Genomic DNA, 57,671 nt, shown 5'->3' on the forward strand with positions numbered 1-57,671 from the left:
GCAATGAGATGCCCCTGTCTTGAAGGCTGTTCAAAACAGAAATGGACTGCGAACGTTTAGTCATTCAAGAATCCCACCCGTCACACCGTAAGGTAGGGCTTGCGGCTTTAGCCGTGGGAGTCTCAAAAGGTATCTTGTTCTCTCCTGGCAAACGAAAATAAACAACACAAACTTGAGTGCGGAAGAAGCGGCAAAGATGATCAAGGAAAAATTCCAATTATAGGATAGAAAAACCGCTTGGATGCCCAAGCGGTTTTTGGTGTTAAATTTACTGATAATTTATTTGTTATTTTATATAACATTTGAACTGTTATTTGAACTACTTACTCTAAAAGTTCCGGACTTTTTTTTCCCATTGGTTCAAGACTGCTGCGTTAGCTGTATTTCCGATTACATTCAAAGCGGTTCTAAATCCATCTGTAAGCCGGTCTACACCAGCAACTAGACCGATGGCAGCTAAAGGTAGATCTGCTGCGGCCAGTACAGTAGTCATCATGATGATTCCTGCACCGGGAACTCCTGCTGTACTGAACGATACGAGAAGCGCACTGACAAATACCGCCATGATGAGAGAGGGAGTTACAGGCACATCAAACAGCTGCGCAACAAACAAGGCATTAAAGCCTTGAAATACTGCCGCTCCATCCCTTTTAACTGCCGTTCCAAACGGAAGGGCGAAGCTTGCAAGGGTTTTGCTCATCCCATAGCGGTCCTGGATATTTTCCATTGCCACCGGGAGGGATGCGTTTGAGCTTGCTGTTCCAAAAGCCAGAACAAAAGCGGGCGAAAGACTTTTAAAAAACAAGGCCGGTTTGGCCCCTGCCGCAAAAAGCAAAAGGGCATACAACCCAATCATAAAAAATACCGCCATGATTAACCCGATTACATAAAGGCCTAATTTTGCTACAATATCCAGACCTTGAGTAGCAGCTACGGAGGCAAGGAGGGCAAAGACACCAACCGGTGCAGCCTTTAAAATAATCTCAAGGATTTTGCCTGTGATCTCATATAAACTTTCAGTAAAGGAAAGAAAGGGACGGCCTTTTTCCTCGCTGATCAAGTTTATGGCTGTACCTATAAGAATCGATGAAATAATGACCTGCAGCAGGTTTGCCTCTGCAAGAGCCTCAAACGGATTCATCGGGATAATGCTTACCAGCCATTCCAGTATCGACTGGCTTTCCCCGTTTTCAGGTCCACCGCCCGGCAAGCCTGTTACCCCGGCTCCCGGCTTAAGCAAAAACGCAATAAGCATGCCAGCCCCCAGGGCAATAATGCTGGTTACGATATAGAGAGGGATGAGTTTCGCTGTATATCTTCTGATTTTACCTGTCCCTTTCACACTCGTCAGCCCGATAATGAGAGAGGTAAACACGACCGGCACTACTATAAATTGAATGAGTCGAATGAAAGCATTGCCGATTGGATTAAATACATATTGATCAGCCGGCTTTACAAATTCCGGGAAGAAGACATTCAGAATCAAGCCGAACGCGATTCCCGCTGCCAGGCCGATAAGAATACGGGTTGAAAGCTTCATTAAAACCAACCTTTCATATAGAATTAGTTTACATCCAAAAGAATCTTACCACGTATTCTTCAAAGAATCCCCCAATATGCATCATTTTAGCCTGAACTGCACTTGAGGAGCCTGACAGAAAGCGCATTCAGAACAAAAAGATAAGCGGCCTTCAAGCGGTCCTCCAGCACAGCATAGAATGACTGCCCTGCTCTGATACCTTTAAGCGGTAAATACAGGGGAATTGGAAGTGGAAGGAAGCTTGCTTTGTCTCCGCTTAAAAAAAAGTGCTCAAAGCAACGCTATGAGCACTTCAAGAATGTTCAGTTTTGTCTTAACGAAGCAAAGCTTTCCCTTTCTAAATGAAGACGCAAACCTGCCGCCCGTTGAGCGGCAGAGCATAGCGAGTCAGGACACAGAGTTCGAAGTAATGGCTGCAGTGTCTGTCAGGAGCTTCTTCAGTTCCCTGTAAACTGAGGCTGGCGCTTTTCGAGAAAGGAAGAAATGCCTTCCTTATGATCGCCCGTTTGCCTCATTTTATATTGGGAGGAGGTTTCAAGGCTAAGGATAGCCTCCAGATTTCCTGCGCTTCTGGAGGTAAAGATTCTCTTTGTTTCAATCATGGCAGCTACCGGCTTCTCGAGCCATTCAGAAACCTTTTCTTCAACTGCACTCCTCATATCTCCCGCGGCCATCTGATCAATCAGGCCGGCCTGCAGAGCTTCCTCGGACGACAGTCTCCTGCCCTCCCAAATCATATGCTTCGCTTTGGTTTCTCCCAGTCTTTTTTCCATAAAGAAATGGCCGCCTCCATCCGGAATTAGCCCAATGCCTATGAAATTCATAGATAAAATGGCCGTTTCATGTGCAATAATATGGTCGGAAGCTAGGGCAAGACTGAACCCTAAGCCTGCTGCTGCACCGTGGACTGCACTGATGGTAAGCTTAGGCATCGTATAGAGCTCGAGTATCATCTGCGAGATGGTATGCATAACCGATGAAAAAGCGGATTGATCCATGTCAGACAGCATGGATTTAATGTCGCCTCCTGACGAGAACCCTCTTCCTGCTCCGGATATAACCAAAATATCAGCATCACTGTCTCTTACTTCTTTGAAAGCTGCCAGCAATTCGGACAGCATCTCTCCGTCCATTGCGTTTAATACATCAGGTCTGTTTAATTCAATTCTGGCAGTACGTCCCTCATAGGCAATCTTAACCGTGTTCATTGCTTCATCCCCTTTTACATTCTTTCAATGATCGTGGCGACAGCCATTCCGTGGCCGATGCAAATCGTCACCAAGCCAAGGCGGCCGTTTCTCCGCTCCAGTTCGTGCAGCAGGGTCGCCATCAGCTTGACACCAGTTGCCCCCAGCGGATGACCGAGTGCAATAGCCCCGCCATTAACATTTACTTTCTCTTTATGTGCCTCCAATTCCTTCATCCAAGCTAAAACGACCGGTGCAAATGCTTCATTAATTTCAACTAAGTCGATATCATCAAGTGTCATTCCCGCTTTTTGGAGTACCTTTTTAGTAGCTGGGATCACGCCATCGAGCATGAGAATCGGATCTGATCCGACCACCGCATTTGCGAGGATTCTGGCACGGGGCTTGAACCCGAGATCCAGCGCCTTTGATTTTTCCATTAGAAGGATCGCTGCTGCACCATCACTCATTTGGCTCGCATTTCCAGCTGTAATACGCCCATTGTCTTTAAAGACGGGCTTCAGGGCGGATAATGCCTCAAGCGAAGTATCTGCACGGGGCCCTTCATCCTGTGTGACCGTGATGTTTTTTCCTTCCTTATCGATTCCCGGAACAGGAGCTATTTCCTGATCAAACCGACCGGATTTTTGTGCATCAAGCGCTTTTTGGTGGCTTCGCAAAGAGTAACGGTCCAGCTCCTCTCTCGTAAGACCGTATTTTTCAGCAATCAGCTCCGCAGACACTCCTTGATGAACGAACTCGTATTTTTCCTTTAAAGACCTCGGGATGGTTTGTTCATTCCCGTCGCTTAAGATGGGAACCTTGGACATGCTCTCTACCCCTGCCGCTACTGTTATGTCCATGTCCCCGGATGTAATCTCCTGGCAGGCAAATTGGATCGCCTGAAGCCCTGAGCCGCACATCCTGTTGAGCTGGACAGAGGGAACCGCTACCGGAAACCCTGCATCAAGCGAAGCAAGACGTCCGATATTCAGCCCCTGCTCCCCAATCGGGCTTACACATCCCATAACTATATCCTCAATAAAAGCGGGGTTTAAATTGGAACGGGCTGTTAACTCCTTTAACATTCCCGATGCGAGGTGCACAGGGTGCGTGTTCCGGTAAACCCCATTCCTTCTTCCTGCAGGGGTTCGTACCGCCTCTATAATGACTGCTTCTCTGTTCATCGCTTACTCGTCTCCCTTTGCTCCTTATAATTGTAGAAGCCTTTTCCGGATTTCCGCCCAAAATGACCCGCTTCGACCAGCTTCCTTAATATCTGAGGGGGCAAAAACCGTTCGCCGTAAGCTGCAGCCAGTCCCTCACTGACAAACAGCATCGTATCAAGTCCTACTAAATCTGCCAGTTCAAGCGGTCCCATCGGATAGTTCAGCCCAAGCCGGATTGCTTTATCGATATCCTCCGGACCGGCCACATGTTCTTCATGCATTCTTATGCACTCCAGCATATGTGCAGTAAGCGCTCTTGTCGTGACAAATCCCTGCCTGTCCTTAACCAGAACCGTCTCCTTGCCAATTTCCCGGGAAACGTTCTGTACAGCTTCAATGGTTTCAGCGTTTGTTTCTTCACCCTGCACAATCTCAATCAGCCTCATGACCGGGGCAGGATTAAACCAGTGCATTCCCAGTACTTTCTCCGGGCGGCTTGTGGCGGACGCAATGGCTGTTACACTTAATTCTGACGTATTTGTTGCTAATATCGCCTCTGGAGGAGCGAGTCGGTCAAGCTCTTCAAAGACCAGCTCCTTCAACGTCATGGATTCCGGAACGGCTTCAATAACCAGTTCCGCATCCTTAACAGCAGAGCAGACATCATGAACAGGCCGGATGTTCTCCATTGCTGCAATCACTTCGTGCTCCTCCATTGTTCCTGCTTTGACCAACCGTTTTAAGCTCTTTTCAATCGATGCCTCCGCCTTCTTTAACGCTTCTTTTGAAGAGTCATAGAGAGCAGCCTGCTTGCCCCCCATAGCCAGAGACTGAGCAATTCCACTTCCCATCAGCCCGGCTCCGATGACAGCTGTATTCTTTAATCCCATCTGTCTTCCCCCTAAGTTTTACAATCCCATCCGTTTAGCGATAATGGACTTCATAATTTCGTTTGTTCCGGCGTAGATCGCCATCACCGGGATATCCCGGTATCGTCTGGCCACTTCATACTCTTCCATGTAGCCATATCCTCCATGTAGCTGCATCCCTTCTCCTGCGACCCGTTTAGCCATATCTGTAAGCCACCATTTAGCCATAGAAACCTTTTGAACGGCATCCTTCCCCTCCATATGGTCCTGAATGGCTTCGCTTAAAAAGGAACGCCCGATTTGCACCTCAGTGGCCATTTCAGCAAGACGGAACTGGATGGTCTGAAGCTTGCTGATCGGATTTCCAAACGCCTCCCTTTCCTTTACATAGGAGGTCGTAAGCTCTAAAATTCTCTCAGCAGATGCCTGTGCGCAAATCCCTGCCAGAAGACGCTCCTGCTGCAGCATTTTCATCAAATAGTAAAAGCCCTTTCCTTCTTCTCCCAGAAGGTTTTCTGCGGGCACCATCGCGTCCTCAAAAAATAATTCTGCCGTATCCTGTGCGTGCAGACCAACCTTGTCCAGCTTTTTGCCTTTATGAAAACCAACCGTATCTTTCTCTACAACGAGCAGGCTGATTCCTTTATGCGCCGGGACAGCGTTCGGATTTGTTTTGCAAACCACTAAGACGATGTCCGCATGGATGCCGTTTGTAATAAATGTTTTCTGCCCGTTTAGCCTGTAGCAGCTTCCCTCCCGCACGGCAGAGGTTTGGATCCCGGCAAGGTCAGACCCCGCTCCGGGCTCGGTCATCGCAATCGCCGCAATAATATCTCCGCTCACACAGCCCGGAAGCCAGCGCTGCTTTTGCCCACGGGTTCCATACTCATTAATATAGGGAACCGTAATATCGCTATGCAGACCGAATCCTATGAGGCTTGAACCAATCTTCTCCATCTCTTCATTTGCAATGGCCGTGTATCCGAAATCTGCATTCAATCCTCCGAATTCTTCATCCACCCAGGGGCACAAAAACCCCTCTCTTCCGGCCTTTATCCAGAAGGACCTTGGAATCATCCTTTCTTTCTCCCACTGGTCATAATAGGGAGCGGCTTCCTTTTGCAGAAATTTCTTCAGCGATTTTCTGAATATCGCATGCTCCTCTTTTATAAATGCAGGTGCTGTCATTCCTATTCCATCCTCTCTGCTAAGCTTTCGTCTGACCGGCCAGCTGCTCCCTCAGCAGGAATTTCTGAATTTTCCCGCTCGCATTCCTCGGAAGCTCATGAGTGAAAATATACTTGCGGGGACGTTTATACGCGGCAATCCTGTCACTGTTTTTGCAGAAATTCTCCAGGTCTTCCTCCGTCAAAGCCGCGTTCTTCCTAACGATATACGCAACAACTGTTTCTCCCCATTTTTCATGCGGTTCGCCCAGAACGGCTGCATCAAGCACCCCTTCGTGTTCATGGAGCGCATCCTCTACCTCACGGGGGTATACATTTTCACCGCCGCTGATGATCATATCGTCGACCCGGTCTGCAACGTATAAATATCCATCTCTATCCAGATAGCCGAGGTCGCCTGAATGATACCAGCCTTTATAAAGCGCCTTTTCACTCGCTTCCGGCCGTTGATGGTAACCGGCCATCACAGAGGGACCTTTTACTAAGATTTCTCCAACCTGATAGGGCTCAAGACGGTCTTCCGGTTCAGATGGGCCATCTTCCTTTGGGGTTACGATAATCAGTTCATGTCCAAAACAAACTCTTCCTGCTGAACCTGCCTTGGCCAGCTGTTCATCCTCTGCAAGGAAAGTCACGGCAGGTCCCATTTCTGTCATTCCATACGCTTGAACGAGATCGATTCCGGCTGTCTCCTTCAGCGCTTTTACAAGAACAGGCGCCATGGGAGCCGCCCCATACAGACCGACCCTCATGCTGGTGAAGTCCGCTGAATTCAGCTCTTCCTGAAGAAGCATATTCCACATGGTTGGCGCTCCGAACATGATGGTAATCTGTTCCTTTTTGATGACTTCCAAAACTTTTACTGGGTCAAAATGATGAATGATCACGTTTTTTGCACCGATCAGGACTCTCGGGAGAAAACAGCAATGGAGCTCAGCACAATGGAACATGGGAGCCGCCGTAAGTCCGCAGTCGTTCGGTGACAGCCTCAATGCCATCGCACATACCATAGCCTGATCAATCATATCCCGGTGCCGATGCAGGACTCCCTTCGGCCTGCCGGTTGTACCGCTTGTATACATAATGGCGTATAAATCATTCTCGGACACTTCTGTCTTGATTTCTGAAAAAGGAGCTTTTTTAAGCTCATCATAAAAATAGGCAGCATATTCCGGCGGTCTGGAATCGATGGACCAGAATAGCGTAAAGGGGAACTGTTCCTGAAGACTATCAATCTCTGGAGCGAGAGCGCTTTCGAACAAAACGAGTTTAGGAGTGCAGTCTGTCAGAATATAGGCAATTTCCTGCTGCTTCAGCCTGAAATTAATCGGGTTCAAAACCGCCCCGAGTTTGGCACAGGCGAAAAATACCGTTGCCAGTTCAGCACAATTAAAAAGGCAAGTCGATACCCGATCCCCTTTTTTCACTCCGGCATTAGCCATTGCGTTTGCACATTGGTTAACCTCTTTTTGCCACTCGGTAAACGTTCGCCTGATGCCGCGTGAAACATCTGCCAGCGCCTCTTTATCCCTTCCTTTTTCAACCGCCAGGTCAAAAAGCTTCCCGATTGATGAATACATCCTATCCCCTCCGATAATTTGAAATCGCTTTCATTTTTGTGCGCAATCAAAACAGCTCTCTTTATACTTTTCTATCACCATACAATATTCCTCCTTTTTTGGAGGGCAAAATAAGAGGGAAGCCAATGGGATCGTAAAGCTCGTGAAGGAGCAGTCCAGACGGGGCACCCTTCCCGCTGGAGTACCGCCTTTTGGCTTCAAGCATTAACTTAGCAAGGGAGACACTGGAATGCGTCTTCCTTGCTGGATTGATGTTTCCTTTAAGACAGCCCTGTCTCAAATCAAATGCTTCATCATCAAAACTTGGAGCCCTTTATTCCGATCATTGTAAGTATAGCCTGCTTCTTTAAAGCCGAGGTGCTCATAATAGGGCTTGTTTGAAGCTTTTGTTGTGCACCACAGCCCGCTGATTCCTAATTGTGCCAGCAGGTTTTCCCCGAAAAGAATAAGCGTCTGTCCCCTCAATTCGTTTCTGTGGTCAGGATCAATTGCGAGACCCCTCAGACGGTACATTCCATCCCCTTTAATTTTAGTATGCTGTTCCTGGTAGAAGGAAGCCGCTCCTACGAGCTGATCCTGTGCATATGCCCCTATATGAATGGTCTCATGATTCTCATCACCATCGTATTTACACTCCTCCAGTGGTGTCACAGGCAAAATAACCCGCTGCCGAAGCGCTGCTGCGTCTGCAGAATGAATCTGTTTAATTTCAAACATAATCTATGCCCCCTGTCCCTTTTAGTAAAAACCGAAAGGAAGTATTAGTTTAAAAGACGTTAGGCAGGTTGTAAAGTTACAGATTGATATTCAAAGTCTTCTAAAGTCTGCCTATCGAGAAAAAAGGCTCTTCCCTTTTACGTTTGGTTTATTGCCCCTGATTTCCGCTTCTCGCTGCCTGAGCGGCTTGCGGCGGAAGGTGCCTGACGTCAGCGGGACAGGTGAGACCCCGCATGGGAAGAGGCTCGCCGGCCCGCCCATCCGGCTTTTTTTCCACAAAGAAACCCCCGGTCACATCGGGGGTAATCCACTCCTATATTTTTTTGGAATAGGACTATTTAGACAGCCCCTGCCTTTATACCTTCACAGCAAATAATTCTTTCATGATTCTGATTTTCTCTTCTGTATAGTGTTTAAATCCCTCGTTATACGATTTGGGATCCTTCGGGTTGCTGAAATGTGAGATCTTCCCGGTTTCAGGATGGCGGAATTTGCTGGCAGCGCCGCACCCCAGACCTAAAATGGTTTGCTGTTCTTCCATAATCATGATGTTGTACAGCGAATCCTGGCCCTCAAGTGCATAGCCAACGTTTTCCAGATTGCCGAGAATGTTTTTTTGCCGGTACAGGTAGTATGGTTCGTACCCGTTTTTCTTCGTCCACTCAACAGCCAGAGTCATCATATCACTTGTTTCTTCACGGCTTGCGACTTTATAGCGTTTTTTATTTTGTGTCATTTCAGAAGCACGCTTGAATGAGAGGGTATGGACGGTAAGGGATTCAGGCATGAGCTTTTCCGTTTCCGATAAGGAATGGCTCATTTCTTCCACCCCTTCATTCGGGAGCCCGATAATAAGATCCATGTTAATATTGTTCATTCCATGTTTTCTTGCCAGATGGAATTTATCAATCGTTTCCTCCACCGTATGATGGCGCCCAATTGCCTTTAAGGTCTCTTGTGTATAGGACTGTGGATTGATGCTGATCCGGTCGATGCTGTATTTTTTCAGAACGTCGAGCTTATCTGGTGTAATGGTGTCTGGACGGCCTGCTTCTACTGTGATTTCACGGATGTTCTGTATGCCGGGAAATGCGTCCGTCATCCTTTCATACAGGCTGTCCATTTCTTCTGCTGTGATGCTTGTCGGAGTTCCTCCGCCATAGTATACAGTTGTGATTTTAATGCCGCTTTCCTTTAGATATTTACCGATTTCCTCCATTTCATAATGCAGACCGCCAAGAAAGGAATCCACTCTCCCCTGCTTTCCATTCATGGCAAAAGCCGGAAACGTGCAGTAAGCACATTTGGTCGGACAAAAAGGAATGCCAATGTAGATGCTGATTTCTCTGCTTAGGTCATGGAGGTCCGGAATTACTTTCAGCTGTCTGTCTACAATCGTTTGCATCAATTGGATCTTTTGCTCTGTAATCAAATATTCGTCACGCAGCTTTTGATGGGCTGCTTCCTGTCCAATCCCATCCTTCAGCATTTTATGAAGAAGCTTAACCGGTCTCATACCCGTCAGAATTCCCCACTGCTGAATCATCCCCGTTTGTTCCTGCAAAAGCATCAGATAAACGTGGGAGAGTGTATTTTTCACCTGTCTAAATCGGTCTTTTTCAGTTGCATAGCCTGTGAGGTCTTTTTCCCGGACCGCTTCATGACTGTTGGATCCGGATGCTAATACACCTGAAATACAAATCCTGTTTCCGTCCTCTTTTATAGTAAATGAAGCCGATATTTCAGCCTCTTCTTTATCAAAGAGTAATTCGGTTTCTTCAAAGAATAAATTTGAGATCAGCGTAAGGGGCCGCTGGAAGCGTTCATCTGTTATTCCATTTATTTGAATGCGCAACATGATCACCTTTTTACATTATTAGTTCTGTTAAAAAACTGCTCTTAGTTTACATGAAGGCCGTTTGGAAAACAATCCGCTAGTCACAGAATTCCTCTATGACCTGTGCCTTCATTTCTTCGATTGGAAAATGGTCTGGATAGCTGCTGTTCATCAGCATGATGCCATGCAGGGTTGAAGAGAACAAAAGCGACCGTTTCCTTGGTTCGGGTACGCCGAGCTTTTCGAATATCGTACACTGGAATTCAAACTGCTTTTCAAATTCCTCTCTAAGGCGTGCTGCATATTTGGCAAGGATTATATCATGCTGGGGCTGCGTTTGGATATTCAGAAAAAAGCGGTAAAGCTCTGGCTGACGGAATACGTTTTCAAGTGTTTCTTCGGCAATATAGCAAATCCGGTCCAGAGGCAGCTCTTTTTCCTCTGCCCCTTCTGTAACCGCGCGCATATTTTCAATCCGCATCTGCACCATGGCAGCCAGCAGACCTTCTTTTCCTTTGAAATAATGATAAAGAAGGCCTTTGGAAACCTGCGCCATCTTTGTTACCTCTTCTATCGAAGTAGAGTGATATCCCTTTTTCATAAACAGACTCATTGCAGCTGCTAAAATTTTTTCGCTCGTTTCTTTTCTGATTTTCTTAAAAGCTTCAGGGGTTCGAGGCATTATTGGCTGGCTTCCTCCTTCATAAAAGCTAAGATGTAATCCGCTATTTCCTCAGGATGGGTAAGGGTTGACATTTGATCAGCACGCGGGATAATAACAAATTCGATGGATGGCACTTGTTCATACCATTCTCTTATTTGATACATATCTTCAAATTCCTTTGTGCCCTGGATAAATAAAGTGGACGCCTGCATTTCCTTCAGCCGCTGAATGGCAGGAGGCTCGGGCCAGATTACTTCATAACTTTTCCATTCAGTCGTTGCTTTTTTTAAATAATGTTCCATCATTTCTTCAAAAAAGGCAAGTTGTTCAGAAGCGCTGATTACCTTATGGTGGGGTCCGTCTATTATAAACTTGGTCATTTCTGAAATGTTTTTCGCATCATTTACTTTCTGCACCCAGGTATTGTACTTATAGGTATACTCATAGCCGGTTAAAGAGGGAGAGATTAAAATCAATTTCTCAATGCGGGAAGGGTCGGTCAGGGCAAAATCGGCTGCAACTTGTCCTCCCCTGGAGTGTCCGACAATTGTGGCTTTTTCAATATGATAATTGTCCAGAAGCATCTTCAGATCTTTGACAGGGTCCATCGGCTCCAACGGAGAAGGAGACTTGCCTGCTCCGCGTACATCGTATGCAATGACTTGGCACGTCTCTAACAGAAAGGGGATGATAAAACCCCACTCACGTAAATCCTGTCCGGGTCCATGAATCAATACAACGGGGCGGCCGCTGCCTTTCACTTCGGCATGCAAATCCATATAAGCCCTCCTAAATTATCTGACACGTTCATGCTACCTTATGATTGAACACTTGGTCAATGAAAAACAGGCTGTTTTTACAACCTTTCCTTCTTTTTAATATTAAAATCACATATAATCTGATAGCCTATTTTGAATTCCGGAGGGATGGCAATGGCAATAAAGCCGCCGATCTTGCAGCGGGGGGATACGATTGGCATCGTGACACTCGGCACACCGCTCAGTGCGGAAACAATCAACCAGGGGATTGCCATTTTGAAGAATCTGGGTTTTAAGGTGGTGCTTGGAGATTATGTGTATGCTTCTGAAGGTTATTTAGCAGGAACAGATGAGCAGCGTGCCGCCGATTTAATGAAGATGTTCTCAAATTCTGCTGTTAAAATGATTCTCCCTTCAAGAGGCGGAGTGGGTGTGGCTGGTATTCTCCCTTACCTTGACTATTCCGTTATCCGCCAAAACCCTAAGATTTTAAGCGGCTACAGTGACATTACCGTTCTTCAAAATGTGCTGCTGCAGTATGCTGATTTAATTACCTTCCAAAGCCTTCTGCTGCTGGATTTCGCACCGGAAACTCCAGCCTATAATTTTCAGCAGTTTTTTGCAGCGGTTGCGACCCTTCAGTCTCCAAGGCAAATCGTCAACCCGCCCGGGATTCCTCAAATAAGCAGAATCCCAGGCAATGTATCAGGAGAAACGGCAGGCGGTAATCTGACTTCTTTTACCGATACAATCGGAACCATCTATGAAGTGGATACAACAGGAAAAATTCTTATCCTCGAGGAAATCGAGGAACCGGTAAACAAAGTCTACCGGTATGTTAACCATTTAAAGCTCGCGGGTAAATTTGAGGACTGTGCAGGGATTGTGCTTGGAGAATGTACGAAATGCGAAGAGGCTTATGGCAAAACGTTCGAGGATTTAATCCGCGACTTTTTTATTCCATTAGGAAAGCCTCTTATGACCAACGTGACGACCGCTCACGGGTATTACAAAGCCGCCATTCCCATTGGAGCAAGAGCGAATTTAAATACAGAAAACAACACTTTTACAATTCTTGAGCCTTCCGTCAGGCCTCTTTAAATCGAGCAGCCCCACCGCGTTGAGTAATGTTAAGCTATACTATTTCAGCCAGCAGCCCATGGGGGAATTTATGTTTTTCCTGTACAAAAAAAGCCGACCTGTCAGGTCAGCCATTCGTTACCGGTTCAGCTTGATTTTTTCAACAAAACCGAGGCGGTACTGTTTTCTAAAATGCTCTTTAATCATATAAGCAACTCCGGATTCTTCATTTGACCGCGTTATCCAGTCAGCTGCCTTTTTCACTTCAAACGGCGCCTGGCCCATAGCCACGCCCAGCCCGGCATTGGCGATCAGTTCGCGGTCATCTGCGCTATCTCCGATGGCTACCACTTCACTCATGGAAATTTCGAGATTCCGGCAAAGCAAGCTTAAGCCGGATGCTTTGGACACGCCTTTTGCCGTTAGGTCAAACCTCAGTGGATTGCGGTCCGTAATGGTTATCTCGCTGAACGTTTCATTCAAAAAGAGTATGGCAGCCTCCTTCTCGCGCTTGTTTTGAAAGAGGACCTCCATTTTAGGTGCATCGATCGGTTCATCCCTTAAAGCATCTCCAAGCGACTCTACATATTGATTCGGATAAAATAATGGTTCAGATGACTGGATGACCGTACTTCCGGTCATATGCGGTGTTACCTTTACCCTGTTCCCTATGCTGTACCGTTCGTGAATAATCCGGATATGACACTCATAATTTTCAAGAATCTGCACAAGATTGAAGGTCAGCTTTTCTCCAAGCCGCCTTTCAAAAAGCGGCTCATCTATTTTTTCTGCGATGAAAGCGCCGCTGTGGGTAACAAGGGCGGATTCGATTTTTAAGGCTCTGGCAAGCTTTCTTGCAGACTGGAAATGGCGATTGGTGACAAGGGTCACATAAACGCCTTTATTCTGGACGAAATCAATGGCTTCTTTTGTTGCCTGATGAAGGCGGCCGTTTGAACGGAGCAGTGTTCCGTCTATGTTTAATGCAAGCATGCGGTAAACCACGCAGGCTCCCCCTCTCTGGATGTTTGAAGCTTTCCCTTATCAGCGTATTCAGGGAACGAGGGGGCTAGAACAAGGCGGCTTGTTTCAAACAGATTTTTCTCTGCAGCTGCCTATTTCACACTGATCCGTCCGAGAAGCTTAAATGCGTTCTCTATGCTTATAGAAGTCTTTTCAGGTAGAAAATCTCTGACTGAAAGTCTCCTCCTCTTTTGGCCCAGGGTCCGTTAACGCCATTGAATTCCGGAGAAAGATTCACCCCTCTCCTCATCAGTTCATCTCCGTGATGTGTCTTGGTTTGTCCATTGATTGTGTAACAAGCATTTGGATCCAGTCCGGCAAGTTTAATGATTTGCCCGTTTTTCGGATTTGGAGCTGCAAGCATTTTATACCACCCTGCCAGCGCCTCTGACCGGTCCTTTGAAACAACCATCCAGAGCAGTTCATTAGAGGTGAACGGGCTGCGCAGTCTGTAGAAATCTCCATCCCGGATCAGCGTTCTGTATTTCTTATAATTCAGGATTTGGATCTTTACTTCTTCTTTTTCTTCAGAGGTCATTTGATTTGGATCCAGTTCATATCCGAAAGTCCCGAAATATGCAACATCCCCGCGTGTTTTAAGAGACGTGTTTCTTAAGGTCTGGTGATTTGGAATAGCAGATACGTGGGATCCCATGCTGTAAACCGGATATACAAAAGAGGATCCGTATTGAATTTTCATTCGCTCAGCTGCATCGGTATCATCGCTCGCCCAAGCCTGCGGTGCATAATACAGCATTCCCGCATCAAAGCGGCCTCCTCCTCCCGCACACGATTCAAAAAGCACGTCTGGAAATTCAGAAGTAAGCCTCTCATAGAGATCATAAACTCCAAGAATATAACGGTGGAAAAATTCTCCTTGATGTTCAAAATCCAGAGAGGCGGAAAAAGCTTCTGTAATGTTCCGGTTCATATCCCACTTAATGTAGCTGAGCTGGGCAGATTTGATAAAGGAAGACATCCGTTCATACATATGATCAACGACTTCTCTCCGGGTGTAATCGAGAACCCATTGGTTCCGCCCATATGATTTAGGCCGGTCCGGATCATGAACAACCCAGTCAGGGTGCTCTCCGAACAAAAGACTTTCCTCATTCACCATCTCCGGTTCGAACCATAGGCCGAACTTTAACCCTTCTGCACGAACGGCTTCGGATAATGCTTCCATTCCGTCCGGAAGCTTATTCTCATCGGTAAACCAGTCGCCAAGCGATGTCGTATCATCATCTCTTTTGCCAAACCAGCCATCATCCAGAACAAAAAGCTCGATTCCCAGCTCTTTTGACTGCTTGGCTATCTGGATAATTTTTTCTGCATTAAAATCAAAATAGGTTGCCTCCCAGTTATTGATCAGAACCGGGCGCTCCTTTTTTTGCCAATTTGAGGATATAAGATGATGACGGAATAGGTCATGAACACTCTGTGTTAACCCGTTTAAGCCTTGATCCGAATACGTCATTACCGCTTCAGGTGAATGGAAGGTTTCTCCCGGATTTAGCTGCCAATTAAATTGGAATGGGTGAATCCCCATCATCACCCGTGCTGTATCGTAATGGTCCACTTCGATTTGGGCAAGAAAATTCCCGCTGTAGATAAAATGAAAGCTGATGGCTTCCCCAAGCGTTTCCGTTGTTTCAGGCCGGCGAAGTGCCAGGAATGGATTGTGATGATGGGAGCTCGCTCCTCTGGCACTTCCAACCGATTGGATTCCGCTCTCAAGCTTACGTTCCTTTATATGACGCTCTCTCGACCATGCCCCCGAAAGCTGCATCATCATATATTCACTGTCGCTCAAATCCAATGAAAGACTCATTACCCGTTCAAGCCTGATTTTCTCATTCCCAATGTTTTCAAGGACCGTTCTTCTGGCGATAACAGGCAAGTCCTGAAACAGCGTATAGTGAAGGGTCAGCTTTAAACCAGCCGTTCTGTCAATGAGGGAAACCTCAAGGTTCTCCGCTTCCCCGGGCTTTGAATAGGTAGCCGGCAGCCCTGGTATCCGCTCTTTGCCTTCAGTCACAGTGTATCCTTCAAAATCAAACCGGTGGATGGAGCTGCCGCTTTCTCTTTTAATGGAAAGAGCCGGTTCCCTGAAATCTGTTGTTCCATAGCCCGGGTATTCCTGTTTTACCGTTTCCAGGGAAAAAGCGGGATCAGCTTTTTCAGCATGGCAGCTCGCTGCAGTGGGTATTCCTCCGTCCTGAAAATGCGAAAAATCAGCCTGGTGCTTAATGGCTTTTCCATAATACAAGTGCCCGAGCTCCCCGTTTTTCAATACATGAAAGATGTAGCTTATTTTCCCGTTTGTTAAGTGAAATTGCTTCGCTTCTGTATTAATATGAATACTCATCGACTGTTCCTCCTCTTAGCCTAGCATCGGCTGGTCCAGTAAGCTGATCATGCTGGTATCCGTACCCTCGAGCTCCAGCACAAGGATCTCGTTTTCTCCTTCTCTTAAAAGCGGTGCAGGGATATATAGCCGCTGCTGTGGACCTTGCGGCTGCCAGTAGCGGCCAAGATTGAAAGAATTCACCCATACAAATCCTTTCGTCCATCCGGTCATATCAACAAATGTGTCAGCGCGTTCCTGAACGTTTACTGTACTCTTGAAAAACTTTGGGAATCGATGATCCGATCCGGCTATCCATTCCAAGTCACCGCCCTCCAGACTGAGCGGTACCACTTCCCAGTTAAACCAGTATTGTCCGCCAATCCAAAGATTCTCAATTATCCCTTTACGGTCTTTTAAGTGCTTGCCGTAATTGACCCGGCCCATATTTTCAACCAGAATCTCAAGGGTATTCACAGGAAGATCAAATGGCAGCCTGATCATTTTTTCCTGATCATTGCGGTACACGGTTTTTACATGCTGTCCATTGATATAGATGAACGCCCTGTCCCTGATCGGGGAGATATCCAGCTCCAGATCACCTTGCTTTTCGACGTTCGTACGATATAAGATCAGGCCATAGTTTTGTCCATACACTTCCATGGAACGGGGGCCGGTCGTACTAACCGGGGTTTTACTGGCGATTGTATGAAACAGGCTCGTTTGCTCGGTAAGCAATACCTGCCCATACGTCTTTTTAACAGCAGGTGCCGGAATTTCTTCAGGAACTTCCACTATTTTCTTAAGAATTTTCTTGACCTCAAAATACTTCTTAGAAGGGTCCCCCCATTCTGTCAGCAACGCATCATAATCATAGCTTGTGATGGTCGGCGTATAAGCCTCATAATGGTTTGCCCCGTTCATAAACCCGAAGTTCGTTCCTCCATGGAACATGTAAAAATTAACCGACGCCCCTTTCGAAAGCATCTCTTCATATACAGCTGTCATATCGGCTGAATCCCGTCTATGATGCTCACCGCCCCAGTGGTCAAACCAGCCTATCCAAAATTCTGCGCACATGAGCGGAGACCCGGGCTTGAAGGATTTCAGCTTTTGAAACGCATCCTCTGCCCTTGATCCGAAATTCAAGGCAGTTACAGCATTTTGCAGGGAACCGTGCTTGATATATTCAGGACCATCAGATGTAAAAAGCAGTACATCGATGCCCGACGTTTTATACAAATCCTCTAAATAGGTTAAATAGACTTGATCATTCCCGTAAGCCCCATATTCATTTTCAATCTGCACCGCAATGACAGGCCCGCCATTAGTACTGAGGTACGGAACAAGCTTCGGCAGCAGAACTTGAAAATAGTCTGTCAGATGCTCCAGGAAAGCCGGATCTGAGCTCCGGAGCTCCATATCCTTTCCCTTCAGCAGCCATGCCGGGAGACCTCCGAACTCCCACTCCGCACATATATAAGGTGCCGGTCTTAAAATAACATGCAGCTTCAGCTTTTGAGCAGCCTTTATAAATCCTTCTATATCGGCCAGCCCCTCAAATCGAAAGTACCCTTTTTCCGGTTCGTGAACGTTCCATGGAATGTACGTCTCAACCGTATTCAAGCCAAGCATTTTCAGTTTTTCAAGACGGTCCTCCCAATACTCTGGAACGACCCTGAAATAATGAATGCTTCCGGATAGGATTACAAATGGCTTGCCGTCGAGCCAGAACCGGCCGTCTTTTTCTGTAAGCATGTGTACCCTCCTTATTTAACCGCGCTTCCAAGCATTCCCGAAATAAACTGTTTCTGCAGAACAAGGAAGAAAATAATAATCGGGATGGTTGCGATGGAAACTCCGGTCATGACTTGTCCATAATCGATATAGGAGAGACCAAGCAGACTGGAAAGAGCAACAGGGAACGTATGCATAGATGATTCGTTCAGGACAACGAGCGGCCACAGGAAATTGTTCCATTGTGTCATAAATAGAAAAATAGATGCTGCAGCAAGTGAAGGCCGCATTGCAGGCATAACTACCTTTGCGAAGATTTTGAGCTCACCTGCTCCGTCAAGGCGGGCTGCCTCAATAAGCTCAGTCGGAAAGGCCAGGAAATTTTGCCTCAGCAGAAAAATCGCAAACGGATAGCAGATCTGCGGAGCAATCACCGCAAAATAGGTGTTAAGCAAGCCCGCAGAAGACATCATCTGGAATAGCGGAATCAAAGTAGCCTGATAAGGGATCATCATTGAAAGCAAAAATGCAGTGAAAATCAGGTTTCTCCCCTTAAATTCGAACTTAGCAAGAGCATAGGCTGCTAATGAGCATACGATCAGGGCCGAGACGACATAAAGCAGCGATACAAACAATGAGTTAAACAATACTCTCGTTACATCAATGGTGGAGTTAAGGTTTTGCAAATTCTCTGCAAACTTTGTCCCAGGGAGAAATGTCGGCGGGTTTGTAAACATTTTTCCTGATTCATTTGTAGAACCAATGAACATCCAGTAAAAAGGAAAAATGGATATAATCAGAAACACGCCCAGAAGCACATACATTCCAATCTTCTGCGGAAGATTCCGGCTGTTTTTTTGATGAGCTGCAGCTGTATAGCTGGATGTTTTCATTATCGATCACCTGCCACTTTAAATTGGATGAAGGTTAAGACCGCCACAAGGACCACGACTACATAGGCAATTGCTGAAGCATAGCCGAACTGGAAATATTCAAAGCCATTTTCATAGATGTACAGCCCAAGCGTCATTGTCGCATCTGCCGGCCCCCCGTTCGTGAGGTTGAAGGGCTCATCAAACAATTGAAGCGTACCGATTGTACTTAAGGTTCCGGCGAATAAAATGACAGGCTTTAACTGTGGAATGGTAATGTAAAAGAATTGTCTTATTTTACCAGCCCCATCAAGAGATGCTGCCTCATAGATTTCTTCTGGGATGTTTTGAAGTGCTGCCAGGAAAATCACCATATTGTAGCCTGTCCATCTCCACGTCATAGCCAGAATAATGGATGCCTTTGCCCAAAAACCATCAGTAAGCCAAGGGACTGCCGCAATGCCAAGGTAGCTTAGGGCATTGTTAATTATCCCCTCTTCCTGAAGCATAATCGAAAAAAGGATCGAGTACGCAACGAGAGAGGTTACTGCGGGAAGGAAGAAGGATACCCTGAAAAACCCCTTCAGCTTCAACAGCTGGCTGTTCAGGGCACCTGCGAGGATCAGGGCGAGCAAAAGCATTACCGGCACCTGAAAAATAAAAATGATAAATGTGTTTTTAAGCGCTGTCCAAAAGATTTCATCATTGAACAGGCGGATGTAGTTGTTTAAACCATTAAACACATAAGCCCCCGCTTCAAATTTTTGAAAACTCAATATGAACGAGGCGATTACCGGATACACGGTGAAGATGATAAACAAGATCAGTGCCGGTGCCAGAAACCAATATGGAAACATACGTGAACGAATCATTAGCAATCCCGCCTTTTCGAGAAGGAGCTCATAAGCTTCTTCTATTTTTTTAAAGCATTCTGTTTTTCAAGCGTTTTTGCGCCGCCTTGAAGGCCTCCTGGATAGAAAGTTTGCCGCTCATAGCTTCTGATTGGGCTTTAACGGCTTCATCCTTCGCGTATGGGAAGGATCCGGTGTAATTGACGGAAGGAATATCGTCCATCTGATCAGCCAGAGTCTTCCAGATTGCCTGTCCCCCGAAGAAGCTGACCCCCTCAGTAAAAACAGGTTCATCATAGGTGGATGTAAGAGAAGGGAAAAGACCGCCCTTCATCGCCTCAACCTGCGTCTGTTCATCTGTAGAGAAATATTCCAGGAAATCATAAGCTGCTTCAGGATTTTTTGAGGATTTCATAATCGTATAGTTGCTGCCTCCAAGGTTTGAAGCACGGTTGCCCCCTTCTTTAAACGCCGGGAGCGGAATCACTCCCCATTTCCCTGCAGATTCTTTTCCCTGCTGTTCAATGGAACCTGCAAGCCATGCTCCGGATGGGGCTGTCGCTACATCCCCCTGCACCATGGAACCAATCCAGGCATCCCATCCTACCGTATTTTTAATAAGATCTGCTTCTTTCAGCTGTCTATGGACTTCCATTGCCCGGTAGGATTCAGGAGAAGTTAGATTTGGCTCCTCATTACTATCAAAATAAAAGGTCCCTTGCTGATTCAGCATCATTCGATACAGCCCGTCATCTCCATTTAAATCAAGGCCAATCATATCTTTTCCGGTTTTTTCTTTAATGGTTTTTCCGGCTTCCGCATAGTCCGTCCACGTCTTAATGTCTTCAGCTTCTATACCGGCATTTTCGAAAATATCCGTTCTATAGAACATTCCTGTAGGTCCGGCATCAAAAGGGAACGCATACAAATCCCCTTCCTTTGAAACCAGATCTCGTTTAAACTCTGGAAACTGGGCCGCTTTTTCTTTATCAAATCCCTGTTCAGTCAGATTCAGAAAAGCATCCGGGAAGGAATGAATGTATCCTTGAATCCGGTCATCCTCAACAAGGACTATGTCCGGGAGTCCCTGCCCCCCTGCAAGCAGGCCAGTCGTCAGCTTTTGATAAACATCTGCTGTACCCATTTCGACAATATCGAGCTCAAATTCGGGATGGTCTTTTTGGTAGCGCTTTTCCGCAGCCTCAAGGACCGGTACATTGACGTTCCATACCCACGCCGTCAGCTTATTAGGATTTTCCGCCTTGCTTCCCGAACAGCCTGCAAGCAAACCAAACAATAGGATCAGACATAGCCTTACGTTTATTTTTTTCATCATTTCCCTCCTCCTTTAATATCCCGCTGAGAAACCATTACTTAATTAAATTACAAAACTAACTTTGCAAAGGTACACCGCCCCCGGCTGCTGAACTAACAAGCATGCATCCGGAGGCGTGGCCGTATGATGCTGCGCGCCTGCGAATCCCGCCTGCTCCATCTCAAAGGAGGAACCTCACCCCTTATATCTATAAACCTTATAAAATCTCTTTCCGGTTCTCATAATGAATAGAAAACATCTCAGCCAGAATGAGTGTAACTGAGCCAATAAGGGCCGCATGATCACCAAGACCTGATTCCACAATCACTGTTTCCTTTGCATCATCATTAAGCGCCCGCTGCTTCACCACTTCTCTGATCGGATCCATAATAAAATGGCCCGCCTTTGAAATCCCTCCGCCGATAATAATTTTGGAAGGATTCATGATGTGAATCAGATTGGTGATAGCGGTTCCAAGATACCGTCCGGCATTCCTGAAAATTTCAATCGCCAGTTCATCTCCCTGTAAAGCTGCTCTGTAAAGCAGCTCTCCGCTTATCTGGTTTTCATCTCCTTTTATCAACTCAGTGATCAGCGTTTTTCTGCCAAACGAAATCTCTCTCATAGCTGCCCGCTTTAAACCATCATGTGCGGCTAACGTTTGAAGACATCCGTAATTTCCGCACGTGCATTTCGGTCCATTTAAATCTGCAGCCGTATGTCCGATTTCTCCAGCAAGCCCGTGCCGCCCCCTGAATAATTTGTTATTCATGAGTATTCCTGCACCGATGCCGTAGCCCACATTTACACAGATCAGATCCTCCGCCCCTGCCCCGTTGCCGAACCAGGATTCCCCAAGCGCCATGGCCCGGGCATCATTTTCAACTTTTACCAGAGTTTGAAATTCTTCCTCCAGCCGCTGCTTCAGGGGAATATTTTTAAGGTGAAGATTCGGTGCAAAGAGGGCCACACCTTTAGAGGCATTCACAATTCCATGCATGCCGATCCCGATGCCAATCAGTTTATCGTTAGAAATCTCTGCCTCTTTTATTAGTTTTCTAAGTTCGGAGATCATCATGCCTACTAAAGCTTCTTCCGTCATGGAGTGGTGAATGGGAACGGTGCTCTGGAGGACAATTTTCGCTTCAAGATCCGTTATCGCGAAGCGAATCTTACTTACACCTACATCTACTCCGGCAACAAAGAAAGAACGGGAATTAATTTTCAAAATAATCGGTTTTCTCCCCCCGCTCGAAGGTCCTTGCTTCCCTTCAACTACCAGCCCGGCCCGCAGCAGCTCATTGGCAATATTCGTTACTGTAGGAGGTGTCAGCTTTGTTTTCTTTGCAATTTCTGCCCTCGATATACCGCCAGTAGAACGGATAGTGTTGAGAATTAAAGATTTGTTAAGCGATTTCATTAATTGAAAGCTTCCAACGAGATGACTCGTCATCCGTTCACCCCCTGCTATTAACCTGACCAACTTCCAGAAAATTAATTATTTTAATAATGTTAGTAAGAAAGCACTTACATGTATTATGGCAAGCGTTTTCAAATTTAGCAAGAGCGGATTGAATCTTTCTCTTTGGATTTACGGATTTTCTTCGGCCTTGTACACGCAGCGGATTCAAAATTTAAGGCCCGGACACGCTTTGGCTATGCTCTCGACTGGGTGTCTGAAGCTTTTTCTATTGTATGGTATTCCGGTAAGGAAAAGCGTTCTCTTTTCAGGCTCTAAGTTTTTCCTAAAACTTCTTAGCAGGAGGGGGAATGTGTTTCTCTTTTTCAGACGGTCCAGTTTTGACAGCCTTCCTCCGGTGGATAGGTTTTTTTAGTTTTTTCGAATTGGGATCAGGTTCTACGAAAAAAATTGTGTCGAATGATATCGAAAAGTCTTTATATCTGAATTTCGGACAATATATTGAAAGTACGGACAATATCTTTATAAGTACGGACAATAAAATGAAAGTACGGACAATATCTCATTGAGTACGGACAATAAAATGAACATCCAGGCAGATACACTGTAATTCCGGCCGGTAACCTCTTTCAGTTACTCATAATACGGCCACAAAGCAAGGTGTTTTAACAAACCATCAAGTTCTTAGCCCGGACACCTCACATTTTTTTACCTAAACACTTAAATCAAAGCAAAAAAGCCGCTTAACCTTACTAAAAGCGGCTTCACAAGAGAATCTTATAAGCAGAAACCTCAATTCACAGCTAAATGAGATTTCAGCTTAGGAAAAACGAGCTCTGCAAAACGGTATGCTTCTTCAAGGTGCGGATAGCCTGACAAAATAAAGGTATCGACACCCGCTTCTTCGTATTCTCTTAACCGTTCCGTCACGATATCAGCATCCCCGACAATGGCAGTTCCTGCCCCTTCACGAGCCAGCCCGATTCCTGCCCAGAGGTTTGGTGAGATTTCAAGATCTGAACGGATTTTCGAACCGCCGTGAAGAGAGGATTGAGTGGTTTGGGCAGCAGAATCAAAAGTGCCGTGCCGTTCCGCAAACGTCCGGATTACTTCCTCATCCACATGACTGATGAGCCGCTCCGCAGCCTCCCAGGCTTCCTTTTCCGTTTCCCTGACGATCGCATGAAGGCGGATTCCGAAGGTAAGCGTTCTTCCTTCCGCAGCCGCCCTCTCCTTCATTTCTTCAATTTTTTCTTTAATTTGGGAAGGCGGCTGTCCCCATAGCAAATAGACATCTGCATGCTTTGCTCCAACCGCTTTTCCGGCCGGGGAAGAACCGCCAAAGTAAAGCGGCGGGTATGGAGTCTGAACAGGAGGCTCCGGAATGGCTGCACCCGTAACATCCAGATGCTTCCCATTGTAATTTACCCGTTTTCCTTCCATAACCTGTCTCCAAATATCTAAAAATTCATCGGTAACTTCATATCGTTCGTCATGGCTATGGTAGCTTCCGAATCCTGCTTGTTCCGCAGGGTCGCCTCCTGTTACGACATTTAATAACAGGCGCCCTCCGGAAAAACGATCAAATGTAGCAGCCATTCTTGCGGAAAGAGTCGGAGACATCAATCCGGGTCTAAGCGCAATCAGGAATTTTAATTTGTCAGTAACGGATGAAAGATAGGAAGCGGTTACCCACGAATCCTCACAGTTTGCTCCTGTAGGCAGCAGTGCCCCATCGTATCCAAGGCTGTCAAGCGCACTGGCAATCTGCTTCAAATACGCTATGCCGCTTTTCCTTTCTCCCACCTTTGTTCCTAAGTAATGGCCGTCTCCTGCAGTCGGAAAAAACCAGAATATGTTCATTTTTTACCCCTTCCTGTCTCTATAGAAATCCTTTCTCCTATCCAATTTATGTTTTTTTTGGATGGGACATGCGGAACAATCTATACATTCATTTTAAAGTTGATAATTCCGATAAGTCAAGTAAACTATCTAAAAAGACTGGAAATTCAAATTTTTTATATTTAAAGGGGATCGTTGTTGAAGTTTTCCGGCAATAAAATATGGATTTTTAACTTTTCGTTCAAAACTTTAAAAACTGGCTGCAGGGGTTCAGCGGGGACTGTGGAGTGAGGCCAAAATAAAAAACCGCCTTAAAAGGCGGTTTCATTATCCCTATTCCACCGCGCCGTATAGTTCTTCCAGCGGTTTCATGATGATTTTATTCAGTTCGGCGATGATCATGCTCATGCGCTGCTCGGCTTCCATCAGTTTGGCGATGGTCGGGTTCTGTTGAACAAGTGCAACCGACTTTTGAGCCTGATCGACTTCTTCCTGTGAGATTTCCTCCCCGGCCATTTGCTTTTGCTGAAGCTTAAGCTGGATGTCCCGGAAGTTATCGAACATATTTTTAGCAGCTTCGTCTGCGTTCACCTGATCATACAGCGCTCTCAGCTCTTGATATTCTGTGCTTTCACGCAGCGCTTTTTCGAGACCATTGGCCTCATTGTATAGGTTCGTTGACATGTGATCGCCCTCCTTCAATTTCGGTCCATGTTTCGGACCCCTTCCAACTATAACAGAAATGCTTTTGTTTTTCATAGATGAACCCGTCTTCTATCCCTGCATTGTTGCGATGACTGCTTGAACGACGCCAATCATTCCTCCGAGCAGGGCACCCAAGTAAGTAATCATTTTCAATTCGCTGCTCGTAATCGAGAGAACCATTTCCTCGAGCCTCTTAGTGGAGAACGTATCAACCTGCTCCTTGACGATCTGTTCCAGGTTCATCTGTTTCAAGAGGCTGTCCATGTTCCCGGTAATGCCTCCTATTGCTATCGAGACTATGTTTGGAATCAATGATTCCCGGATGGTTTGATGATAGGGAGCGGTTATTTCATAGACCGACTTCCCATAAATTTCTCTGATTCCCAGTGCCTGAATGGCACGGTTTTTCATATCTGCAGCTGCTTCATCAACATTCAGCTTTGCTTTCACTTGTTTAAACGTAAGCTTTTTAGCCTTCTCCCATTCGCTCGTAATCAGGTCGCCTATAAATGCTTCGGTTTCCCCATTTTTCAAGAACTTAAGAAGCTCGGGCTGAACAAGATCCGTTAAGTTCATGTTTCCGGTAAACATTTGAATCATGCTGCCGAGGCGGCCCCGTTCTGCAAGGAAATCATCAATCATATTCCGGATTCTGTTCCGCCCCTCGTAGCTTTCAAAATATGCAATGCCTGAAAGCACAATATAGCGGGCCACTTCTTTTGCCTTTGCATCGAGCTTTTCCTCAAGCGCGGGCGGCATAAGCTCTGACAGGGTTTTATCCTGATTTTCTTCCTGAAACTTTCTCCACTTTTCATCAATGATCGAGATGACCAGTTTTTCAGTTTTTTCATCTGCCTGATTGACCCCTGCCTTTTCCAGTACGGCAAGCAGCGTCTGTTCTTTTTCCATCCAATCAAACACTGTATTTTCAGCCCACTTCTCAAGGGCTTGTCCGAATGCAGATTCGGTCATTTTCTTTTTAAGCCCTTCGGCTGTCAAAAGATGCTCAATTACCATTTTGCCCATCTGTTCTGCCATTTGATCTCTTCGCTTCGGGATAAGGCCAGGTGTGAACGGCAGTCTCTTCCCGAAAAGATAAACGGGGTTATAGGGTCTGAACAGCATCTTTATTGCAAGGTGGTTAGTGATGCCGCCAATTGCAGCTCCAATGGCAATCATTAAGATAAACGTCAGCAATACATTCATTTCAACACTCCATATCTTCACATACTTTTCCTTTAATCCATAAACTGCTTATACGGACATATGCCTAGAACAAATTATAGTTCTAGTTAAGCCATTCGGCAAATGAGGGATTGTGATGAATTCGATAAAAACCGATATTTTTCTCCATGATGACCCGTTTCCATCTATTCAAATCAGCACAGGACTTCTTCAAAAATCAGGATGGTCTTCCTATCCGCGGCAAACCTCCCTGCTGATTGGAAGGAATAGTGTGGCCGTCCGGGTCGTAATTATAAATGATAAGAGTATTTTTCTGTCCCTGTCCAAGAGCATTCTGGACGCGTCCTCATTGCCGGATATCCTCTTCAGCGGCAAGTCGCTTCATGCAAGCATGAATCAAGAGAGCATTTCACTCGGCCCTGTTTTTGCTGTCCTTACGGGAATAAAGGCATCTGACGGAAAAATAGCTCTTGGAAATATGGAGGAATATTGTAAGGAGCTTGCGGCCTATTGTAAGGAAAAAGGGGGACTTTTTTATCTTTTTTCTTTAAACGACTGGAATGGGAAACCATTAAAGGGCTGGATTTACCATGATGAAACATGGCAGCGTGCTCCGGTTCCGCTTCCCTCTGCGGTTCACAACCGGCTGCATGAGCGGAGGACGGAGCAAAATCTTTTATTCACCGCAGCGGCCGCAGAATTTGATCAGCTCGGAATTTCTTATTTTAATTCACGCTTTTTAAACAAATGGGAGGTTCATGAATGGCTGGAGGCCGATCCGGTCCTCATGCCTTATATTCCAGCTTCCAGGAAACTAGGTTCAAAGAGAGACTACGAAGAGTACATCAAATTGTACGCGGATTTCTTCATCAAACCGATTTATGGAAGCCAGGGGAAAAAAATCTTCCGTATCAAGGAGACGGACAGCGGCTATTTACTTGATGACACTTCATCAATTGGTCCCCCATCCGCATTCAACGAAACCGAAGAATTATTCAGGCATATGCATCCCCGGCTATCCAGAGAGCCATATATGCTCCAGGAAACCATCAGGATCATTCACTACCGCAATAAGCCGATGGATTTCCGTATGCTTTGCCACAAAAAAGGCGGACACAACTGGGCAGTGACCTCCATGACAGCGAGGGTATCCTCTGAGAACTCGTTCGTTTCAAACCTCTATCAAGGAGGCGCTGCTTATTCCGTCATAAAAATACTGAATGAACTATATGGTGAAAGAAAAGGACGTAGTCTGCGGCATATGCTTTCCGAGCTGTCTATTGAAATTTGTCTTGCTGTGGAGCGAGCAGCAGCGGGCTGCTATGGTGAGCTCGGAATTGATTTAACGTTGGATGAGGACGGCAGGCTTTGGATGATTGAAATTAACTCTAAACCTTCTAAAAGCTCAGAATATGTAACGGGGAACGTAAAGGTTAGGCCATCCGCTAAAGCAGTAGCGGATTATGGATTTTATTTAAGTATGCAAAGCGGGGTGTAATGGGAGTGGAAAAAACATTAGGGTTTATGACGCTTCACCACGATGCTGAGAAATCGTATTCGACAGAAATTGCTAAAAGAGCCGAGGCCTATGGTTTAAATGTTTTCCGGTTTTGTCCAGCAGATATCCAGCCAGGCACCGTGCTTGTCAAAGGCTTTTTATATGGGAACGAAGGATGGAGCCCCACTCTTCAGTCCCTGCCGGCTTTTATTTATGACCGGTGTTTTTACAGCAAGGACTCACGCTCCTCCAAGTCCCGTCCTATAGCAGAATGGCTGAAAAACAGGCCTGACACCATTTTTTTAGGAAAGGGGCTGCCCGATAAATGGTCAGTTTATGAAGCGATTAAAAAAGACTCCACCTTATCTTTTTATCTGCCGGAGACTTCCCTGCTGCATACAGCCAAGGATGTTCTTCCGCTTTTGTTAAGAGAAAGACAGTGCATGCTTAAACCGGTTTACGGTTCACAGGGCCGCGGAATTATTGCTCTAACGTTAAGCGGCAAATCGCTTGAAGCTGTTTATCACAGCGGGGTTCATAAGAAAAGTAAGACCTTTCCTTCGATTGAAGACTTTGAAAAATGGATGGATTTATTTTTAAAACAAGCCGCTTCTGCCTATATGGTTCAGCCTCTCCTTCCCCTTTCAGACCGGAACCGGTATCCTTTTGATATAAGGATTCTGATGCAAAAGGATGATAAAGGAATGTGGACAGAACGCGGACGTGGAATCCGGAAAGGATATCAAGGATCTTTTATATCCAATCTCGGCAGCGGAGGAGAGAGCATTTCCTATGAGGATTGGCTGTCCAGATTGTCCCGCCGCCAAGCTTTTCTTTTCCAGGATGACCTTGCCACCATTCTGAAGGAGATGCCTCCAGCACTTGAAGCAGCCTTCTCCCCATTATTTGAGCTCGGTATTGATATCGGCTATTCGAGAGACGGATCCATCTGGATTCTTGATGTAAATTCAAAACCCGGAAGACAGCTGATTATGCAAACCATCCCTGAAAAAAGGAACAGTCTGTTCGAGGCTCCCCTCGCTTATTGCAAGTATTTGATGCAGACTGACAGGAGCAAAGCAAACCCGATTTGATGTACCACTATTACTCGTACTAGATGAAAGGAGTTTGAATCCCTTTATGCCGGATATGTATTCGCTTTACTTACTTGATAAGGATGACAGCGGACCTGAGTTTCTATTTCCTTCGGGCCATGATGTCTTTCAGGATGTAACCCATGCAGCGTTTGGAACATTCTGCCTTCCCTGCACATCAGAATTTAAAGAGAATGATGATAACAGCATCGGCCTGCATCCGGCACTTGCAGAAAAACTTAAGCTCCCATTTGCGGGGAAAACACGGATTCTCATCCATGACGGCATCTTGTACCTCGGTCCGCTGATTGGCATATTTACAGCTGGGTTTACAGATTCCCTGCTGAGGCCAATAGGGGAACGTTCGTTGTTTTTTGCAAAAATGATGAGCATGGATCAAACAGCCGGGATGTATACGGTGGTTTTTGGAGCTCATCACATTAATTGGGAAAGCGGCACGGTTAGAGGCTTTACATACGGCCAAAAAGGATGGAGCGAGCTTGAATTGCCTTTCCCGAACGTCGTGTATGACCGCCTGCCAAACCGAAAAGTCGAAAATCACCAGGCTTTGAAGCTTGTTAAACGCCGTCTCATAGAAGAGTATGGAATTCCCTGGTTCAATCCGGGCTTTTTCAATAAATGGGATATCCATCAAACACTTTCCAGCATTCCGGAAGCTAAAGGGTTTTTGCCGGAAACGGTTCTTGGACCGTCTCTTGAGCAGCTGGAGCAGATGCTCAGCTCCTATAGAAGCATTTACCTTAAACCTTCAAACGGCAGCCTTGGACTTGGTGTATTTCAGCTCATGTATGACAGAAAAAGGGAATGCTACACCTGCAAATACCGGGATGAAGCTTTTCAAAATAAACTGAAGCGATTTCCCTCACTCGAACATTTTTTTAAGCATGCTTTTAAAGAGAGAACACTGGAAACCTATCTTGCGCAGCAAGGAATCGATCTTATCCGCCAAGAGCAGCAGGCAATCGATTTCAGAGTGCACACAAACAAAAACGCAGAAGGTGAATGGAATGTAACAGCAATTGCTGCCAAGGTTGCCGGCCGCGGCAGTGTGACCACCCATTTAAACAGCGGAGGCATTGTTAAGACGCTTGAAGAGCTTTTCGATGATCCACAGAACCGCATCCGGGTTCTGAATGATCTGACGGAGGCATCGATCCTGCTCAGCCGCTGTATTGATCGGGAGATATCCGGATTTATTGGAGAAATCGGCTTTGATTTAGGTCTGGATCATCAAGGGAAAATATGGCTGTTTGAAGCAAATTCCAAACCGGGACGATCGATCTTTTCCCATCCAAAGCTAAAGGACGGGGATTTGCTGACAAGAAGGCAATTTCTGGATTACGCCATGTTTTTAATGAGAAAATCGATTGAATCCCCTGAGGACATCGTCCAATGACAGCCATCCAGCCGAGGATTGCCATCCTGACATCACCCGGCAAAAAGAAGCGGTCCTTTCTCGGCAGTGAACGGTATTTTAAAAAACTGATTGGAGAAGTCTCGCGTCTTGGAGGGCTTTGTTACGTTCTAACTCCGGAAGGGATAAAAGAAAAATACGCGGAAGGTTACAGTTTTTTTGCTGAGAAGCACCAATGGAGGGTCATCAAAGCTCCGCTGCCGGATGTTATATACAACCGCATCCCTACCAGAGCAGCAGAACAAAACGCTGCCGATTGCCTCAAATCACTCCAGGAAAAACGGGGGACAATTTTTAACCCCGGTTTTTTTAACAAGTGGGAAGTCTTTCAGACTCTTAACGGGATTCCCCTTCTGCGCCGGTTTTTGCCGATCACGGCTATGGCGGAAAGGCTTGAGGACATAAAAGAGTGGACAGAAAGGCTCGGACAGATTTATTTAAAGCCTGTCCATCAGTGCAAAGGGAAAGGGATTATCAAGCTTACGGCACTGTTCGGGCAAAGCGTCCTTGCTGAAACCATAGATGACCCTCCTTATCAAACGGAATATGCTTTGATCTGGAGGCAAATCTCGGACTTCCCTGTCCTTGTTCAGCAGGCGATTGATTCTGATTTACTTGATGGGAGGAAATATGATCTCCGCCTGCTTGGACTGTTTAACGGGGAAACCCACGTTTTGGCAGGAACAGGGGTCAGGGTATCCAGCAGACAAAATCTCACCACCCATGTGCCAGCGGGAGGCACAATCGTTCCTTTTGATTTGATTGAAAAAAGAGTGGATAAGGCTCAGCTTCATCTAATTGCCGAAACCGCAGGAAAAGCACTGGCTGCCCGTTATGGCCTGATTGGAGAATTCTCAATTGATGCCGGTCTTGATCGGCATGGCAATTTATATATCTATGAAGTAAATTCCAAGCCGATGAAGTTTGACGAGCATCATATTGAATCATACAGAATTTCCCATCTCGCCCGTTTGTTTATCCATCTTGCTGAAAAACGCCCTTTTTGACCACTTTTTGGCAGAAGGGTTTTTTCATTTTTTGCCGTATTCCTTAAGTAAGACTGCAAAAAGGAGTGATTGTCATGGTACAGCATTTTCAGTGGAAACCGCTTTTCAAGCAAACAAATTTGCCGGGCTGGAAGATATCCTTCTATTTTAAAGGAACTCATTACGATGGCATTTATCATAAAAATGGACAGGTAGAGTGGGGAACAGTCCTGCCGCCAGGTGACCAGGAAGAGCACTTGCTGTCACAGATCCATGAGCTCATGCTTTTCCATGTGTACGAGTGAGAATGATCCGCTTTTATTCATTTCTTTTTGACTGGTATAATAAAAGAACCAATTCAATGAAGGAGTAAAGCCATGCTTCAGCAATTGCAGTTATACTACGGGGAAGATTTCATCACCGGGTTTGATCCGGACAGAAAAGATCACTATAAATGGTTCCAGACAAGCAGCGGGGAACGTTTCGGGATTCAAAAATCAAGGCTCTCTGAAAAAGAAGAACAGCTTCTTGTAGCCTTATTCGCCAATGAGATCAGCGGTTGCATCCCTTTTAGCGGCGGGAGTGTTACCGAAAAAGCCTGGTACAACTATTTAACAGGAAAAGAGCATCCGCTCCCGCCGGACACGCTTCCTGTCCGTTTTATATATGCTGAATTTAGTGACAGTATGGACGATAAAGGGTCCTTTGGCGAAGCAGTAAATGGTTTTATGGAGGAAGCGCCCATTGTCTGGCTAACCAGCCAGGCAGCGGTTATTGTGGAAAAGGCACCTTCAGGTCTGATGGATATGGAATCCATTACAGCCCTCTCCTCCTCCCTGCTTAGTGATCTTTATATAGAGCCCGCTTTTTTTATCGGGCAGATTCATGACAGCAATGAACGTCTGAAAGATAAGTTTCTCGCAGAAAGAGAAATTTTTAATGAGCTCTATAGCAGTTCCTCAAAGGGCAGGGCCGCAACCTTTTACGAGGCCTGTCCTCTTTTTCTTACAGGAAACCGCTATCCCCTTCTTCGAAACGCCATTTCTGACCGGCTCCTTGATACACTCAAAGAGGATGAACTGATTTCTACGCTGAAGGTATTTTTCTCAAGCAATTTGAATGTATCATCTGCCTCTAAGGCTTTATACATGCACCGCAACAGCCTGCAATACCGTATTGACCGTTTTATCGAGAGAACCGGCATTGATGTAAAATACTTCGCTAATGCACTTGCGGTTTATCTGCTGATCCTTTACATGGAAAATCCTCTCTCTCCGGTCAAATAGGCAACGTGCACGAAAGCCCTTTCATTTTTTTGTGCAACTTGTCTATTTACGCATTCCCTTCCATTTTCTAAAATGAAAGCAGATATAAAAACGCTTTCATTTAATTACATGCAATCACACTGGGAGGAAAAAAACATGGCAGAATTAGTATTGGATTCCATTCACAAAATTTATGACAATAAAGTAACAGCAGTCAGCGACTTTAACCTTCACATTAAAGATAAAGAATTTATCGTATTCGTTGGCCCTTCAGGCTGTGGAAAATCGACGACGCTTCGGATGATCGCAGGGCTTGAAGAAATCTCCAAAGGGGATTTTGTCATTGATGGCAAACGCATGAATGATGTGGCTCCTAAAGACCGTGATATTGCCATGGTATTCCAAAACTACGCCCTTTATCCGCATATGAATGTATACGATAACATGGCGTTCGGCCTTAAGCTCCGTAAATTTCCGAAGGACGAGATTGACCGCCGCGTTAAAGAAGCAGCGAAAATCCTCGGACTTGATCAATACCTTGACAGGAAGCCAAAAGCGCTTTCCGGCGGTCAGCGCCAGCGTGTTGCATTAGGCCGTGCAATCGTGCGTGACGCAAAGGTATTCTTAATGGATGAGCCGCTTTCCAACTTGGATGCAAAGCTTCGTGTACAAATGCGCGCAGAGATCTCCAAGCTTCATCAGCGCCTTCAGACAACGACTATTTATGTAACGCATGACCAGACAGAAGCAATGACAATGGCAACTCGCCTTGTCGTTATGAAAGATGGGCTGATCCAGCAGGTTGGAGCACCTAAAGAAGTATACGAAAAGCCTGAAAACGTATTTGTCGGCGGATTTATCGGATCTCCTGCCATGAACTTCCTTACAGGGAAACTTACGGACGGATTCTTCGAAATGACAAGCGAAAAAGTGGCAGTTCCAGAGGGGAAAATGAAGTTCCTTCGCGAGCAAGGCTATATCGGCAAAGAGATCACCATGGGGATCCGTCCTGAAGACATCCATGATGAGCCGGTATTTGTTGACGCATCTTCCGGATCAAAAATTGATGCAAAAATTGAAGTGTCTGAACTTATGGGTGCAGAAACCATGCTATACTCTCAAGTGGGCGGACAGGAATTTATCGCTCGCGTTGATTCCCGTACCGATATTGACCCAGGTCAAACACTTGCATTGGCGTTTGATATGAACAAAGTTCACTTCTTCGATAAAGATACTGAACTCCGAATTCGCCCTGCAAGCGAGCAGACCAAGGCGGAACTTGCCTAAAAACATTTACTGGAGTTCTCTCCGAACCCCAAAAAAATGATTAAGATACCCAAGAAACGCTTTCAGGATAAGCGTTTCTTGGGTTTTTACCGTATATACGAAATCTATTTCATTCCTGTATTCCCTGAGTTTCCTCATGCAGGCAAACAGGACAGAAAAACAGGTGGACACATAAATGGTTTTCCAGAGAGGTAACATCTCCGTCAAACAGCTTCATCGTGTCAATCTCCATGTAAGCACTGTAATCGTCGAGGTAATCTGCCGTTCTTCCATGATCCTTCATGATTGTGCGGCAGTTTCTGCAAAGCGGCTCTTTCTCCTCCAGCCCATTGCACAGGGGACAAATCCTCATTTCACTCAAACTCCTTTTCCATGCGTTCTCCCTGTATTTTTCTCTTCTCCTCTTCAAATATGTGAACCCCAAAGGTTTATACATTTATTTACCAACTCCCAGACTGGATGAAAATTTCATCGCTGAAACATAATACGTAATGTAGCAGACGCAATGGGGCAGCCGATAGTGGCAGGAGGTTCACATGCTGATTCTCCGGCTGGTGCAAGTCCAGCTGGCCCAACCAAAATTTTACGCATAGGAGTTGAAAAACATGGCAAACAACAACAGCTCAAACCAACTAGTAGTACCTGGTGCACAACAAGCTATTGATCAAATGAAATATGAGATCGCTACTGAGTTTGGTGTAAACCTTGGAGCAGAAACTACTGCTCGCGCTAACGGTTCTGTAGGCGGAGAAATCACAAAACGTCTAGTACAAATGGCTCAACAGTCTTTCGGCGGAGCTCGCTAATTAAATACTTTGGATTCGAAGGGAGATGCTTCACGCATCTCTCTTCTTTTATTTTGGCCGGAGCGAAACAAATCACCCCTCCATATAATGGTATAAACAATTTAATGGAGGGGTTGAACTCATGTATGCCCAGCTTGATTGGGGTCTGCTTGGATTTTTATCGCTGTATTTCATCCAGGAAACAGACTTGGTATACCGTCTTTGCCTTTTAAGCTATATGAAACCGAAAGCAGGTCAATGACACGGGACAGCTTGATACTATCCGGACAATCCGTACCTAGGGCAACTCCTAGAGAGCTTCTCATAAATTGCAGCCTCTCATGGAATAGGGAGTTCTGGTTAAGATTCAAGCAGCTCGTTTTGGCTTTTAGAACGCATCTTTATTTTCCTTACCCCCATCTCTGCGTTACCATTAGGAGTAAAGGAAGTGATCAAAAATGAAGACAGCTGTTTTTGGAAGTACAGGCAGAGTGGGGCAGGAGCTTGTCCGGATATTCGCTCAAAATGGACAGCCTGTTAGAGCCCTGGTAAGAACACCTGAGAAGCATATTTATACAGGGTCTGCAGAAATCATTAAAGGAAATGTCCGAAATCCGGAGGCGGTTAAAGAGTCGGTTAAAGGATGCAGCAGCATAATCAGCTGTTTAAACACGGATGGGGATGACACTTTATCTGCTGGTTTGTTTACTATTATCGATGCAGCGTCCCATGCCGGCATAAAAAGGATCATCACCGTCGGGACAGCGGGTATACTGAAGGCCAGATCAAATCCTTCCCTTTACCGCTACCAATCAGACGAATCAAAAAGGCGCTCAACGAGAGCGGCGGAAGAGCATGCAAAGGTCTATGAAATGCTGCTGCGAACCGAATTAAATTGGACCATTGCTTGTCCAACCTATCTTCCTGACGGGAAATTGACTGGATCGTACCGCTGTGAAGCTGAATTTCTTCCTGAAGGCGGCACCTCCATCTCTGTTCAGGATACAGCCGATTTTGTTTTTAAAGAATGGCAAAATCCCAGCTTTATCAGGAAACGTGCAGGCTTGGCGTACTAGTTTTAGTAAGTGCTCTTACGTTTCAGGCAGGTGGCCGGCTTAGCCTGAAACAGACTGTCTTGAATGCAAAGTCATGCTTCAGTTGTTATTGACACCATACATAAAAACCCGGGAATGCTTTTGCAGCTTTCCCGGGTTTTCTCTTGTCTTTTTCCTATCCTGCCAGGCTGCTGCCCGTGGTTTGCTTCCCATGCTGCAGCTTATACATTTGAAAATATTTCCCTTCAAGCTTCATCAAGTCATCATGACTTCCCTTTTCCACGACCTCTCCGCGCTCCAATACAAGTATTTGGTCGGCATTCTTGATTGTAGACAAGCGATGAGCGATGATAAAGGTCGTTCGTCCTTTTTTCAGCACTTCCAATGCTTCCTGAATGACCGTTTCCGTTTCTGTGTCAATGCTTGCAGTCGCTTCATCCAAAATGAGAATGGCCGGATCATAGGCAAGTGCACGGGCAAAAGAAATGAGCTGGCGCTGCCCCGATGAAAGAGTGCTGCCCTTCTCAATCACCGGCTCATCAAAGCCGTTCGGCAAGTTGTTCAAAAGATTCTCAGCTCCTACATCCTTTAAAGCCTTCTCAATTTGCTCTCTTGAAATATCTTCATTCTCCAGACTTACATTCGAAGCAATGGAACCGGAAAATAAAAATGGATCCTGGAGAACAATTCCCATATGCTTCCTGACTTCCTGACGTGACAGATCCTTAATGTCGACTCCATCAATCGTAATTTTTCCGGTTCTTGCATCATAAAAGCGGAAAAGCAGATTCATGATCGAGCTTTTCCCCGATCCGGTATGGCCCACAAGTGCAACCGTTTCACCCTGCTTTGCTTCAAAATCAATATTTTTCAGCACATCATGGTCCTCCGTATAACCAAAGGAAACCTGATCGAATACAACATTGCCTTTATAGCGCCGGTTGTTTGCCTCCTCTACGTCAATCCCTTTTTCGTCAAGCAAACTAAACACCCTGTTTGAGGCGACACGCGCCTGCTCAAGCTGGGCAAACTGGTTCACAATCCCTGAAATAGGCTGGAAAAGCCGGTTTAAATAATCAACAAACGCGTACAGGACACCAAGAGAAACCATTGAGCCCGGAGTAATAGAGGCACCGCCGAAATACCAGATAAGGGCCACAAATGCCAGATTACGGATAAATCCGACCATGTTATGGGATAACAGAGAATTGATGCTGAGCAGCTTGTTCTGATAATGAAAATGCGCTTCATTCAGCTGTTCAAATTCTTTCGTCGTCTCCTTTTGGCGGCGGAATGCCTGGATGATCGTCATGCCTTGAATCGATTCATTGATCATGGCATTAAGATCGCTGACTAGCGTCCGGATTTTTTCGTTATAAGCTGAAGAAAATTTACGGTAGGTAATCGTCCAAAGAACAAGAATCGGCAGAATAACAAGACAGATCAGGGCCAGCTTCATCTCGAGCAGGAAAAGTGCAATGAAGATTCCCGTAATATAAATAGCGCTTGTAAAGAAGGTGGCAAGCACCGCTACATAAAGCTCTTTGATGGCTTCTGTATCGTTTGTTACCCTCGCCACTACTTTTCCGGCCGGCAGATTATCAAAATAGTTTATCGGGAGACGCTGAATGTGCCCGAAGATGTCCAGTCTCATTTTTTGAATGATCCGGTTTGAAGTAACCTGCAAGAAGAACCTCTGTCCGTAATTAAAGAACGAAGCTAATACGAGCAGTCCTAGATAAAGAGCCATTAAAGTTATGATCCCGTTTACCTCGGGCTTGTAAAATTCAAGCAATTCATCCTTGCTAAGCTTCTCCGCAGGGTATGAGGCTTCTCCCTCACGGCTGGTTATATAAAATTTCCCATCCTTCGCTTTTCTTTCTCCATCCCCTTCCACAGGCTCAGGGATGAAATAATAATTAAGCTCGGTCTGCAGAATCCGAACCTCGCTTCCCTTTTCTTCCCCTTTATTAAACCGGTCTTCCCGCTTATACAAACGGCCTTTGTACGAAACCGAATCTTTCCCCGCCGTTTCTGTTTCATACCAGGGTTTTTCAATTCCAATAATGTGGTCATCAATCATCTTCTTTGCAATAATCGGACCTGTAAGCTCCGCACCGACAGCAACCGTCAGCATCAGCAGAGCGGCAATCAATGTTTTTTTATAAATGAGCGCGTATTGAACTAGACGTTTTCCGGTATTCATGCGCCCACCCCGCCTTCATTTTGCGCCTCTATCTGCTGGCGCTCATATTGTGTTTTGTACCAGCCGTCATTTTTCATCAGCTGCTCATGTGTCCCCTCTTCAATCACACTTCCCGAATTCATAACCAGAATCCGGTCTGCATGCTCAACTGCTGATAGGCGGTGAGTCGTTATAAAGGTCGTTTTCCCTGCCCGCTCCCGGCGGATATTTTCAATAATGGCGGATTCTGTTTTTGCATCAACAGCAGAAAGAGAGTCATCCAAAATCAATATTTCCGGGTCGGCAATGAGCGCCCGTGCAATGGAAATCCTTTGCTTCTGGCCTCCTGACAAGGCAACGCCCTTCTCTCCCACAAGGGTGTTCAGCCCTTCAGGGAGCATGCTGATGTCTTTTCGGAAAAAGGCGGATTCAATCGCTTTTTCAACATCTTCCTCCGTCCCATCAGGTTTTCCAAAGAGAATATTTTCACGGACACTTCTTGAAAAAAGAACATGGTCCTGAGGAACATAGCCAATCCATTTTTGCAGAGTTTCCATCGGAATCCGCTGAATGGGGACCCCTCCAATAAGAATTTCCCCGTTACCAAGCGGATATTGTCTCAGCAGCTGGCGGATAATGGTTGTTTTTCCGCTGCCTGTCTTTCCGACAATCCCAACTGTTTCTCCCTTTTCCGCTTTAAAGGACAGCATTTTAAGGTTTTCTGATGCCGAAGATGGATATTGAAATGTAACATTCCGGAATTCAATCGTCTCCGGATTTTCAATTTGAATGGGATGCTGATGATTTTTAACATCCGCTTCATAGGCAAGCGTTTCATTTACACGATCCAATGAAGCATTCCCGCGCTGCATGATGTTAATGAGTTCGCCAATGGCAAACATCGGCCAGATCATCATACCAAGGTATACATTAAATGAGACAAGTTCTCCGAGTGTCAGCTCCTGGTTAAAAACAAGATAGGCCCCATACCCAAGGCCAATCATATAACTCATCCCGACAAGCAGTTTAATGGTTGGATCAAAAAGAGCATCAATCTTCGCTACCTCCACATTTTTACGGTAAACATCATCGGTCATGCTGCTAAACCGCTGCACATCCTGCTTTTCCTGGACAAAGGCTCTTAAAACTCTGACACCCTGAACGGATTCAAGAACTTTATCATTCAAGTCTCCAAACGAATCCTGCGCATTCATGAACCGTTCATGAATTTTCTTGCCGTACAAATTCATAGCAACAGCCATTAAGGGAAGGGGCAGAACGGCTGCGATCGTCAGCTTCCAGCTGATCAGCACCGCCATGGAGAAGAGAATGGTCAGCATAAATAAGCTCGAATCAACCAGAGTAAGAATTCCGAAGCCGGTTGTCATCGAAACTGCTTTTAAATCGTTTGTCGCTCTTGCCATCAGGTCACCTGTCCGGTTTTTCTCATAAAATCGAGGAGTCATTCTGATGAGATGCCCCATAAATCTTGATCGGAGGAGCTTTTCGATAAGCTGAGCCCCTCCAAACAAGTTGTACATCCAAAAATACGTCATCGTATACGTCACAATGCCAAGCCCTAGAAACAAACCGATGTAGACCATTAATGATTGAGCCGAGAACGTTCCTGCTTTAATTTCATCAATAACTGTCCCAAGAAGCTTCGGCGGAATGACCTCCATAACGTTTACGATTTGAAGCAGAATGATCGCGATCGTGTAGCGAAGCCAGTATTTCTTAAAAAACCACTTTAATTTTCCTAAAACTGAAAACATGCTTTGTTCATCTCCCTTTCGTTCTGCTCATAAACTAGCCGCTATCTGGATCTCCTTCATTCAGAAGCAGTCTGGCAATTCTTTTTCTGGTCATCGTATTTCCTCCTCTTAATGGAATCGGTTATTTATATGGCAGTGTTAGACTGGCTGCAGAATTCACAGCGGCTCTAATCAGACCATCTTTTAAAGGCCGCAATGACCTTAAAAAGCAAAAAAAGGCATACCGCAGCGATATGCCTTTCACCAGCAAAAAAGGCATGGTACTGCGCTGTTGACGCAGACCATGCCTTAACTAAAAGCAGCAATGATTTATTGCTGTTTATACGTTATAGGAAGGCCGCGTCTGATAGACGTACAGAAACAGGCGTAACTCTGCAATCTCTTTTCATGACGCGTCCCTCCTTCCAATTATTGTTTATCGTCCTTGTAAAGATATCATTTGTGACAGCTTTTTGTCAATTCAATATTCAAAAATTTCAAAAAGAAAGGCCGTTCGGGCTATAGCTGCTGGAGTGACGACTATACCTGCAGCTGCATCGCTGACCTTTACAGGCTATCCTTAAATGAATGCGGCTGCGTCTCAAGGCTAACGCCACAAAGGTCTAAATACCCATTTTTCCGATTGACAGTTTCAGATTTCTTGAAAAGAGGTAAATGAAATATAACAAACAAACTTAAATCAGCTTCTTAACAGGAGGTTATTAAAATGGAAAAATCTACATATATTTTAGGGTCCAAACTAAAAATGGAGCAGGCAATTGAATTGAATCAGCTAGCTAAAACGCTTAATACCGACATATATATCAATGCGAGCGAAAGGTCTAAAGTCGATGTTTCCAAACTCCCATCTCTTGTCGCATTTCTGCTGACCGTCTCATCTGATAAAGAGCTTCAAATCATTTGTGACAAAGATAAATATGATCAGGTAAGCAATAAGCTTTCAGCTATATTCACAGGTTCAGGTTCACTTGCGGCCCAGCTTCATTAAAAGGGCATAATCATCTCAGCAAAGCAAATACTAATAAAAAATGTCAAAGGAGAATGCATAATGCTTCGTACTATTCTAATGGTTATTGGCGCAATCGTTGTTATTGCCTGGATCGTAAATATGCTTTAAAGAGGAGAACCTGCCATGCAGGTTTTTTTCTATGTTGGCTTTGTTAAAGCATGGTGTTGATTCTTCACACCTGTTGATATTGGAGCGGAAGGCGTGAGACTCATGCGGGCGCAGCGGGACAGGTGAGACCCCGCAGTCGCGAAGCAAGGAGGAGGCTCACCGCCCGCCCAAGGATAAGCGAGCGCCTGCAGCGGAAATCAGCAGCCAAGTTTAACAGAACTTCTATGTTAAAGCATGCTGTTGATTTTTAATACATGCTGGTCGGAGCGGATGGCGTTTAGACTCTAAGCTAAAAGCAGCGGGAAAGGTCAGTCCACCCGGCGCAATGCGGCACGGGGAGGCTTGTCGCCGTCTATTTACGCATAAGCGAAAGACTGCAGGCTGCAATCACAGTCAAATTTAAAAGAGCCTGGATTTTACAAAACCCTGCCGGCAAAAGCTGGCAGGGCTGATTTCTATCCATTTTTAAATTGATCCGTGATCTTCTTCTTTTCCTCTTTAATTTTTTCTCTTATTCGGTCTTCAGCATTATTTTTGTTCTCACTGCCTGCTTCTTTTTTATTTTCCTTGTCTTTTTTATTTTCCTTGTCTTTTTTATCCTTGCTTTTTTCATTGCCTGCTTTATTCTCTTTAGCTTCAGGCTTAGGTTCCTTGTACTCTGGCAGGTTAAAGCTTTGCTTTTCCTCATTTTTCAAAGCCCGCTCCATGATTTCTTTATATAAAGGAGCAGCTGTTTTACTGCTTGTCGTATGCAGGATATTTTCTGAATCTGTTTTGTCATAGCCGATCCAAAGCGCGCCTGCCAGGTTCGGCGTATAACCGGCGAACCATTGATCCTTCGTTCCGTCACCGCCATGCGGATCCTGGGTTGAACCCGTCTTTCCTGCCATTTCCAAGCCATCGATTTTTGCATTTTCCCCGGTTCCTTCTTTTACGGTGCCAAGCATAAGCTGTGTAATTTTGTCTGCCGTTTCAGGGCTTGTTGCTCTTGATTTTTCGCCCTTCCATTCCCCAACGGTATTTCCGTTTTCATCCACAATCTTTGTAATTGAATGGGATTCATTCCGGACACCTTTATTCGGAAAGGCTGAGAAGGCTTCAGCCATTTGCAGTGGCGAAACGCCTTCATGAAGCCCTCCGAGTGCAAGACCAAACTGACGGTCCTCAGCTGTAACCGGAATGCCAAACCGCTTAGACGCATCTAGTCCTGAACTGATGCCCGCCTTGCTGAGCGCATAGACAGCTGGTACATTATAGGATTGTGTAAAGGCCTCGTACACCGAAACGGCTCCTCTGTACTGTCCATCAATATTTTCAGGTGAATAATCTCCAAAATCCATTTCTTTATCGGCAAGCTTTGAATGAAGGGAGTACCCTTTTTCCAGGAGGGGAGTATAGGCCGCGATTGGCTTCATAATGGAACCTGGCTGCCGCTTTAACTGCGTTGCGCGGTTAAACTGGCGGAAGGAATGCTCTCCTCTCCCTCCGATCAGCGCCTGAATTCCCCCGGTTTTCGGATCAATAAGCACGGATCCTGCCTGCACAGGCTGATCTGTGCTGCTTTCTGGAAAAAGGCTGTCATCCTTGAATATTTCTTCAAGTCCCGTTTGCATATCCTGATTCATTTCAGTGTGAATGTTATAACCGCCGGCAAGAAGCTTTTCCTGGGAAATTCCGTAGCGCTTGCTGGCTTCTGATATGATTTGATCTACATAAGAAGGATATTTCCCCTTATATGGATCTGTTGATTTTTCTCTTAATACCAGTTCTTCACCGCGGGCCTGGTCAGCTTCATCTTTCGTCAAGAAGTTCTGGCTTTCCATCAAATCGAGGACCACGTTGCGTCTCTCAATCGCCTTGTCATAATTTTTAACCGGCGAATAATTTGATGGGGCCTTAATCAGTCCGACTAAAATGGCGGACTCACTGTCAGACAGGTCTTTGGGAGCTTTTCCGAAGTATGTCTGAGCAGCATTTTTCAGCCCCCAGGCTCCTTCCCCAAAATAAACCTGATTGGCATATAGCTCAAGAATATTCTCCTTTGAATACTCCTGCTCAATTTTTTTCGCTAAAAAATATTCATCAAACTTGCGGGTAAAGGTTTGATCCTGTGATAAAAATGCATTCTTGGCCAGCTGCTGGGTAATGGTACTTCCTCCTTCCACTACTCCTCCGGCTGTAACGTTCTTGTAGGCCGCTCTTACAATACCCAGATAGTCGATTCCCTTATGTTTATAATAATCGCGATCTTCAGTAGCAACGAGCGCTTCCTCGAAATTTTTAGGCATTTCTTCGTAATCCATCCATTCAACCTTGGAGGACGACAGCTTGCTCGCAAGCTTTCCATCCTGATCATAAATGGCTGTCGGCTGCGTAACCGACTTCTCAAGCTTGCTTACATCTGCAGAAGCAATCAGCATCTGATGGGCTATTAATCCTGCAAGGACAACAGCCAGTGCAGCAGCGATTGATAGTTTAGCGATAAATTTTTTCTTCATAATATCCCCGCATTCTTTATTGAAATTAGGCGTATGGCTTTTTTGCTTATTACCTTTAAAAAAACACAATGATAAATCATACGAAACGCTTTGCTCATTCATAGGGGTCACGCAGCAAGGATTAATTATTGCCAAATGGGGTATTGTTTTACAAATACGAACAGAGGATGTGGAGAAGTTGAATACGATTCGGCATTTACTGGTAGCTTTCCATGATACGGAAGACAGCAAGGAAGCATTATCAGCAGGAATGGCCTTAAGCAAACAGCTCAACGCAGATTTGTCCGTCCTGCATGTGTCTGAAAATGAAACAGAACCGCCTATGACTTCAGCGTCCACCCAGCCTTTTTTTGCCAACCGGATGAGCGGGGATGGTCTGACTAACTATCCTGTTCCCCCTGCGGCTGATAGCCGCAGTGCAATAAATGAAGAAGAAAATCATATCCAGAATGACCGTTCAGGCAGAATTACAGCTGAGGTTCAGTCAATCCTGCAGGAAAACCGGATACCCGGTCAAGTAAAAGTATTAGATGGAAACCCGTCAGATGCGATCATCTCTTATGCAGAAGAAATCGGAGCAGATCTGATTGTCGTAGGCCACAGAAACATCAGCGGATTCAGAAAACTGATTTCCTCAAGCGTGAGCGATAAAGTCGCAAATGAATCGGTTATTCCGGTTCTGATTGCAAAGTAAATTAGCGAAAATGAAAAGAAGCTGGCCCCTTGTCAGCTTCTTTTTCATGCGTCTGAACAGCTTTCATTTTAAAGCACGGGGTTCATCATGGAGGCCGATGCTGTTGCCGGATAATAATGAAACCATTTTTCCCAGCCGGTATACACTCAGAACTCCTCCTTCAGAGCCGTTTCCTGACTTTTTCAATCGCAGCTGCTCCTTGCACCAGCCTTCTGACTCCTAATCGGCGCATATCAGTTCCCCTGCATTTTCCCCATGCCCGGCATTGACATATAGTGATAGCTTGCTATAATACTTTTATGCACAAAAGCACAAAAGCGTTTAAGTAAAAAAGAAGGAGCACGACTTCATGGAAAGGGAAAGCGTTCGATTTAGTACATCTATTATCCTGCTTACTGGTATGCTCGGTACGATTTTTACGTGCCTGTTCTTTATAAAAACTGAACCTCATTTGCCGCTTTTTCTTTGCTTAGTTTTTCTCGCTCTGTTCGGGACAGCTAAAGGCACTAAGTGGAAAGATCTTGAACAGGGGATTGCCGGCGGAATTCAGAACGGTATCCAGCCAATCTTAATTCTATCTCTCATCGGGATGCTGATTGCGGCCTGGATGTTCAGCGGTACCATTCCTACTGTCATTCATTTTTCACTATCTGTTATTGAGCCTCAATTTCTATTACTAACCGGCTTGATTTGCTGCATGATTGTGTCCATTCTGGTAGGCAGCAGCTTTACTACGGTCAGTACGGTGGGAGTTGCGCTGATGGGGATTGCGGCGGCTTCTGGAATCCCGCTGGAATGGGCAGCAGGAGCCGTTATTTGCGGGGCTTGCTTTGGGGATAAAATGTCTCCTATGTCTGATACAACAAACTTTGCAGCGGGTGTGGCATCTGTTTCCATTGTGGAGCATATTCGCCATATGAGTAAAACGACGATTCCGGCCATTTTGATTACAGTGGTCATCTTCTTCATCATGGGCCGCTCTTTGACAATTAATCCAGCGGGTTCAGGTGAAATGCAGGAAATTATGCGTACCATCGTTTCAACGGTTACGATCGGTTGGTTTACCCTGCTCTCTCCCATTGGGGTCATTATACTGGCTGTGATGAGAAAGCCTATTATTCCGACCTTGATCTTTGGCATCGCTACGGCAGGGATGACAGGAATTTTTTCCGGTAACGGGGAGTTCGGCCAATTCCTTGGTGTTCTTCAGAATGGCACAAAATTTGATATTAGCAATGAGCAGGCTGCATCCATCCTCAACCGCGGAGGACTGCAATCGATGATGTGGTCTGTATCTCTGATCATGATTGCATTTGCCCTTGGGGGATTAATGGATAGGCTCGGTGTAATCCGGGCTTTAATGAACGGGCTGATCCAAAAGGTAAAAACACGCGGCCAGCTGATTGCTTCTACGGCAGCCTCTTCTGTAAGTGTGAATCTTGCAACCGGGGAACAGTATATGTCCATTCTCATACCCGGGCAGTCTTTAAAGGCACTCTATGAAAAACTCAATTATCCCGGCAGATACATGTCACGGACATTGGAGGATGCGGGTACCCTTGTCAATCCGCTCATTCCATGGGGAGTCAGCGGAGCATTTTTCGCCCAGTCGCTCGGTGTTGATGTCATTCAATACCTGCCATTTGCGTTCTTTTTGTACCTCTCTCCAATTTTTACAATCGTATTTGGCTTTCTTCCTGACAGAAAGGAAAAGCTGACCGCGTAGCAAAAAGAGAAGCATGCCAAACTGGCTGCTTCTCTTTTTGGCTGGATTTGTAAATGCAGCGTGTTGTTTTCACCCCTGTTGTTTAGAGGGAAAGGAGTCAGACCTCGAGCTGTGAGCAGCAGGAAGAGGCTTACCGCCCCCCATTGGAAAAGCAAACGCCTGCCAGCTGATCACCAGCCAAGTTAACAGAGGTTTTTTGTTATGGAGAGATCGAAAATACAAGGCTGGTGAAAGCTGCTCCTGAAAAATGATAGGCAGCCAGAACACCGCCGTTTCCCCATCAGTAAACATCTTTTCCAGTAAACAGAAAGAAGGAAACCAATAGGCCTGCTATAGCCCAAACCGAAAGCACAGCCATTGAAAAACCCAGCGTCATCCCTTCTATCGGCGGAGCCATGCCGCTAATGTAATCCGTAAGCTTCAGGTTTACCATAAACAAATACTTAGCTGAGTCCCAGGATGCAACCATATTGGCCAGGATTGCTCCTGCAATCAGAGAAGCGAGCATCACACCCATGACCGATGCCGTACTTTTCATTAAAGCGGAAAGAGCAAAGGTTAGCGTACCGACGACGGCTGCTACAAACCATAACAGGCCGAAATCCATCAGAATATACTGCCAAAGGCTCATCATTTGGACATTGCTAGTATTCAGCTCGCTTCCTTCAACCGCAAATCCCGTTAACACAGGCACGTCCCAGCCGCTATAGCCTAATGCAATCCCTGAAACGAGATACGTAATCACCCCAACGGAGAGAACAATAAAGGAAATGGCCAGGAGCAGCGTCACATATTTACTTAATAGGATTTTCCATCGTTTAATCGGCCTCGTCAATAGCAGCTTAATGGTTCCATTTGTATGCTCTGATGAAACGATATCGCTTGCGATGACCATTACCATCAGGGGCAAAAGCAGATCAATGGAGTTCTCTGCAAAAGTTTTCATAAAAGTTGGGGCTCCAGGTGCATTAGGGTTAATATCGCGATCCAGGTAGTATTGCTGCTGATTAACGCGAATTTGGAGGAATTCCTTCCACTCTCCCGAAATCCCCCCCGAACTCAGCCTGTTCTGCGTGTTGATGATCTCCTGCTGCACCTGTGTCCGCCAATCCTCTGTCCCTGCTTCTTTTACGGCTTCTTCATGCTGCTTGACCTGAGCATATGTAAAAAGGCCTGCCAGTACAGCGATTATTCCCATTATAATAAACAGCCGCTTTTTCCGGACAATCTTGATCATTTCATTGTAAATAAGATTAATCAATGGTTTCACCTTCCGTCAATTCGATAAAGAGATCCTCAAGTGTCGGAAGCTTCACTTCAATCCCCTTCACCCTAACTCCTTCATGAACAAGCTTTTCATTCCACTGATCAATCCGGTTTTCATCGTTTGCTGTAATAAGTCCATGGATATTCTCTGAAAGGATGGCGGTTTCTTGCTCCAGAATTTTCTTGGCTCTCTCTTGAGGGTCCACATTCCATATCACCCTTTCCTTTTCAGTCAGCAAAGAAGACACGGCATCAATGCGCAGGATGGTTCCTTTCGACATAATGGCAACCCGGTCGCACATTAATTGGATCTCACTGAGCAGATGGGAGGAAACAAGAACCGTCAAGCCTTCCTTCTCTGCAAGGTAGCGGATAAATTCCCGCATTTCCCGAATCCCCATCGGATCCAGACCATTAGTCGGTTCATCGAGAATCAGCACCTTTGGACTGCTGAGCAGCGCCTGAGCAATTCCAAGCCTCTGTTTCATTCCAAGCGAATATGTACTGACCCGGTCATCTATACGGTGTTCAAGTCTCACGAGGCGAACGACTTCCCCGATTCTCTGTTTTGACACACCTGGAAGCATGCGGCGAAAATAATCAAGATTCTCCCGTCCGCTTAAGTAAGAATAGAGCTCTGGGTTCTCCACAATGCAGCCGATATTGCGGATTGCCTTTGTGAAATGCTTTTCCAGATCATACCCGCAAATGGAGATCCTGCCGGAAGTGGGCTTTATCAAACCGACAAGCATGCGGATCGTTGTGGTTTTGCCTGCGCCGTTCGGTCCCAGAAAACCAAATACCTCTCCTTTTTGCAGCTCAAAATCGAGACCTTTAATAATCTCCTTTTTTTTGATCCTTTTTTTCAGACCGCTCACAGACAGCGTTACATCCTTCATCATTGCTCCTCCCCTCCCCCGCTGAATAGGATGAGCGAAGCCAGGCGCTCCCCTATTAGCTGATAGCCCTCACTGTTCGGGTGAAATTTATCGCTGTACAAATAGTCATTCACATTTTGTTCAAACAAATCGAAGGTGGGGACCACAATGGTCTTTTTATACTTGGCTGCTTCTTCTGCTGTGTAAAAATTCCATTCCCGGACGATACCGGAAGTTGTCTTGCTGTTTGAAAGATCATTGAACGGATTGTAAAGGCCGATATAGTAAACGGCTGCTTGGGGGTTTACCGAGCGGATTTGCTGAAAAATACTTCCGAGCCTTTCTAGAAAAGCTGCTCTCGTATTTTTGATGGATTCATCCGATAAATCCTCCATCACCTGTCCGCCTGCGAATAAATCGTTTCCTCCGATTGTCATAATGACGGCATCCGCCTTGCTGAGCTGACGCTGAATTTCCGGCTGATTCAGCTGCTTTTCAAGCTGAACGGAGGTCTGGCCGCTGATGGAGAGGTTTGTGAGCTGCAGCTTCTGCTCTGTCCTGTCCCGCAGCTGGCCTATTGCATAACCGGCATAGCCTTTCCCGCTTTCATCCCCTATTCCTCTAGTGAGGGAATCACCCAAGCCGACTATGTTGTATTCCTCATCCTTCTTCTGAGGGTTTTCGAGCTCAGCCTTCTTAGAGACAGCGGGAGGAGGAGCTTCTCTATTTTGAAAAAACTGGCTATTAATCGTAAACGCTAAACTTCCCATCCATAATAGTCCTGCTGCAAGAGAAATAACCGCCATTATTTTTACACTCTTCATAGGAATTGTAGGCACCTTTCGTCAAATTTCTGATAGTTCCATTGTACCTTTATCACTTATGGAATGCTTCTTTGAGTGCTTTCTCCGGATAACCTGATTGAAGCGGAAGCCGGGAGATTCCCCGGGAAGCTGCATTGAAAAAATCGAGGAATAGAAAAACAACCCGGATATCACTCTTACAGCGAGCAACTGCGGGTTGTAAATGAGGATGTTTCCTATCAATGCAGCTTTTTTGACATCAGACTTCAGGACATTATAAAACGCTGTCCCTGTTTTAGTCCGGCAAAAGCTCCCGGAACGCTTTTTGAATTAGTAACGTAATCGGGCCGGGCCTGCCTTCGCTGTATGACCTGTCATCAATTTTGACCACAGGCATCACCTCAATGGTTGTCGAGGAGATAAACACTTCGTCATATTGCCCAAGCTCAGATGCCATGATTTCTTTTTCCACTGTATCCACACCTGCATTTTGGCATGCTTCCATAATTTTCAGCCGCGTGATGCCATTCAGTATGAAATGGTTTGCAGGGTGGGTATAGACCGTTCCATCCTTGACGGCATAAAAATTGGTGGAGCTGCCTTCTGTGACAACACCATCCCTTACAAAAATGGTCTCATACTTCCCTGCGTCCGCCGCTGCCTGTTTAGCCATGACATTCCCCAGAAGATTCAGGCTTTTAATATCACAGCGTTTCCAGCGGATATCTTCCGCTGTCATCACTTCAACGCCTGATTTCTGCAGCTCCGCCGGACGTTTGGATGGAATTGGATAAGCGGCCAGCTGGGCTGAAACATCAGATCCTGGAAAAAGATGATTCCTTGCACTGACACCTCTCGTCACTTGCATATAGATGCCGCCATCCCGCACCTGATTGACCGAGACCAATTCCCTGATTCGATTTTTAAGCGTCTCTAACTCATAAGGCAGTGAGATTTTGAGCTCCCCCGCGCTTCTTTTTAACCTCTCCAAATGCTCATCGATTGTAAAAACTTCTCCATTGTAAACGCGGATGACTTCATACACCCCGTCACCGAATTGATAGCCTCTGTCTTCAATATCTACTTTCGCCTGCTCTCTATCAATCAGTTCATCATTCATTAAAATTTTCATAGAGCACCTCGGAATGTATAGGATTTGTACTTATCATTACATATGGCCTGACTGGCCCTTGTCAAGACTATCCCGGCAAATAAAAAAGAATATTTTTGAGGGTTATCAGTTGTAATTCATATTCTTGTCCTATAATATGTATCTATACCCAAACACAACATATAGAAGTTTACGAAAATAAAAGCCACTATATATTGATTATATTCCGCAGCAAACGGTGCTAATAAGCTTAAAAGGGAATCCGGTAAAATTCCGGAACTGTCCCCGCAACTGTAAGTGTGACGAAATGGGCAAACCACTGTACGATATCGTACGGGAAGGGCTCAAAGTAGGAGAAAGCACAAGTCAGGAGACCTGCCGATGCTGTATATGTTTCGCTTTTCCCGGGGATTGGGAAGATGAAACGGTGGAAGTAAAAGAATCCTCTTTTATTCTATCGTTTGATCCGCTCAATTGCCAAGAGCGGATTTTTATTTTTCCTTGGAGGAGGATGGCTATGACTACTGAAACCGTAACGATGATAACAAATGAACAAGGCTTAAAAAGGCCGTTTGACGAGCAAGAATTTACAAAATGGATCAAAAAAACAGGGGAAGGCTTCCCTGAACTTGATTTAAACTCCTATATAGAGAGAATCATTCATTCCATTTCAACAAGAGATACATATACAGAGAAGCAGGTCAAAAACCTCTGTATCCTTGAGGGCCTGTCCAACATATCAGAATCTGAGCCGGACTGGACTTACTTTTGCTCCCGCCTGTATTTGGACCAGCTCTATACAGAGGCAGCAAGAAACCGCGGTTATGACTCCACTGTTCGATATGGATCTTTTCTCGAGCTGATCGATACACTTCACAGCATCGGCATTTATGGCGACTTGATTCCCGATGCATACTCAGCAAAGGAAATCTGTGAGCTTGGTGAAGAGATTGATCCGGAACGCGATCTGATTTTCACCTATATTGGTCTCAGGACACTTGCTGACCGCTACATTGCCCGTGACTACAGCAAAAACGTAATGGAGCTCCCTCAGGAACGGTTCATGGTGATTGCGATGACATTGATGGCAAACGAGCCCGCTGAGCACAGAATCCATCTTGTGAAAGAAGCGTACTGGGCGCTCAGCAATCTTTATATGACCGTTGCCACCCCTACTCTTTCAAACGCCGGAAAATCTGTGGGACAGCTGTCCAGCTGCTTTATTGATACGATTGATGACAGCCTGCAGGGGATTTTCGACAGCAACACCGATATTGCAAACCTTTCGAAAAGCGGGGGCGGAATTGGTGTCTATCTTGGCAAGATCCGCAGCCGGGGCAGTGATATACGCGGATTCAAGGGGGTTTCCTCAGGTGTGCTCCCTTGGATGAAGCAGCTCAACAATACAGCGGTCAGCGTAGATCAGCTCGGCCAAAGAAAAGGCGCGATTGCGGTCTACCTGGATGTTTGGCACAAAGACATCTTTTCTTTTCTCGATTCAAAACTGAACAATGGGGACGAACGCCTCCGAACCCATGATTTGTTCACAGGTGTCTGTCTTCCCGATTTATTTATGGAACAGGTAGAAGAGCGCGGCGACTGGTATTTGTTCGATCCTCATGAAGTGAGAAAAACACTTGGCTACAGTCTTGAAGATTACTTTGACGAGAAAAAAGGCAGCGGCAGCTTCCGGGAAAAGTATTGGGAGTGCGTCCGACACCCTGACCTGGCCAAAGAGAAAGTTCCTGCAATCGATATTATGAAGCGGATCATGATCAGCCAGCTGGAATCCGGAACACCGTTTATGTTCTACCGGGACGAAGTGAACCGGATGAACGCGAACGCACACGCCGGAATGGTATACTGCACCAATCTTTGTACAGAAATCACCCAAAACCAAAGTGCCACGACGATGGACGAACAATATACCGAGGATGGAAAAATCATCACCGTAAAAACACCAGGCGATTTCGTTGTCTGCAATCTTTCCTCCATCAGCCTGGCTAAAGCCGTGAGAGAGGATGTGCTCGAACGCCTCATCCCGATTCAGGTCAGGATGCTTGATAACGTAATTGATCTAAATGACATTCCGGTTCTGCAGGCAAAGCTTACAAATTCCAAATACCGTGCCATCGGCCTTGGAACCTTCGGCTGGCATCACCTTCTTGCCCTTGAAGGCATTAAGTGGGAAAGCGGGGAAGCGGTGCAGTACGCTGATAAGCTCTATGAAAAAATCTCCTTTTTAACCATTCAGGCGAGCTCGGAGCTGGCAAAGGAAAAAGGCTCTTATCCAGCCTTTGAAGGATCCGGCTGGGAAACCGGCACGTATTTTGACGCCCGCGGCTACCGATCAGACCAATGGCAGGAGCTTCAGCAGCAAATCGCTGAAAACGGCATGCGGAACGGCTATTTGATGGCCGTCGCACCGAACGCGTCCACATCCATTATTGCGGGCAGCACGGCAAGCATCGATCCAATTTTCCAGAAGGTCTATTCGGAAGAAAAGAAAGACTATAAGATTCCTGTAACAGCCCCTGATTTGAGTCCTGAAACGACCTGGTATTATAAATCCGCTTATTTCACGGATCAGCATTGGAGCATAGAGCAAAATGCGGCGAGACAGCGCCATATCGACCAATCGATCTCGTTTAATTTTTACGTTCTGAACACAATCAAAGCAAAGGAACTGCTTGATCTTCATATGAGCGCTTGGAAGGCCGGGCTGAAAACGACGTATTACGTCCGGTCCACTTCCAGTCTCATCGAAGACTGCGATTCCTGCGCGAGCTAGGAGGAGAAACAGATGACAGACATCGCACTATCTCAGCGGACCATTATGGATCCTGAAGCGCCGAACCGTTCCACGGCACTGATCAACGGCCGAAGCTCTAACATATTAAACTGGGATGATGTAGCTTATCCATGGGCGTATGCCAAATATAAAAAAATGCTCTCCAACTTCTGGACACCGTTCGAAATCAATATGTCCCAGGATGTAAAGCAGTTTAAGGATCTCGAGGAGCACGAAAAGGATGCCTTTTTAAAAATCATCGGGCTCCTCGCCCTTCTCGATAGCATCCAAACCGATTATGCCGGAAAAGTAGCGGACTATATTACCGATTCGAGCATCAATGCACTCATGATCATGCTTGCCCAGCAGGAGGTCATTCACAATCATTCCTACTCATACGTGCTATCGAGCATTGTACCGAAAAGCAAGCAGGATGAAGTGTTCGAGTATTGGCGCAGTGAGGAAATTTTAAGAAAACGAAATGACTTTGTCACAAACGGCTATAAAGCCTTTGCAGAAAATGCAAATGTAGAAAACCTGCTGAAATCACTTGTATACGACGTCATCCTTGAGGGGCTGTTCTTCTACTCCGGCTTCGCGTTCTTTTACAACCTTGCGCGCAATCAGAAAATGGTCGCCACAAGCACGATGATCAATTACATCAACCGGGATGAGCAAATTCACGTCGATTTGTTTGTGAAAATTTTCAGAGAGGTCCTTGTTCAATACCCGGAGTATAATACTCCTGAGCTGAAAGTGTTCGTGGAAAGCACAATAGTGGAAGCTGCCGAGCTTGAAATAGAGTGGGGCCGGGAAATTATCGGCAGCAAAATCGAGGGCATCAGCATGAAGGATGTTGAAGACTACATTAAATTCTACGCCAACGTCCGTTCCAACCAGCTCGGCTATGACCGGCCTTTTGAAGGCTACCGGACGAACCCGCTCAAGTGGATTAAAGCATACGAAGACGTCGACCTCGGCAAATCTGATTTCTTTGAGCAGAAATCAAGACAGTATACAAAAGTAAACAATGTGGATAATGGGTTTGATGATTTGTAATTGATTCCAATGAACCTAAGCGGGCCGGATGGGCATGTCAATACTGCTCGGCACCAATAGAGTTATGCATAACGAAAAAAATGCATTATGTTCAAGATGTGAGACTTTAACGGGTGTCTTTGATCGCTATTCGCGGTGACGCCTTTCTCACATCTTTTTTTGAAGCTATTCAGGATATTACGACCGTTCAGACCCATTCAGCAGGGTGTTTGGGACTTGAGGGTCTCGGTTCGGTCTGTTTACATTCCTTTTTTAGCTGTTTCTGGCGGTGAACAACGAAGATTTCGGGCGGAAAGTCAATCAGATCGCTGGGACACCCTTATAAATCCCATGTAGATTTGACGATTTTGTCCGTGGCCGGGTTTTATTGTCCGTACTTCTGATTTATTGTCCGTATTCTGATTTTATTGTCCGTACTTTAATTTTATTGTCCGTACTTATACTTTTATTGTCCGTACTTTTCATATAAAGACTTTTCGGCAAAGTTCGAGCATATTCGCGCTGTCCTAAGTGCGGATATTCATCCCAGTGTTGTCGTGCATATTTATATATGTTCCTTATTCTGGTTTTATTGTCCGTACTTTTCATATAAAGACTTTTCGGCATAATTCGAGCATATTCGCGCAATCCTAAGTGCGGAAATTCACCCCAGTGTTGTCCTGCATATTCATATATGTTCCTTATTCTGGTTTTATTGTCCATACTTCTGATTTATTGTCCGTATTCTGGTTTTATTGTCCGTACTTCCGATTTATTGTCCGTATTCTGATTTTATTGTCCGTACTTATACTTTTATTGTCCGTACTTTTCATATAAAGACTTTTCGGCAAAGTTCGAGCATATTCGCGCCCTCCTAAGTGCGGAAAATCACCCCATTGTCGTCATGCATATTCGCGCTGTACTAAGTGCTGTAATTGCTTCATTTTTTACTTGCCCCCTACTTATATGCCAGTCCCGCAGTCCACAGCCGGCTCAATGCTCCGGCTCCTGTACCTATATAGGCCGCGGTCTGGCATGTAAACAATGTCCCTGTGACAAACAGCACTTTTTATTATTCCGGTTCCCCTGTTTCATCTTCTTCGTTTTCCTCGTTTTTTTGTTCATTTTTTAGCCAATTCAGCCATTCCGGCTGCGGCTCATCCGGGTTCTCGCTGAAGACTTCGGTTGATCCGCTTTCCTCCTGATGGGAAAAAATATCATGAATGTCATTACCATCTCCGAGAATGGTTCCAAATCCCTGGTTATGCTTTTTAAGGCTTTTAAAACCGGTTGGAAAATTATTTCCGAAGTTTACGGCGGATGCATCTTCTACGGCCCCGATTTGAATATCGCCGATGCTGAATGTGGCAGAGAGCGGCATCTCAGGCTCCGGAGACTCTTGATGATTGTGACGTATTTTATATGGAAGCTGCTTGCCGTTTATTTGAATAGAAATCTCATCAGGGGGATTCCGCCCAGCCTTTGCCTGGTGTCTGGTTTTAGCAGGCGGAAAGGTGGTGCCGATATTCATGGTCCCGCTCAGCTGCTTAACATCGACTTTTCCCAGATGATATGCAAGCTCCTGAATATTCATCGTCTCAATGTGTTCAATATGAAAGGATTGGTGTACACGGCTTTGATTATTTTCGATTGATTGCTCTAATGCTTCCACTCTGCTTTCCAGCTGCCGGATCCTTTTTATATAGGCCTGTTCATCCATTTTCATGCAGTTTCAGCCTTTAGCACATCCTGCCGCTCATCCGCATATAATTGAATGGGCCGGCTGGGCTTACATTTAACATGACGGGAGAAATTATGAGAAAAAACATTCATTTCCCTGAAATCCTCTTTCACAACCTCGACGTACAGGAAATAGCCAATAATGCAGGCATTTTTATTGGGAGAAACCGGCAAATACATTGGAACACCTCTTTGGAGAGCCATTGTTCAGGATTCGGTACGGTTTCAGGGAATCATAACGAACTATCGAGTAATACACACCTTGTCCTTAACAGCCCTATTGAAAAATCGCATGTTAAAAAGGATCAGTACATGGTTATGGAAAAATTCCGGACCTTCAACCTAATTGTTTAAGAAGTCTCCTTTTTTTCCTGTGTACCGCCTATTGTCAGGTTATTTGAAATTTTGTTTGAGCTTCCGCTTATTCTTCCAAATCCTTCATAGGACTTTGATTTATTCCTCCATTTGTATTGAATATTTTCTCCGTAAAATACTCCTGAGCTGTTCTGAATAAGCTTAACGCTTATGGATTTGAAATGAATTTTAGGCATTTGCAAACTCCTCTTTTTAGCTTGTCCCGGAAGAAATCTTTTCCTTATTAGTCATTTATATAGATTATGATGCAAAAGTATACCCTCAAACTGCCTGCATTACGAAGATTGTCAGACACATGAAGGAAAGCCATCCAGATCGGATGGCTTTTGCCTTAACTCTGATGAACAGGCTGATTATTCGATTCCTCGTTCTGGGTAAAATCTGAATCCATCACATCGTCATCCTGCACAATATTCACATTGTTTATGGATACATTGTTTTCTCCGATGATTTTTCCGAATCCGGCATTGCTCTTCATGCTGACGGTCCAATCATATTGCGAGTTGGTGCCGGTAAATACTCCTGAGTTGGCGGACAGCGCTGAAATATTGATGCTGTTAAAATGGATCGTTAAGGTTTTCATGCTTAGATTTGGGACACGGGCTGCGGATTTATATTTTCAGGCTGGGAAATCGCCATATCGAAAAGATCCTGGTCATTAATGATATTCGTACAGCCAATTGCACATGAGTTTACGTAATTTCCGTTACCTGAATTGAACTTCCCTTGGGCGTTCCAATCAGGCTGGCTGTTCTGCCCAGAAGATATAATAGAATTTGCCGCCATGCTTACGACATTAATTTGATTAAATACGACGGATACCGGCATTCTCCAAACCTCCGTTTCTATCCTGCGAGTTTACGTTACTATATGTCTGGGATCAGGATCCTGTGAATGATGGAAAACCTGTTTGGAGCCTTTCATAGTAACATCCTTCTCTCAGCAAACATGCTTATCTATTTTTGCCATTCCATTTTAAACAGCAGTTTTGCTTCGACTAATATGGTAGAATCTGTTTCAAAGGGGGTTGATGTATGCAGGAGAAAGAATGGAAAGCCATCGTGACATGTGACCCCCTCCTATGACGGACTGTTCTTCTACGGGGTACGGACAACAAAAATTTATTGCAGACCGTCATGCCGGTCTAAAACTCCACTAAAAGAAAATGTTCTAACCCACCCCTCTTCAAGTTATTTCATTCATCTCAATTTCCGTGCATGCAAAAGGTGCAGGCCTGGCGCGAAAAAAGACTGGGGACCGAAACTGCAGCTGATAAACCAGGCTAAAGAGCTCATTCATGAAAGGTATAATGAGGATCTGACTCTAAAAGCTTTATCTTCCATGCTGTATATCAGCCCTTATTATTTCCGGAAGATATTCGAGGAACTGGAGGGAAAATCCCCCTCCCGCTATGTACTGGAAACCCGGATCAATGCAGCTATGCCTCTTATTAAAGAAGGTTCTTATTCGATCATGGACATCTCCCGCATGACCGGATTTAAAACCCCTTCACATTTTTCAAGAGTTTTTCAGCGGGTCACCGGGGCTCCGCCATCCTATTACAGACAGAAGGTGCCGCAATGATTCGGATATACACTGCTCTTGGAGGCCTCAGCCTTATATGGGGGCTTTCCTTTGTTTTTATAAAAATGCTGGTTGGACCGGCCGGCATGTGGGGGACGGTTTTTTTAAGATGTGCAGCAGGTGCTGTCCTCCTGCTGCCGATTTTGCTGGCAAAAAGAAATACGATTCCGCGTAGCATTCCGTGGGTTCCGCTCCTCATAGTCGGGGTTTTAAATACCGGGGTGCCATGGGGCTTAATCGCCCTTAGTGAAACGGTCATATCAAGCAGCTCCGCATCGATCCTGAACGCTACTGCTCCGTTGTGGACCGGATTGATCGGCCTGCTCTTTTTTTCGGCTGTTCTAGCCATAAGACAGTGGATCGGACTGTTTATGGGACTGATCGGTATCCTGATTTTCATAGACTTTGACGTTTTGAAGCTTGCACAGGAAAACTTTACGGGCGTCGGCACCATGCTGATTGCAACGTTATGCTATGGAACCTCAGCCCAGCTTACAAGAAAGTATCTGGGGAACAGCGGGGTGCTGTTTACCACGTCTGTTTCTTTACTTGTTGGAGCGCTCGTAGGTCTGGTTGGCCTGCTATTCTCTCAGCCAATGGAACTCTCCGGGCTCGCAAATGGTCAGGTTATTCTTGCCGTGATCGGCCTCGGCTGTTTTGGATCAGGCATTGCCCAGCTTCTTTTTTATTACATCACGAAAGAAGGCGGTCCGGAGGTTGCGGTTTCTGTGACCTTCCTGATTCCGGTTACCGCCTTGCTTTGGGGAGCTTTCCTCTTACACGAGACAATTAGCTCTCAT

Annotated in this window: 51 protein-coding genes and 1 riboswitch (1 of these 52 running past the window's edge); of the genes, 18 read left to right on the plus strand and 33 right to left on the minus strand. The window is 45.6% G+C overall.

The genetic code is table 11. The features are described 5' to 3' along the window. Nucleotides 1–328: 328 nt before the first annotated feature. From ACQCVE_RS13230 to ACQCVE_RS13275, 10 genes are all read right to left on the minus strand, one after another. Entirely contained in the window at nucleotides 329–1,540 is a 1,212-nt protein-coding gene (locus ACQCVE_RS13230; protein ID WP_426846033.1) for a dicarboxylate/amino acid:cation symporter, read from the minus strand. Nucleotides 1,541–1,977: 437 nt separating this feature from the next. Continuing rightward, nucleotides 1,978–2,748, minus strand: a complete 771-nt coding sequence (locus ACQCVE_RS13235; protein WP_426846035.1) for an enoyl-CoA hydratase — start codon at nucleotides 2,746–2,748, stop codon at nucleotides 1,978–1,980. A 14-nt stretch (nucleotides 2,749–2,762) separates the two neighbouring features. Next, entirely contained in the window at nucleotides 2,763–3,914 is a 1,152-nt protein-coding gene (locus tag ACQCVE_RS13240; protein ID WP_426846037.1) for a thiolase family protein, read from the minus strand. Then, on the minus strand, nucleotides 3,911–4,786 hold the full coding sequence (locus tag ACQCVE_RS13245) for a 3-hydroxyacyl-CoA dehydrogenase family protein (RefSeq protein ID WP_426863097.1): 876 nt from the start codon (nucleotides 4,784–4,786) through the stop codon (nucleotides 3,911–3,913). The genes ACQCVE_RS13240 and ACQCVE_RS13245 overlap by 4 nt, the downstream gene beginning before the upstream one ends. 18 nt (nucleotides 4,787–4,804) lie before the next feature. Then, on the minus strand, nucleotides 4,805–5,953 hold the full coding sequence (locus ACQCVE_RS13250; protein WP_426863098.1) for an acyl-CoA dehydrogenase family protein: 1,149 nt from the start codon (nucleotides 5,951–5,953) through the stop codon (nucleotides 4,805–4,807). Between the two features lie 19 nt (nucleotides 5,954–5,972). Beyond that, entirely contained in the window at nucleotides 5,973–7,532 is a 1,560-nt protein-coding gene (locus ACQCVE_RS13255; protein WP_426846041.1) for a fatty acid--CoA ligase, read from the minus strand. 276 nt (nucleotides 7,533–7,808) lie between these two features. After that, a complete protein-coding gene (locus ACQCVE_RS13260) occupies nucleotides 7,809–8,249 on the minus strand; it encodes a GNAT family N-acetyltransferase (RefSeq protein ID WP_426846043.1) in 441 nt (146 codons plus the stop codon). Between the two features lie 355 nt (nucleotides 8,250–8,604). Beyond that, nucleotides 8,605–10,104: a coproporphyrinogen III oxidase gene (locus tag ACQCVE_RS13265; RefSeq protein ID WP_426846237.1), complete on the minus strand. Its 1,500-nt coding sequence runs from the start codon at nucleotides 10,102–10,104 to the stop codon at nucleotides 8,605–8,607. 79 nt (nucleotides 10,105–10,183) lie between these two features. Continuing rightward, the gene (locus ACQCVE_RS13270; protein WP_426863099.1) at nucleotides 10,184–10,768 is read right to left on the minus strand and encodes a TetR/AcrR family transcriptional regulator; all 585 of its coding nucleotides are present in this window, start codon (nucleotides 10,766–10,768) and stop codon (nucleotides 10,184–10,186) included. Beyond that, nucleotides 10,768–11,529, minus strand: a complete 762-nt coding sequence (locus tag ACQCVE_RS13275; protein ID WP_426846047.1) for an alpha/beta fold hydrolase — start codon at nucleotides 11,527–11,529, stop codon at nucleotides 10,768–10,770. The genes ACQCVE_RS13270 and ACQCVE_RS13275 overlap by 1 nt, the downstream gene beginning before the upstream one ends. A gap of 153 nt (nucleotides 11,530–11,682) precedes the next feature. Between ACQCVE_RS13275 and ACQCVE_RS13280 the strand changes: the two genes are divergently transcribed. Next, the gene (locus tag ACQCVE_RS13280; RefSeq protein ID WP_426863100.1) at nucleotides 11,683–12,609 is read left to right on the plus strand and encodes a S66 peptidase family protein; all 927 of its coding nucleotides are present in this window, start codon (nucleotides 11,683–11,685) and stop codon (nucleotides 12,607–12,609) included. Between the two features lie 117 nt (nucleotides 12,610–12,726). Here ACQCVE_RS13280 and ACQCVE_RS13285 read toward each other — a convergent pair whose 3' ends face one another. The 10 genes from ACQCVE_RS13285 to ACQCVE_RS13330 form a co-directional block, all read right to left on the minus strand. After that, nucleotides 12,727–13,593: a Cof-type HAD-IIB family hydrolase gene (locus ACQCVE_RS13285; RefSeq protein ID WP_426846051.1), complete on the minus strand. Its 867-nt coding sequence runs from the start codon at nucleotides 13,591–13,593 to the stop codon at nucleotides 12,727–12,729. A gap of 157 nt (nucleotides 13,594–13,750) precedes the next feature. Next, nucleotides 13,751–15,979: an alpha-galactosidase gene (locus ACQCVE_RS13290; protein WP_426863101.1), complete on the minus strand. Its 2,229-nt coding sequence runs from the start codon at nucleotides 15,977–15,979 to the stop codon at nucleotides 13,751–13,753. A 15-nt stretch (nucleotides 15,980–15,994) separates the two neighbouring features. After that, complete coding sequence (locus ACQCVE_RS13295) at nucleotides 15,995–17,716, minus strand: glycoside hydrolase family 35 protein (RefSeq protein ID WP_426846055.1); 1,722 nt, start codon at nucleotides 17,714–17,716, stop codon at nucleotides 15,995–15,997. 11 nt (nucleotides 17,717–17,727) lie between these two features. Then, nucleotides 17,728–18,588, minus strand: a complete 861-nt coding sequence (locus tag ACQCVE_RS13300; RefSeq protein WP_426863102.1) for a carbohydrate ABC transporter permease — start codon at nucleotides 18,586–18,588, stop codon at nucleotides 17,728–17,730. Further along, nucleotides 18,588–19,439 (minus strand): carbohydrate ABC transporter permease, encoded by an 852-nt coding sequence (locus ACQCVE_RS13305; RefSeq protein ID WP_426863103.1) that lies wholly within the window; start codon nucleotides 19,437–19,439, stop codon nucleotides 18,588–18,590. The genes ACQCVE_RS13300 and ACQCVE_RS13305 overlap by 1 nt, the downstream gene beginning before the upstream one ends. A gap of 49 nt (nucleotides 19,440–19,488) precedes the next feature. Further along, nucleotides 19,489–20,754, minus strand: a complete 1,266-nt coding sequence (locus ACQCVE_RS13310) for an ABC transporter substrate-binding protein (RefSeq protein ID WP_426846061.1) — start codon at nucleotides 20,752–20,754, stop codon at nucleotides 19,489–19,491. A 196-nt stretch (nucleotides 20,755–20,950) separates the two neighbouring features. Then, on the minus strand, nucleotides 20,951–22,186 hold the full coding sequence (locus ACQCVE_RS13315; protein ID WP_426846063.1) for an ROK family transcriptional regulator: 1,236 nt from the start codon (nucleotides 22,184–22,186) through the stop codon (nucleotides 20,951–20,953). A gap of 759 nt (nucleotides 22,187–22,945) precedes the next feature. After that, nucleotides 22,946–24,016 carry an FMNH2-dependent alkanesulfonate monooxygenase gene (gene ssuD, locus ACQCVE_RS13320; RefSeq protein WP_426863104.1) on the minus strand — a complete coding sequence of 357 codons (1,071 nt, stop codon included), beginning with the start codon at nucleotides 24,014–24,016 and terminating at the stop codon, nucleotides 22,946–22,948. 312 nt (nucleotides 24,017–24,328) lie between these two features. Beyond that, nucleotides 24,329–24,679, minus strand: coding sequence for a YlbF family regulator (locus ACQCVE_RS13325; protein WP_426846069.1), 351 nt, complete (start codon nucleotides 24,677–24,679; stop codon nucleotides 24,329–24,331). Nucleotides 24,680–24,769: 90 nt separating this feature from the next. Then, nucleotides 24,770–25,906, minus strand: a complete 1,137-nt coding sequence (locus ACQCVE_RS13330; protein WP_426846071.1) for a DUF445 domain-containing protein — start codon at nucleotides 25,904–25,906, stop codon at nucleotides 24,770–24,772. Between the two features lie 115 nt (nucleotides 25,907–26,021). Between ACQCVE_RS13330 and ACQCVE_RS13335 the strand changes: the two genes are divergently transcribed. The 7 genes from ACQCVE_RS13335 to ACQCVE_RS13365 all read left to right on the plus strand — a co-directional run bounded on the left by ACQCVE_RS13335 (nucleotide 26,022) and on the right by ACQCVE_RS13365 (nucleotide 33,450). Further along, on the plus strand, nucleotides 26,022–27,383 hold the full coding sequence (locus ACQCVE_RS13335) for a YheC/YheD family protein (RefSeq protein WP_426846073.1): 1,362 nt from the start codon (nucleotides 26,022–26,024) through the stop codon (nucleotides 27,381–27,383). 5 nt (nucleotides 27,384–27,388) lie between these two features. Beyond that, nucleotides 27,389–28,477, plus strand: a complete 1,089-nt coding sequence (locus tag ACQCVE_RS13340) for a YheC/YheD family protein (protein WP_426846075.1) — start codon at nucleotides 27,389–27,391, stop codon at nucleotides 28,475–28,477. A 46-nt stretch (nucleotides 28,478–28,523) separates the two neighbouring features. Beyond that, nucleotides 28,524–29,894, plus strand: a complete 1,371-nt coding sequence (locus tag ACQCVE_RS13345; RefSeq protein WP_426846077.1) for a YheC/YheD family protein — start codon at nucleotides 28,524–28,526, stop codon at nucleotides 29,892–29,894. Continuing rightward, entirely contained in the window at nucleotides 29,891–30,919 is a 1,029-nt protein-coding gene (locus ACQCVE_RS13350) for a YheC/YheD family protein (RefSeq protein ID WP_426846079.1), read from the plus strand. Before ACQCVE_RS13345 ends, ACQCVE_RS13350 begins: the two co-directional genes overlap by 4 nt. Before the next feature lie 74 nt (nucleotides 30,920–30,993). Continuing rightward, the gene (locus ACQCVE_RS13355; protein WP_426846081.1) at nucleotides 30,994–31,203 is read left to right on the plus strand and encodes a YheE family protein; all 210 of its coding nucleotides are present in this window, start codon (nucleotides 30,994–30,996) and stop codon (nucleotides 31,201–31,203) included. A 72-nt stretch (nucleotides 31,204–31,275) separates the two neighbouring features. Then, nucleotides 31,276–32,184, plus strand: coding sequence for a helix-turn-helix domain-containing protein (locus tag ACQCVE_RS13360; RefSeq protein WP_426846083.1), 909 nt, complete (start codon nucleotides 31,276–31,278; stop codon nucleotides 32,182–32,184). 135 nt (nucleotides 32,185–32,319) lie between these two features. Continuing rightward, nucleotides 32,320–33,450, plus strand: coding sequence for an ABC transporter ATP-binding protein (locus ACQCVE_RS13365; protein ID WP_426846085.1), 1,131 nt, complete (start codon nucleotides 32,320–32,322; stop codon nucleotides 33,448–33,450). A gap of 109 nt (nucleotides 33,451–33,559) precedes the next feature. Here the strand turns inward: ACQCVE_RS13365 and ACQCVE_RS13370 are convergent, their stop codons facing one another. After that, on the minus strand, nucleotides 33,560–33,802 hold the full coding sequence (locus tag ACQCVE_RS13370) for a hypothetical protein (protein WP_426863105.1): 243 nt from the start codon (nucleotides 33,800–33,802) through the stop codon (nucleotides 33,560–33,562). A 253-nt stretch (nucleotides 33,803–34,055) separates the two neighbouring features. Between ACQCVE_RS13370 and ACQCVE_RS13375 the strand changes: the two genes are divergently transcribed. Next, on the plus strand, nucleotides 34,056–34,256 hold the full coding sequence (locus ACQCVE_RS13375; RefSeq protein ID WP_426846089.1) for a small, acid-soluble spore protein, alpha/beta type: 201 nt from the start codon (nucleotides 34,056–34,058) through the stop codon (nucleotides 34,254–34,256). Between the two features lie 437 nt (nucleotides 34,257–34,693). Continuing rightward, nucleotides 34,694–35,311, plus strand: a complete 618-nt coding sequence (locus ACQCVE_RS13380; RefSeq protein WP_426863106.1) for an NAD(P)-dependent oxidoreductase — start codon at nucleotides 34,694–34,696, stop codon at nucleotides 35,309–35,311. 154 nt (nucleotides 35,312–35,465) lie between these two features. Here ACQCVE_RS13380 and ACQCVE_RS13385 read toward each other — a convergent pair whose 3' ends face one another. Continuing rightward, the gene (locus tag ACQCVE_RS13385; RefSeq protein ID WP_426863107.1) at nucleotides 35,466–37,496 is read right to left on the minus strand and encodes an ABC transporter ATP-binding protein; all 2,031 of its coding nucleotides are present in this window, start codon (nucleotides 37,494–37,496) and stop codon (nucleotides 35,466–35,468) included. Next, nucleotides 37,493–39,250 (minus strand): ABC transporter ATP-binding protein, encoded by a 1,758-nt coding sequence (locus ACQCVE_RS13390; RefSeq protein WP_426863108.1) that lies wholly within the window; start codon nucleotides 39,248–39,250, stop codon nucleotides 37,493–37,495. The genes ACQCVE_RS13385 and ACQCVE_RS13390 overlap by 4 nt, the downstream gene beginning before the upstream one ends. 706 nt (nucleotides 39,251–39,956) lie before the next feature. Here ACQCVE_RS13390 and ACQCVE_RS13395 point away from each other — a divergent pair. Next, on the plus strand, nucleotides 39,957–40,238 hold the full coding sequence (locus tag ACQCVE_RS13395; protein ID WP_426846098.1) for a hypothetical protein: 282 nt from the start codon (nucleotides 39,957–39,959) through the stop codon (nucleotides 40,236–40,238). 584 nt (nucleotides 40,239–40,822) lie between these two features. Here the strand turns inward: ACQCVE_RS13395 and ACQCVE_RS13400 are convergent. Further along, the gene (locus ACQCVE_RS13400) at nucleotides 40,823–42,865 is read right to left on the minus strand and encodes a transglycosylase domain-containing protein (protein WP_426863109.1); all 2,043 of its coding nucleotides are present in this window, start codon (nucleotides 42,863–42,865) and stop codon (nucleotides 40,823–40,825) included. Between the two features lie 178 nt (nucleotides 42,866–43,043). Here ACQCVE_RS13400 and ACQCVE_RS13405 point away from each other — a divergent pair, with 178 nt between their 5' ends. Further along, nucleotides 43,044–43,559, plus strand: a complete 516-nt coding sequence (locus ACQCVE_RS13405; RefSeq protein WP_426846102.1) for a universal stress protein — start codon at nucleotides 43,044–43,046, stop codon at nucleotides 43,557–43,559. A gap of 63 nt (nucleotides 43,560–43,622) precedes the next feature. On the opposite strand, the gene ACQCVE_RS13410 is transcribed toward ACQCVE_RS13405, so the two are convergent. Next, nucleotides 43,623–43,745, minus strand: coding sequence for a hypothetical protein (locus tag ACQCVE_RS13410; RefSeq protein WP_426846104.1), 123 nt, complete (start codon nucleotides 43,743–43,745; stop codon nucleotides 43,623–43,625). 163 nt (nucleotides 43,746–43,908) lie between these two features. Here ACQCVE_RS13410 and nhaC point away from each other — a divergent pair, with 163 nt between their 5' ends. After that, the gene (gene nhaC, locus ACQCVE_RS13415; RefSeq protein ID WP_426846106.1) at nucleotides 43,909–45,285 is read left to right on the plus strand and encodes a Na+/H+ antiporter NhaC; all 1,377 of its coding nucleotides are present in this window, start codon (nucleotides 43,909–43,911) and stop codon (nucleotides 45,283–45,285) included. Between the two features lie 280 nt (nucleotides 45,286–45,565). Here the strand turns inward: nhaC and ACQCVE_RS13420 are convergent, their stop codons facing one another. The 4 genes from ACQCVE_RS13420 to dat form a co-directional block, all read right to left on the minus strand. Next, nucleotides 45,566–46,546 (minus strand): ABC transporter permease, encoded by a 981-nt coding sequence (locus ACQCVE_RS13420; RefSeq protein WP_426863110.1) that lies wholly within the window; start codon nucleotides 46,544–46,546, stop codon nucleotides 45,566–45,568. Continuing rightward, entirely contained in the window at nucleotides 46,539–47,453 is a 915-nt protein-coding gene (locus ACQCVE_RS13425) for an ABC transporter ATP-binding protein (RefSeq protein ID WP_426846109.1), read from the minus strand. Before ACQCVE_RS13425 ends, ACQCVE_RS13420 begins: the two co-directional genes overlap by 8 nt. Further along, on the minus strand, nucleotides 47,450–48,253 hold the full coding sequence (locus ACQCVE_RS13430; protein ID WP_426846111.1) for an SGNH/GDSL hydrolase family protein: 804 nt from the start codon (nucleotides 48,251–48,253) through the stop codon (nucleotides 47,450–47,452). Before ACQCVE_RS13430 ends, ACQCVE_RS13425 begins: the two co-directional genes overlap by 4 nt. Nucleotides 48,254–48,527: 274 nt before the next feature. Then, entirely contained in the window at nucleotides 48,528–49,364 is an 837-nt protein-coding gene (dat, locus tag ACQCVE_RS13435; protein WP_426863111.1) for a D-amino-acid transaminase, read from the minus strand. A 198-nt stretch (nucleotides 49,365–49,562) separates the two neighbouring features. After that, nucleotides 49,563–49,739, plus strand: a riboswitch (cobalamin riboswitch). Nucleotides 49,740–49,860: 121 nt separating this feature from the next. On the opposite strand from dat, the gene ACQCVE_RS13440 reads away from it, so the two are divergent. Continuing rightward, complete coding sequence (locus ACQCVE_RS13440; RefSeq protein ID WP_426863112.1) at nucleotides 49,861–52,134, plus strand: ribonucleoside-diphosphate reductase subunit alpha; 2,274 nt, start codon at nucleotides 49,861–49,863, stop codon at nucleotides 52,132–52,134. Nucleotides 52,135–52,146: 12 nt separating this feature from the next. Next, nucleotides 52,147–53,193, plus strand: coding sequence for a ribonucleotide-diphosphate reductase subunit beta (locus ACQCVE_RS13445; RefSeq protein WP_426846117.1), 1,047 nt, complete (start codon nucleotides 52,147–52,149; stop codon nucleotides 53,191–53,193). A 1,051-nt stretch (nucleotides 53,194–54,244) separates the two neighbouring features. On the opposite strand, the gene ACQCVE_RS13450 is transcribed toward ACQCVE_RS13445, so the two are convergent. Further along, nucleotides 54,245–54,898 (minus strand): hypothetical protein, encoded by a 654-nt coding sequence (locus ACQCVE_RS13450; RefSeq protein ID WP_426846119.1) that lies wholly within the window; start codon nucleotides 54,896–54,898, stop codon nucleotides 54,245–54,247. Between the two features lie 89 nt (nucleotides 54,899–54,987). Here ACQCVE_RS13450 and ACQCVE_RS13455 point away from each other — a divergent pair, with 89 nt between their 5' ends. Further along, the gene (locus tag ACQCVE_RS13455) at nucleotides 54,988–55,266 is read left to right on the plus strand and encodes a hypothetical protein (protein ID WP_426863113.1); all 279 of its coding nucleotides are present in this window, start codon (nucleotides 54,988–54,990) and stop codon (nucleotides 55,264–55,266) included. On the opposite strand, the gene ACQCVE_RS13460 is transcribed toward ACQCVE_RS13455, so the two are convergent. The 3 genes from ACQCVE_RS13460 to ACQCVE_RS13470 form a co-directional block, all read right to left on the minus strand. After that, complete coding sequence (locus ACQCVE_RS13460; RefSeq protein ID WP_426846123.1) at nucleotides 55,263–55,463, minus strand: hypothetical protein; 201 nt, start codon at nucleotides 55,461–55,463, stop codon at nucleotides 55,263–55,265. The two genes, ACQCVE_RS13455 and ACQCVE_RS13460, sit on opposite strands and share 4 nt — an antisense overlap. 155 nt (nucleotides 55,464–55,618) lie before the next feature. Beyond that, on the minus strand, nucleotides 55,619–55,870 hold the full coding sequence (locus ACQCVE_RS13465; protein ID WP_426846125.1) for a hypothetical protein: 252 nt from the start codon (nucleotides 55,868–55,870) through the stop codon (nucleotides 55,619–55,621). A 2-nt stretch (nucleotides 55,871–55,872) separates the two neighbouring features. After that, nucleotides 55,873–56,115 carry a hypothetical protein gene (locus ACQCVE_RS13470; RefSeq protein WP_035405661.1) on the minus strand — a complete coding sequence of 81 codons (243 nt, stop codon included), beginning with the start codon at nucleotides 56,113–56,115 and terminating at the stop codon, nucleotides 55,873–55,875. Nucleotides 56,116–56,355: 240 nt separating this feature from the next. Here ACQCVE_RS13470 and ACQCVE_RS13475 point away from each other — a divergent pair, with 240 nt between their 5' ends. Next, nucleotides 56,356–56,871, plus strand: coding sequence for an Ada metal-binding domain-containing protein (locus ACQCVE_RS13475; RefSeq protein ID WP_426863114.1), 516 nt, complete (start codon nucleotides 56,356–56,358; stop codon nucleotides 56,869–56,871). Next, on the plus strand, nucleotides 56,868–57,671 hold the 5' portion of the coding sequence (locus ACQCVE_RS13480) for a DMT family transporter (RefSeq protein ID WP_426863115.1). Its footprint extends 90 nt past the window's final position; 804 of the gene's 894 nt are visible here — the first part of the coding sequence; it begins with the start codon at nucleotides 56,868–56,870; its stop codon lies beyond the right edge, outside the window. Before ACQCVE_RS13475 ends, ACQCVE_RS13480 begins: the two co-directional genes overlap by 4 nt.

The organism is Metabacillus sp. 113a (assembly GCF_050107635.1).
Taxonomy (GTDB): domain Bacteria; phylum Bacillota; class Bacilli; order Bacillales; family Bacillaceae; genus Metabacillus_B.

Coding starts and splice junctions, on each gene's coding strand:
- ACQCVE_RS13250 (WP_426863098.1), bottom strand. CDS start 5,953: ATGACAGCACCTGCATTTATAAAAGAGGAGCATGCGATATTCAGAAAA.
- ACQCVE_RS13375 (WP_426846089.1), top strand. CDS start 34,056: ATGGCAAACAACAACAGCTCAAACCAACTAGTAGTACCTGGTGCACAA.
- ACQCVE_RS13345 (WP_426846077.1), top strand. CDS start 28,524: ATGCCGGATATGTATTCGCTTTACTTACTTGATAAGGATGACAGCGGA.
- dat (WP_426863111.1), bottom strand. CDS start 49,364: ATGAAAATTTTAATGAATGATGAACTGATTGATAGAGAGCAGGCGAAA.
- ACQCVE_RS13470 (WP_035405661.1), bottom strand. CDS start 56,115: ATGCCGGTATCCGTCGTATTTAATCAAATTAATGTCGTAAGCATGGCG.
- ACQCVE_RS13460 (WP_426846123.1), bottom strand. CDS start 55,463: ATGCCTAAAATTCATTTCAAATCCATAAGCGTTAAGCTTATTCAGAAC.
- ACQCVE_RS13430 (WP_426846111.1), bottom strand. CDS start 48,253: ATGAAGAGTGTAAAAATAATGGCGGTTATTTCTCTTGCAGCAGGACTA.
- ACQCVE_RS13330 (WP_426846071.1), bottom strand. CDS start 25,906: ATGAATGTATTGCTGACGTTTATCTTAATGATTGCCATTGGAGCTGCA.
- ACQCVE_RS13355 (WP_426846081.1), top strand. CDS start 30,994: ATGGTACAGCATTTTCAGTGGAAACCGCTTTTCAAGCAAACAAATTTG.
- ssuD (WP_426863104.1), bottom strand. CDS start 24,016: ATGAACATATTCTGGTTTTTTCCGACTGCAGGAGACGGCCATTACTTA.
- ACQCVE_RS13325 (WP_426846069.1), bottom strand. CDS start 24,679: ATGTCAACGAACCTATACAATGAGGCCAATGGTCTCGAAAAAGCGCTG.
- ACQCVE_RS13365 (WP_426846085.1), top strand. CDS start 32,320: ATGGCAGAATTAGTATTGGATTCCATTCACAAAATTTATGACAATAAA.
- ACQCVE_RS13370 (WP_426863105.1), bottom strand. CDS start 33,802: ATGAGGATTTGTCCCCTGTGCAATGGGCTGGAGGAGAAAGAGCCGCTT.
- ACQCVE_RS13275 (WP_426846047.1), bottom strand. CDS start 11,529: ATGGATTTGCATGCCGAAGTGAAAGGCAGCGGCCGCCCCGTTGTATTG.
- ACQCVE_RS13280 (WP_426863100.1), top strand. CDS start 11,683: ATGGCAATAAAGCCGCCGATCTTGCAGCGGGGGGATACGATTGGCATC.
- ACQCVE_RS13235 (WP_426846035.1), bottom strand. CDS start 2,748: ATGAACACGGTTAAGATTGCCTATGAGGGACGTACTGCCAGAATTGAA.
- nhaC (WP_426846106.1), top strand. CDS start 43,909: ATGGAAAGGGAAAGCGTTCGATTTAGTACATCTATTATCCTGCTTACT.
- ACQCVE_RS13310 (WP_426846061.1), bottom strand. CDS start 20,754: ATGATGAAAAAAATAAACGTAAGGCTATGTCTGATCCTATTGTTTGGT.
- ACQCVE_RS13445 (WP_426846117.1), top strand. CDS start 52,147: ATGACAGACATCGCACTATCTCAGCGGACCATTATGGATCCTGAAGCG.
- ACQCVE_RS13305 (WP_426863103.1), bottom strand. CDS start 19,439: ATGATTCGTTCACGTATGTTTCCATATTGGTTTCTGGCACCGGCACTG.
- ACQCVE_RS13360 (WP_426846083.1), top strand. CDS start 31,276: ATGCTTCAGCAATTGCAGTTATACTACGGGGAAGATTTCATCACCGGG.
- ACQCVE_RS13260 (WP_426846043.1), bottom strand. CDS start 8,249: ATGTTTGAAATTAAACAGATTCATTCTGCAGACGCAGCAGCGCTTCGG.
- ACQCVE_RS13350 (WP_426846079.1), top strand. CDS start 29,891: ATGACAGCCATCCAGCCGAGGATTGCCATCCTGACATCACCCGGCAAA.
- ACQCVE_RS13465 (WP_426846125.1), bottom strand. CDS start 55,870: ATGAAAACCTTAACGATCCATTTTAACAGCATCAATATTTCAGCGCTG.
- ACQCVE_RS13315 (WP_426846063.1), bottom strand. CDS start 22,186: ATGACGAGTCATCTCGTTGGAAGCTTTCAATTAATGAAATCGCTTAAC.
- ACQCVE_RS13380 (WP_426863106.1), top strand. CDS start 34,694: ATGAAGACAGCTGTTTTTGGAAGTACAGGCAGAGTGGGGCAGGAGCTT.
- ACQCVE_RS13270 (WP_426863099.1), bottom strand. CDS start 10,768: ATGCCTCGAACCCCTGAAGCTTTTAAGAAAATCAGAAAAGAAACGAGC.
- ACQCVE_RS13300 (WP_426863102.1), bottom strand. CDS start 18,588: ATGAAAACATCCAGCTATACAGCTGCAGCTCATCAAAAAAACAGCCGG.
- ACQCVE_RS13450 (WP_426846119.1), bottom strand. CDS start 54,898: ATGAAAATGGATGAACAGGCCTATATAAAAAGGATCCGGCAGCTGGAA.
- ACQCVE_RS13240 (WP_426846037.1), bottom strand. CDS start 3,914: ATGAACAGAGAAGCAGTCATTATAGAGGCGGTACGAACCCCTGCAGGA.
- ACQCVE_RS13295 (WP_426846055.1), bottom strand. CDS start 17,716: ATGCTTACAGAAAAAGACGGCCGGTTCTGGCTCGACGGCAAGCCATTT.
- ACQCVE_RS13230 (WP_426846033.1), bottom strand. CDS start 1,540: ATGAAGCTTTCAACCCGTATTCTTATCGGCCTGGCAGCGGGAATCGCG.
- ACQCVE_RS13385 (WP_426863107.1), bottom strand. CDS start 37,496: ATGAATACCGGAAAACGTCTAGTTCAATACGCGCTCATTTATAAAAAA.
- ACQCVE_RS13390 (WP_426863108.1), bottom strand. CDS start 39,250: ATGTTTTCAGTTTTAGGAAAATTAAAGTGGTTTTTTAAGAAATACTGG.
- ACQCVE_RS13440 (WP_426863112.1), top strand. CDS start 49,861: ATGACTACTGAAACCGTAACGATGATAACAAATGAACAAGGCTTAAAA.
- ACQCVE_RS13455 (WP_426863113.1), top strand. CDS start 54,988: ATGAGAAAAAACATTCATTTCCCTGAAATCCTCTTTCACAACCTCGAC.
- ACQCVE_RS13395 (WP_426846098.1), top strand. CDS start 39,957: ATGGAAAAATCTACATATATTTTAGGGTCCAAACTAAAAATGGAGCAG.
- ACQCVE_RS13400 (WP_426863109.1), bottom strand. CDS start 42,865: ATGAAGAAAAAATTTATCGCTAAACTATCAATCGCTGCTGCACTGGCT.
- ACQCVE_RS13425 (WP_426846109.1), bottom strand. CDS start 47,453: ATGATGAAGGATGTAACGCTGTCTGTGAGCGGTCTGAAAAAAAGGATC.
- ACQCVE_RS13335 (WP_426846073.1), top strand. CDS start 26,022: ATGAATTCGATAAAAACCGATATTTTTCTCCATGATGACCCGTTTCCA.
- ACQCVE_RS13290 (WP_426863101.1), bottom strand. CDS start 15,979: ATGAGTATTCATATTAATACAGAAGCGAAGCAATTTCACTTAACAAAC.
- ACQCVE_RS13245 (WP_426863097.1), bottom strand. CDS start 4,786: ATGGGATTAAAGAATACAGCTGTCATCGGAGCCGGGCTGATGGGAAGT.
- ACQCVE_RS13255 (WP_426846041.1), bottom strand. CDS start 7,532: ATGTATTCATCAATCGGGAAGCTTTTTGACCTGGCGGTTGAAAAAGGA.